Source organism: Pseudomonas sp. GW822-FHT01E03, from assembly GCF_058802985.1.
The window spans coordinates 57009-113004 of the sequence record NZ_JBXAOQ010000004.1 but is presented as its reverse complement, the minus strand read 5'-3'; the positions used below and the strand labels follow the sequence as shown (position 1 = coordinate 113004).

Genomic DNA, 55996 nt, shown 5'->3' with positions numbered 1-55996 from the left:
AAAATCACTGCCGGGTCTTCTGTGCGCGGATTGTCATCGGTCACCAGCACGCCATCGGCCAGGCGCTCAACCACTTCGGCCATCAACGGACGCTTGCCGCGATCGCGGTCGCCGCCACAGCCGAACAGGCACAGCAACCGGCCCTTGGCGTGTGGACGCAGAGCCAGCAGCACTTTTTCCAGGGCATCCGGGGTGTGGGCGTAATCGACCACCACCAGCGGCTGCGAGCCACCGCCCAAGCGCTGCATGCGCCCGGCAGGGCCTTCAAGCTTCGGCAGCACCTTGAGAATTTCGTCCAGGGCGTAATCCAGACCGAGCAACGCACCGACCGCCGCCAGGACATTGCTCAGGTTGAAGCGACCGAGCAAGGTGCTGCGCAGGTGGTGCTCGCCCTGTGGCGTGACCAGCGTGGCGCGCACGCCTTCGTCGTCGAATTGCGCCTGACGGCAATACAGGTAGGCGCTGGAGTCTTCCAGGCTGTAGGTGATCAACCGCGACTCGCGCTTGTCGGCGGCCAGTTGCCGGCCGAACTTGTCGTCGAGGTTGACCACGCGGCATTTCAAGTCATTCCAGTCAAACAGCCTGGCCTTGGCTTCGCCGTAGGCCTGCATGGTGCCGTGATAATCCAGGTGATCGCGGGACAGGTTGGTCATCACTGCCACATCGAACGCCAAGGCAGTCACGCGCCCCTGATCCAGGCCATGGGAAGAAACTTCCATCGCCACGGCCTTGGCCCCGGCCTTTTTCAGGTCCGCCAGGGTCGCTTGCACGGCAATCGGGTTCGGCGTGGTGTGCAGGCCGCTTTCCAGCGCCCCATAGAAACCCGAACCGAGCGTGCCGACCAGGCCGCAGTGCTGGCCGAGCAGGTCCAGCGCCTGGGCGATCAATTGAGTCACGCTGGTCTTGCCGTTGGTACCGGTCACGCCCACCAGGTTCAGGTGGTGGCTCGGCTCGCCATAAAAACGCCCGGCGATGTCCGACAGCTGAGCCGCCAGACCTTTGACCGGAATCAACGGCACTTCAGTGATCGGCAGGACCGTGGCGCCTTCTACTTCATAGGCCACCGCGGCAGCACCACGCTGCAAGGCGTCAACCATATGCGCGCGCCCATCGAACTTCCCGCCCGGCACAGCGAGGAACAGATCACCCGCACGCACATTGCGGCTGTCCAGGGCGAGTTCGCGAATCAGCAGATCGTGGCCGGCGTGAGGGAAAATCTTGTTCAGGCTCAGGGACATCAGCCGCGCCCTCCATTGGCTTTCAGCGGAACGACCGGTGTTGCGTTCGCTTGTTGAGTAGGTGGCAGGTTGTCCGGGGTAATGTTCATCAGGCGCAGGGTGCCCGACATCACACGGCTGAACACCGGCGCGGAAACCAGGCCGCCGAAGTAACCGGCCTTGGTCGGCTCGTCGATGACCACCACGATGGCGTAACGCGGATCGCTCATCGGGCCGAAACCGGCGAACAGCGAACGGTAGGAGTTCACGGCGTAACCCTTGGTGCCGACCGAGGTTTTACGCGCAGTACCCGACTTGCCGCCCACGTGATACGCCGGCACCTGCGCACGGAACACCCCGCGCGGGGCTTCGATCACTTGTTGCAGCATGCCTTGCATGGTTTTTGCGACGGCCTCCGGCAGCACCTGGGTGGTTTGCGGCGCCTTGTCGGTCTTGATCAGGGTCAACGGTGCAAGGCGACCGTTGTTGGCCAGGGCCGAGAAGGCGTGGACCAACTGGATCGCGGTCACGGAAACACCGTAGCCGTAGGACAGCGTGGCGGTTTCTGCCTTGCGCCATTCGCGGTAGTTCGGCAGATTGCCGACGCGCTCGCCCGGGAAGCCCAGGCCAGTGTCCTGGCCGAGGCCGACTTTCTGCGCCAGACGGAAAATGGTTTCGCCGCCGATATCGAACGCGACCTTGCTCATGCCGACGTTACTGGAATTGATCAGGATGCCGGTCAGGTCGAGCACCGGGCCTTCGGTCTTGGATACGTCCTTGATGGTGTACTTGCCAATCTGCAGGGAGCCCGGATACACCTCGACGGTATCGCTCGGTTTCCAGCGGCCGGTTTCGATGGCGGCGCTCATCGAGATCGCTTTCATGGTCGAGCCTGGCTCGAACACGTCGATCATCGCGCGGTTACGCATCATCGCCGGCTGCAGGTTGCGGCGGTTGTTCGGGTTGTAGGTCGGCTGGTTGACCATCGCGAGGATCTCGCCGGTTTTCACGTCCATGATCACCAGGCTGCCGGCCTTGGCGCCGTTCTCGATGATCGCGTTACGCAGTTCGCGGTTGGCCAGGTATTGCAGGCGCAGGTCAATGGACAACGCCAAGGGCTTGCCGGCCTTGGCGTTTTTGGTGACCTGGACATCCTTGATCAACCGGCCGCGCCGGTCCTTGATGACTTGTCGTTTACCCGGCACCCCGGCCAGCCATTCGTCATAGGCCAGCTCGATACCTTCCTTGCCATGGTCATCGATGTCGGTAAAGCCGACCATATGCGCGGTCACTTCACCGGCCGGATAGAAACGGCGGAACTCTTCGATGCCATAGACGCCAGGCACTTTGAGATCGAGCACCGCCTGGCCCTGCTCAGGCGTCAGCCCGCGCACCAGATAAATGAATTCCTTGTTGGCCTGCGCTTCAAGGCGCTCGGCCAGGGCTTTCGGGTCCTGCCCCAGGGCAGCCGCCAGTGCCGGCCACTTTTCTTTGGCCGTTTGCATTTCCTTGGCATTGGCCCAGAGGGTGGTGACCGGAGTACTCACGGCCAAAGGCTCGCCGTTACGGTCGGTGATCAGACCACGGTGAGCCGGAATCGGAATATGACGAACACTGCGGGCATCGCCCTGACCTTTAAGGAAGGCACGGTCGACCACTTGCAAATCGATGATGCGCCAGGCAATCGCGGCCACCATGATGCCGAGCAAACCCAGCACCACGCGGAACCGCCAAGGAAAGAGTGCACCTTCGAGTTTCATCATGGCGCCACCATCTTCACGTCAGCGGCACCGGGGATGTGCATTTTCAATTGTTCGGTGGCCAGCACTTCGATACGGCTGTGGGCGGTCCAGGTGCTCTGCTCCAGAATCAACCGGCCCCACTCCGCCTGCGCCTTGTCGCGCACGCTCAGTTCGTTGTACAGCGAATTCAATAGCTGACGGTTCCAGTGCGCGCTGTAAGACACGCCGATGGCCGACACGAGCACGCCGACAAACAGCAGCAGCATGAAGAAGCTTCCGCCGGGCAATGGCTTGGCGAAAAGCTTGCTCACCGCAGCTTCTCCGCCACACGCATGACGGCGCTACGGGAACGTGGGTTGGCTTTGAGTTCGGCGTCGGAGGCCGTCTGCGCTTTGCCATGGACTTTGATTTTCGGTTCGAAGGCGACATGCCGAACCGGCAGGTTGCGCGGCAGGTTGTCGGCTTCGCCTTTCACCAGTTTGCGCATGAACAGTTTGACGATACGGTCTTCCAGCGAATGGAAGCTGATCACCACCAGGCGACCGCCCACTTCCAGGCACTCCAGCGCGGCTTCGAGGCCGGTTTCCAGATCACCCAGTTCGTTGTTGACGTGGATACGCAACCCCTGGAACGCGCGGGTTGCGGGGTTCTTGCCCTTTTCCCAGGCTGGGTTGGCGACTTTCAGGACTTCCGCCAGGTCACCGGTGCGCTCGAATGGCTTGATGTCGCGACGTTCGGCCACAGCACGGGCCATGCGGCCGGAGAAACGCTCTTCGCCGTATTCCTTGAACACCCGGGCGATTTCTTCCACGGGCGCGGTGTTGACGAATTCGGCGGCGCTGATGCCACGGGACGGATCCATGCGCATGTCCAGCGGACCGTCGTTGAGGAAGCTGAAGCCACGCTCAGGGTCGTCGAGCTGTGGCGAGGACACGCCAAGATCCAGCAACACGCCGCTGACCTTGCCGTCCAGACCGCGTTCGGCGACTTCCGAACCGAGCTCGGCAAAGCTGCGCTGCACAACGACAAAGCGGCCGTCTTCGGCCGCTAGCGTCTGCCCGGTGGCAATCGCTTGTGGATCTTTATCGAATCCGAGCAACCGACCATCGGGACCGAGCTGACTGAGGATCAACCGGCTGTGTCCGCCGCGCCCGAACGTGCCGTCCAGATAGCAGCCATCAGGACGTACGGCGAGAGCCTCGACGGCTTCGTCAAGCAGTACGGTGATGTGGTTAAAGCCGCTATCAATAGTCACAGGATCAAATCACGCAGTTCATCAGGCATCGCGCCCGGTTGTTGAATGGCAGCCAGGTCAGCGGCAGAAACCGCGTTCCAGGCATCCTCGTCCCACAATTGGAACTTGTTCAGTTGGCCTACCAACATCGCGCGCTTATCCAACTTGGCATATTCACGAAGACGCGGCGGAACCAGAAAACGACCACTGCCATCGAGCTCGAGGTCGACGGCATTACCAATCAGTAAACGTTGCAGGCGGCGGTTCTCTTCGCGAAGCGAAGGCAGTGCGCGCAGTTTGGTTTCAATAATTTCCCACTCATCGAGGGGGTAAACACACAAACAAGGATCAACGGCATCAATTGTCACGATCAATTGCCCGGAACTGCGCGAATCGAGCTCGTCACGGTACCGGCTCGGCATTGCGAGACGGCCCTTTGCATCGAGACTGATAGCGTTGGCTCCGCGAAACACGTCTGCGTTTCTCCAAATTCTAGCGTTTTGAGTTCAAAAAACCCACTTCATGCCACTTTCCGCCACTTGCGCACACTATAGGAATGCGCCCACCACACCGTCAAGGCGCGGAGTAAAGGAAAACCCTTACAGAACTGAGATTTAGGAGCATTAACGGAGGGACAACGAGAATCCGGCAGATGAAACTGATCGATAACTTGAATCAGCACAGAAGGCTGCGTTCGAAAGTTAAAGTAATTTATTAAGAGTAAGATTTTTTTGGTATTACAAAAGAGGTTCTGCGGATGAATGTGTAAGGAGGGAAATTGCTATCACCCAACCCCCTGCTCAATGATTCAAGCAGAGGAAAGAAAAAGGTGGAGAGTCGATCTGTAAGCCGGGTTCTGTCTTGAACAGTCATTCGTCTACGATGGCCATCACTGGACATCTTTAGCAACCTACCCGGTCCCAGCGCGGGCCACGCCTTGGGACCCTATTTGGTCTTGCTCCAAGTGGGGTTTACCTAGCCACGAACTGTTGCCAGACGTGCGGTGCGCTCTTACCGCACCTTTTCACCCTTACCGGCGCCGAAGCGCTTAGGCGGTTATTTTCTGTGGCACTTTCCGTAGGCTCACGCCTCCCAGGCATTACCTGGCACTTCGCCCTATGGAGCCCGGACTTTCCTCCCCCCCCTAATTTTCATAGGGGGCAGCGACTGTCCGATCGACTCTCCGCCGCGAAGGTTACCGGCAGAGCGCCCGAAGAACAAGCACCAAGCGCCATTGGGCACGCCTGCGCGTCGGGTTTTACTCGCCCTTCTGCTGATCCAGCGCGATTTGGTACAGCACATTCTTTCGCTCGCCGGTGATTTGCGCCGCCAATGCCGCCGCACGCTTGAGCGGCATTTCTTCAAGCAACAGGTTGAGGATGCGCATCGCCTCGCTGCTGACGGCACCTTCCTCTTCGGGCGCGGACCAGCCCGCCACCAGTACCACGCACTCGCCGCGCTGCTGGTTGCTATCCGACTCGACGAACTCGCGCAGCTCAGCCAGCGGCAGCCCCTTGAGGGTCTCGAACGTCTTGGTCAGCTCGCGGGCAAGCAGCGCCGGGCGCTCTGGACCGAACACCAGTTCCATGTCTTGCAGACATTCGAGGATGCGATGCGGGGCCTCATAGAAGATCAATGTGCGAGGCTCTTCCTTTACCTGCTCGAGACGCGCACGTCGCCCCACAGCCTTTGCAGGCAGAAAACCTTCGAATATGAAGCGGTCGGAAGGCAGCCCTGCTGCCGACAGCGCTGCAATCAACGCGCAGGCACCCGGAACCGGCACTACATTAATGCCCGCTGCCCGGGCCTGCCGCACCAGGTGATAACCCGGATCGGAAATCAGCGGCGTCCCGGCATCCGAGATCAACGCCACATTGTCACCGGCAAGCAGACGAGTGATAAAGCGACTACCTTCATCCCGCTCATTGTGTTCATGGCAGGCCGCCAATGGCGTCGCAATGCCGAAGTGCTGCATCAAGCGCTGGGAATGACGGGTGTCTTCCGCGGCGATCAGGGCCACTTCACGGAGAATCTTCAGCGCCCGCGCACTGATGTCATCCAGGTTGCCGATGGGCGTCGCCACCACATAAAGCGAGCCAGCAGCGGAATTCAAAGCACCTGGAGCAGTCAAAGCGCACACCTCATGGTCGGTAAAAGTCGCCATTGTAGCGCGTAGCGAGACTCACGATACCCGCAAGCAAACGAGGTATCGGTGACCGTTTGTGCGCTGGCGCAACATTTACACCAGCTAAATTGATCGATTCACGCCAGTAACATCGCGCCCCGGCCAGTGCTTGGGTACAATTCCACGCTAATTTGATCGAGTATCAGGAACGCTTACATGATCGCTTGCCTGCGGCTGTTATCTGCCCTCTGCCTCGCTGCCTTGCTGACGGCTTGCGCCAGCTCGCCCTCCTCCAGCCTTGGCGAGCTTCCACGGACACCGGACGCCAGTATCGAGCAACTGCTTGAGAAGGCCTCCCAAAGCAAATCACCGGAAGATGCCGCCCTGCTGCGCCTGAGCGCTGCCGACCTGGCTTATCGCCAGGGCAATGCCGGCCAATCCGCGCAAATTCTGCAACAGGTTCCTGTCGAACAGCTCAAGCCGGGCCCACAGGTTTTCGCCAACACCCTGGCGGCGGAACTGGCCATGACACGCAATCAGCCCAAGGCCGCGTTGGCCGCCTTGAGCCATCCGAGCCTGCAATACTTGAGCGAACTGCCCGAGGAACAACAGGTCCGCACCGGCACCATCCACGCCCGCGCACTTGAAGCCGATGGCCAGACCCTTGCCGCCGCTCGCCAGCGCATTTTCATCGCCCCGATGCTCGAAGGCGAAGCCGCGAGCAAAAACCACGAAGCCATCTGGACCCTGATCGCTTCGCTGCCGACCAATCAGTTGCAGCCAAGTGCCACCGACGATCTCGGCGGCTGGATGGCCCTGGCACTGGCCGTGAAATCCGCCGGCACCCTGGAGCAGCAACAGGCCGCCATCGACAACTGGCGCGCGCAGAATCCGAAGCACCCGGCAGCCATTCAATTGCCGCAGCCACTGACCCAACTCAAGGAGCTGGCCAGCCAGCCCCTGAACAAGATCGCCCTGCTGCTGCCTCAGGACGGCCAACTGGCCTCGGTTGGCAAAGCGCTGCGCGACGGCTTCATGGCCGCCCACTACCAGGCCCAACAGGCCGGGCAGAAACCACCCGCCATCGAGTTTTATGACAGCTCGCGCCTGACTTCCATGGACGAGTTCTACCGCAAGGCCCAGGCCGATGGCGTGCAACTGGTCGTCGGCCCGCTGGAGAAGCCGCTGGTCAAACAGCTGAGCACTCGCCCGCAGTTGCCGATCACCACCCTGGCATTGAATTACAGCGAAGGCGATCAAGGCCCGGCGCAGCTGTTCCAGTTCGGCCTTGCCGCTGAAGACGAAGCCCGCGAAGTGTCGCGCCGCGCTCGCGCCGACGGCCTGCATCGCGCAGCCATCATGGTGCCGAAAGGTGAATGGGGCGACCGCGTGCTCAAGGCGTTCAGCCAGGATTGGCAAGCCAATGGCGGCACCATCGTCGCCACCGAACGCGTCGACCAACCGGTCCAGTTGGCCCAGCAAATTGCCGACATGTTCCAGCTGCGTCAGAGCGAAGGTCGCGCCAAGAGCCTGCAAAGCACCGTTGGCTCGCAAGTGGCTGCCCAGCCATCGCGCCGCCAGGACATCGAGTTCATTTTCCTCGCCGCTACACCGCAACAGGCCCAGCAGATCAAACCGACCCTGAACTTCCAGTACGCCGGCGATGTTCCGGTCTACGCCACCTCCCACGTGTTCAGCGCCAACGGTGACGTCAACCAGTACAACGACATGAATGGCATTCGCTTCTGCGAGACGCCATGGTTGCTGGACGCCAATGATCCACTACGCCGCCAGGTCACTGCCCAGTGGCCACAAGCCGCCGGTAGCCTGGGGCGCCTGTATGCCATGGGTGTGGACGCCTATCGTCTGGCGCCACGCCTGGGCCAGCTCAAGTCACTGCCGGACAGCCGCATCGACGGTGAATCGGGCAGCCTTGGCATGTCCCAGAGCCAGCGGGTCGTGCGCCAGTTACCATGGGCCGAGTTCGCCAATGGCCAGATTCAGCGCCTGCCGGACACCGCTCGCTGATGCCTGACAGGTCACGCCAGCAAAGCGGCAAGGATGCCGAGCGCCATGCGCTCGAGCATCTTCAACAACAGGGTCTGCGCCTGCTGGCGCAGAACTGGTTGTGTAAACGCGGCGAGCTTGATCTGGTCATGCTAGATGGCGATACAGTAGTATTCGTTGAAGTCCGCTACAGAAAAAACACTCAATGGGGTGGCGCGCTCGATAGCATCGATGAGCGCAAACGGCAAAAACTGATTTTCGCCGCGCAATATTATCTTCAGCGCGAGCCGCGCTGGGCCAATTCCCCTTGCCGCTTCGACGTGATTGCCATCGACAGCCACCTCGATCAGTTGAACTGGCTACAGAATGCCTTCGACGGCTGATCGCCGGCATTGCGAACCGGACACTATCACCCAACATTTTGCTCTTTGCTTTGCGGGCTGCACATTCACGTGCCGAACAGCCGCGCTACTTAAGGTCACACAGATGGACATGCAATCCCGAATTCGCCAGCTTTTTCAGGCCAGTATCGACACCAAGCAACAGGCGATGGAAGTACTTGCACCGCACATCGAGCAAGCCAGCCAGGTCATGGTCAACGCCCTGCTCAACGAAGGCAAAATGCTTTCCTGCGGCAATGGCGGCTCTGCCGGCGATGCCCAGCACTTCTCCTCCGAGCTGCTCAATCGCTTTGAGCGCGAACGCCCAAGCCTGCCGGCCATCGCCCTTACGACCGACAGCTCGACGATCACCTCGATTGCCAACGACTACAGCTACAACGAAATCTTCTCCAAGCAGATCCGTGCACTCGGCCAACCGGGCGATGTGTTGCTGGCTATCTCCACCAGCGGCAACTCGGCCAACATAATTCAAGCGATTCAGGCCGCACATGATCGCGAAATGATTGTCGTAGCATTGACGGGACGTGATGGCGGCGGCATGGCGTCGCTATTGTTGCCCGAGGACGTCGAGATTCGCGTACCGGCCAACGTCACCGCTCGTATTCAAGAAGTCCACCTGCTGGCGATCCATTGCCTTTGCGACTTGATCGACAGCCAATTGTTCGGGAGTGAAGAATGACCCCTAATCGCCTTGGCCTACTGGCCTTGACCCTGTGCCTCAGCATCAGCGGCTGCACCTCGGTGGTGACTGCCAGCCGTGAAGCACCGATTGAAGATGACCGCGGCACTCGCACACTGGGCAGCAAGATCGACGATTCCCTGATCGACACCAAGGTTGGCGTGAACGTCGCCAAGGCCGACCCAGCCCTGGATAAGGATTCGCATATCGTCGTCACCAGCTTCAACGGTGTCGTACTGCTCGCCGGGCAAACGCCACGCGCAGACCTCAAGGCCAAGGCCGAACAGGCTGCCGCCGCTGTCCAGCGCGTGAAAAAGGTGCACAACGAACTGCAAGTCCTGCCACCCTCTTCGTTGCTGGCACGCCAGAACGACACCTGGCTGACCACCAAGATCAAGACCCAGATGCTCGCCGATGCGAACATCCCTGGCTCGCGCATCAAGGTAGTCACTGAAAACGGCATCGTCTACTTGCTGGGCCTGCTGACCAAGCAGGAAGCCGCGCAGGCGACCAACCTGGTGCAAGGGGTTTCCGGTGTGCAGAAGATCGTGAAATTGTTCGAGTACATCGACTGATCTACATCTTGTAGGAGCGAGCCTGCTCGCGAAAAACGTCCGGTGAATGCACTCATTCAGACAGCCCGCGTCATCGTTCACGCCCATCGCGAGCAGGCTCGCTCCTACATCGCTTGAAGGCGGTGGAATAAAAAAGGGTGACCCTTGCGGATCACCCTTTTTTTATTTCACCACCTTCAAACTCGGTCGACCGCTTGGACGCGGCGGCTCACTGTCGGGTGGTGGAAGATCGTCATCCGGCTCGATCTCGTCGTCCTCGCCCATGGGCGATTCCAGATCGAACACCATGCCCTGACCATTCTCCCGGGCGTATATACCCAGGATCGAAGCAATTGGCACGTACAAAGTGTGCGGTACGCCACCAAAGCGCCCCTCGAAACTGACCGCCTCGTTATCCATGTGCAAGTGACGCACGGCTTGTGGCGATACGTTCAGGACGATCTGTCCGTCACTGGCAAACCCCTGAGGCACCTGCACCGACGGGTACTCGGAATTGACCAGCATGTGCGGGGTGCAATCGTTGTCCACAATCCACTCATAGAGCGCGCGGACCAGATAAGGTCGACTGGAGTTCATAACGGCTCCTTAAGCCTTAGCGCATGTCGCGTTCGACACCAGACAGACTCGCCTGGAAAGCCTCACGCGCAAACTGGCGCTCCATATAATCAAGCAGCGGCTTCGCCGGCCGCGGCAGTTCTATACCCAGAATCGGCAATCGCCAGAGTATTGGCAATAGGCAGCAATCCACCAGACTTTGTTCCTCACTGAGGAAAAACGGTTTGTCGGCAAACAGTGGCGACACACCCGTCAGGCTTTCGCGCAACTCTTTTCGAGCCACGGCGCGAGCCGCTTCCTTGGTCCGCGAATCCAGAATCAGGTCCACCAGACCACACCAGTCTCGCTGAATGCGGTGCATCAGCAGGCGACTGTTGGCACGCGCCACGGGATAAACCGGCAGTAGCGGCGGGTGCGGGTAACGCTCATCCAGATATTCCATCACCACAGTCGACTCCCACAACGCCAGGTCGCGATCGACCAGCGTGGGCAAGCTGCCATAAGGGTTCACCTCAATCAGTTTAGGTGGCTGGCGACCAGCCTCCACGTAAATGATCTCGGCGCTGACACCCTTCTCTGCCAGTACGATGCGCACTCGGTGGGAATAGTGGTCGGCGGGGTCGGAGTAACAGGCCAACCGATTGGTCACGCCCATGGCGATCCTCCTCGCTTGTAGAAATTATCGAAAGCGGAAAAACGAGCGCGCCCAGAGGGCGCCTCCCGTAACGACTGGATCACCAGTTTCGCTACATCTTCAGAGGCGCCCTTGGGCGCGCGCGATTAACAGCAATAGCTTGAAGCTTTATCAGTGCACGTCTTTCCAGTATTCGCGCTTGAGCAGGTAAGCGAAGACGAAGAAGAACGCCAGGTACAACAATACGTATGTACCGATGCGCTGATGTTGCAGCTTAACCGGGTTAGCCGAGTAAGCCAGGAAGGTTACCAGATTCTTGACCTTCTCATCGAACTGCTCTGCAGTCAGGGCACCGCTTTTCGGCACGATGGTCAACTGATCGCACGCTTCATGAGTCAGCGCCGTACCGGTCAGAGGATCATATTGCTTCTTGCCGTCTTCGACGATCTGAACCTGTTTGCAACCCACCACCTGGCGACCCTGCAAGCCGACCAGGACGTTAGGCATGCCCACGTTCGGGAAGACCTTGTTGTTCACACCCCATGGGCGCGAAGGATCTTCGTAGAACGACTTCAGGTAACCGTAAAGCCAGTCAGTGCCGCGAACACGGGCAACCAAGGTCAGGTCCGGTGGCGCTGCGCCAAACCAGGCCTTGGCGTCCGCTGGCTGCATGCCGATGCTCATGTGATCGCCGATCTTGGCGCCAGTGAACACCAGCTTCTCGAGCATCAACTCATGGGGAATGCCCAGGTCGTCGGCAACACGCTCATAGCGCTGGAACTTGGCACTGTGGCAACCCATGCAGTAGTTGGCGAAGGTACGCGCGCCGTCCTGCATGGCCGCTTTATCGGAAACGTCGATGTCGACTTTTTCCAGCTCGGGGCCACCGTGTTCAGCTGCGAAAGCAAACACTGGCAGTGCAGCAAGCATCAATACAGCAAATAGTTTTTTCATCAGCCAGTCACCCTTTCCGGAACCGGTTTGGTCTTCTCGAGCCTGGTGTAGAACGGCATCAGAATGAAGTAGGCGAAGTACAGGAAGGTACACACCTGCGACAACAGCGTACGGCCTGGAGTCGGAGCCAGAACACCCAACACGCCCAGGATCACGAACGAAATGCAGAACACCCAGAGCCAGATCTTGCTCAGCCAGCCTTTGTAGCGCATCGACTTGACCGGACTGCGGTCGAGCCACGGCAGGACGAACAGCACGGCGATGGCCGCGCCCATGGCGATCACGCCCAGGAGCTTGTCCGGAACCGCACGCAAGATGGCGTAGAACGGAGTGAAGTACCAGACCGGAGCAATGTGCTCTGGGGTCTTGAAGGCGTTCGCCACTTCAAAGTTCGGCTTTTCGAGGAAGTAGCCGCCCATTTCCGGGAAGAAGAACACGATCGAGCAGAAGATGAACAGGAACACCACCACGCCGACGATATCTTTCACGGTGTAGTACGGGTGGAAGGCAATGCCGTCCAGCGGTATGCCGTTTTCGTCCTTGTGCTTCTTGATGTCCACGCCGTCCGGGTTGTTCGAACCGACTTCGTGCAACGCCAGGATGTGCAGCACCACCAGACCCAGGATAACGATCGGCAGGGCAACCACGTGCAAGGCGAAGAAGCGGTTCAGGGTAATACCGGAAATCAGGTAGTCACCACGAATCCACTGGGTCAGGTCGTTGCCGATGACCGGGATCGCACCGAACAGCGAGATGATCACCTGTGCACCCCAGTAGGACATCTGGCCCCACGGCAGCAGGTAGCCCATGAAGGCTTCGGCCATCAGCGCCAGGTAGATCAGCATGCCGAAGACCCACACCAGTTCACGCGGCTTCTGGTACGAACCGTAGAGCAGGCCACGGAACATGTGCAGATAGACCACGATGAAGAACGCCGAAGCGCCGGTGGAGTGCAGCAGACGCAGGATCGAGCCGTACTCGACGTCGCGCATGATGTATTCGACGGAAGCGAATGCCTCTTCCGCCGACGGGGTGTAGCTCATGGTCAGCCAGACACCGGTAACGATCTGGTTGACCAGAACGAGCAGCGCCAGGGAGCCAAAGAAGTAGAAGAAGTTGAAGTTCTTCGGAGCGTAATACTTGCTGAGATGGTCTTCCCACATCTTGGTGGCGGGAAAGCGCGCATCAACCCAATCCATGAACTTGCTCATCACGCTTTCTCCGTATCGACGCCAATGATAATAATTTCATCGGTCTCATAGGAATGCGGGGGAACTGGCAGGTTCAAAGGCGCAGGCTGCGACTTGTAGACGCGACCAGCCAGATCGTAGTGGGAACCGTGGCAAGGGCAGAAATAGCCGCCTACCCAGTCCTTACCCAGATCCGCAGGTGCCACTTCGGGACGGAAGGTCGGCGAGCAACCCAGGTGCGTGCAGATACCGATCAGCAGCAGGACCTCGGGCTTGATCGAACGGGTTTCCGGATCAACGTAAGTCGGTTGTGTCGAGTTCTTGGAGGCCGGGTCAGCGAGCTGGCCCTCGATCTTCTTAAGATTCCCCAGGATTTCCTGTGTACGGCGGACGATGAACACCGGCTGGCCGCGCCACTCAGCAATCATCTGCTGGCCTGGCTCGATTTTGCTGACATTCACTTTCACCGGTGCACCTGCGGCTTTCGCCTTGGCACTGGGAAACCATGACCCCACGAACGGGACCGCAGCCCCCACCGCTCCTGCAGCACCCACCACGGATGTGGCTGCTACCAAGAAGCGACGCCGGCCTGCATTCACGCCGTCATTGCTCATTCAGTCCTCTCCCATCAGCTTTGTGGCCTGTTAAATCAGGCATCTACTAAGTAAAACTATGTACTTATAAAAATTTTGCCGAATGGTAATGAAAAGCCCCAATTCTGACAAGGTAATTACCGGAACCCATCACCCCCAAGCCTTGTAGTATAGGGTGTCTGCGGATGTGGCAAGTTGTCACAGCGCAATTCTTTGATAAATCGCAGACATAAAAAAACGCCCAGCTCCGTGAGGAAACTGGGCGTTCTTTTTTGAACGTGAAAGCGAATTAACGCTTCGAGTACTGCGGACGCTTACGCGCTTTACGCAGACCGACTTTCTTACGTTCAACTTCACGAGCATCGCGGGTTACGAAGCCGGCTTTACGCAGGGCGCTGCGCAGAGTCTCGTCGTAGTCCATCAGAGCACGAGTGATACCGTGGCGGATTGCGCCAGCCTGACCACTCACACCACCGCCGATCACGGTGACGTAGATGTCGAACTTCTCGACAGTCTCAGTCAGCTCCAGCGGCTGACGAACTACCATGCGGGCAGTTTCGCGGCCGAAGAAGTTATCCAGCGAACGGTTGTTGATGGAGATGTTACCAGTACCCGGACGCAGGAAAACGCGTGCGGTTGCGGTCTTGCGACGGCCAGTGCCGTAATTTTGAGTCGCCGACATAATGTACTATTCCGTTAAAACTTCAGTTCTTGGGGCTGCTGAGCAGTATGTGGGTGTGCAGCGCCCGCATAGACTTTCAGCTTACGGTACATGTCGCGACCCAGTGGGTTCTTAGGCAGCATGCCTTTAACCGCGGTCTCGATCACGCGCTCAGGGGCCTTGGCGATCAGCTTTTCAAAGTTGATCGACTTGATGCCGCCCGGGAAACCGGAGTGGGAGTAGTACATTTTGTCAGTGGTTTTAGCACCGGTAACACGAATCTGCTCAGCATTGATTACGACGATGTAGTCGCCGGTGTCAACGTGAGGAGTGTACTCAGGCTTGTGCTTGCCACGCAGACGGCTCGCGATTTCGGTGGCCAGACGACCCAGGGTCTGACCAGCAGCGTCGACGACAAACCAGTCGCGCTTTACTGTTTCCGGTTTAGCAGTAAAAGTTTTCATTCTTTATAGCCTCAGGGGCCGCCCTGTAAATTAGACGGCGGATCTTACTGAATAGTGCGTACTTTGACAAGTCAAAGGCAGCCGGATACAGACGCTTTCGGGGGCTCGGGTCGGCGCGTCCGTTCAACGGCAAGATTCTTCGGCGGCGGCGCATCACTTCCACTGCAGAAAGAGGTGCGCAATTATGCAGATTGCGAAAAATAATTCAACCTGCTTTTATGATTGTTTTGCCCAAGGAGCACCCGATGGACTATCGCCAGCTAGGCCGAACCAATCTGAACGTGAGTGCCCTCTGCCTCGGAACCATGACCTGGGGCGAGCAAAACAGCGAGGCAGACGCCTTCGCCCAGATTGAGCGGGCCAAGAGCGCCGGGATCAACTTCATCGACACCGCCGAGATGTACCCGGTGCCACCCAAGGCCGAAACCTACGCAACCACCGAACGCTACATCGGCAATTATTTCAGAAGCCGCGGCGATCGCGCCGACTGGATCCTGGCCAGCAAGATCGCCGGCCCCGGCAACACCATCGACTACATCCGCGACAAAAACCTGCGCCACAACCGCCAGCACATCACCGAAGCGGTGGATGCCAGCCTCCAGCGTCTGCAGACCGACTACATCGACCTGTACCAACTGCACTGGCCGGAGCGCAGCACCAACTTCTTCGGGCAACTGGGCTACAAGCACAAGATCGAAGCCAACCTGACGCCTCTGGAGGACACCCTTGAAGCACTGGACGAGCAGGTCCGCGCCGGCAAGATCCGCCACATCGGCCTGTCCAACGAGACGCCATGGGGCACCATGCGCTTCCTGGCCCTGGCCGAAGCCCGTGGCTGGCCGCGCGCCGTGTCGATCCAGAACCCGTACAACCTGCTCAACCGCAGCTTCGAAGTCGGCCTGGCGGAAATCGCCATCCGCGAGCAATGCGGCCTGCTCGCCTATTCGCCGCTGGCGTTCGGCTTCCTGTCAGGCAAGTACGAAGGTGGCGCCCGCCCGCCAAAAGGTCGCCTGAGCCTCTACAGTCGCTTCAGCCGCTATTTCAACCCACAGTCGGAAGCGGCATGCAGCCGTTACGTGGCCCTGGCTCGCGAGCACGGCCTGGACCCGGCGCAAATGGCCCTGGCGTTCGTGACGCAGCAGCCGTTCGTGACCAGCAATATCATTGGCGCGACGACGATGGAGCAATTGGAGAGCAACATCGCCAGTTTCGACTTGAAGCTGTCGGAGGAAGTGCTGGAAGGGATCGAGGCGATTCACATGGATCATCCGAATCCTGCGCCTTGATTGATCTTTAAAACCAATCGCGGGCAAGCCCGCTCCCACAGGTCTATCTATTATACACCTCTCCACGCCCACGAAGCTAGGTCTGTTATCTGGCAAGCCCGCTCCCACAGGTTCGGTGATACCTGTGGGAGCGGGCTTGCCCGCGATGGCGTCCGCCCGGTCAGCGCAAATCAAAGCGACCGCGCAATAATCTCCTTCATGATCTCGTTCGTCCCGGCATAGATCCGCTGCACCCGTGCATCCGCCCATGCCCGCGCGATCGGGTACTCCCACATGAACCCGTAGCCACCGTGCAACTGCACGCACTCGTCGAGCACCTTGCACTGCAGGTCGGTGCCCCAGTACTTGGCCATCGCCGCCGTCGGCACATCGAGCTTGCCTTGCAGGTGCAGCTCCAGGCAACGGTCGACGAAGACACGGCCGATCTGGATTTCCGTGGCCATCTCCGCCAGCTTGAACCGGGTATTCTGGAAATCCGCGATCGACTTGCCGAATGCCTTGCGCTCACGGGTGTAGTCCAGCGTCCATTGCAGCGCCGCTTCGGCTGAAGCCAGCCCGCCAATGGCCACCGTGAGGCGCTCCTGGGGCAACTCCTGCATCAGGTAGGCAAAGCCCATCCCGGCCTGACCCAGCAGGTTTTCCTTGGGCACACGCACGTCCTGGAAGAACAGCTCCGAGGTGTCCTGGGCTTTCATTCCGACCTTCTCCAGGCGCTTGCCCTTGTCGAAGCCCGGCGTATTGGCTTCCACCAGAAACAGACTCGTACCCTTCGCGCCAGCCTTCGGATCGGTCTTGGCGACGACGATCACCAGATCGGCCAGGTAGCCGTTGGTGATAAAGGTCTTGGAGCCATTGATCACGTACTCATCGCCATCGAGCACGGCCGTGGTTTTCACCCCTTGCAGATCGGAACCGGCGCCCGGTTCAGTCATGGCGATCGCGGTTACCATCTCGCCGGACACCAGTTTCGGCAGGTATTTGTGCTTCAGCGTCTCACTGCCGTAATGCAGGATGTAGGGCGCCACGATGTCCGAGTGCAAGGAAAAACCGATGCCGGTCAGGCCAAGTCGCCCCACTTCTTCGATCACCACCGCACTGTAGAGAAAGTCCGCCCCCAGGCCGCCGTACTCTTCCGGCAAGTGCGAGCAAAGCATCCCCGCCTCCCCTGCCTTGTTCCACAGTTTGCGGTCGATATAGCCTTGTTTTTCCCATTGCCCATGGAACGGCACCGCCTCTTTTTCGAGGAACGTCCGCACGCTGTCGCGGAAAAGCTCGTGCTCGGAACTGAACAGGGTTCTGGGGATCATGCGGCACCTTTTCTTTGTTTTTAGAAGGAATTGACCTTCAGAGACTATGCCTCGCTTCCGATACAGGACACTGGACACATCCGACAAAAAATAAGACGATCCAGCCGTCTGGTGACCACTTCCCCCTATAAAAATAAAGTTGAATTATGTCTAACCAAGCCTCCACGCCCCTGCGGCGCGTCAGCATCCTGGCCATCGACCGGGTTTTCGCTTCCACCCTCATGCAAGCCAAGGATTTCTTCCACCTCGCCAGCCTGCGCTACGGCAAACAGCTGGGCCAGGGCCTGACACCGGCGTTCGAAACCCGCCTGGTCAGCCCCGATGGCAAACCGGTCAACACTTTCAGCGATGTGATGATTCCGGTGGATGGCGGACTGGAAAACGCCGACATCATCGTTCTTCCCGCGTTCTGGGACGATTTCGACAACCTCAGCAAACGTTACCCGCAAATCCTGCCCTGGCTGCGCCAGCAACATGCGCGCGGTGCCGTACTGTGCGGCGAGGCCACTGGTGTTTTCTGGCTGGCCGAAGCCGGGCTGCTCAATGGCAAGGAAGCGACCACCTACTGGCGCTTCTTCAATGCCTTCGCCGAACGCTTCCCCAAGGTCCAGCTCAATCAGGACAAACACCTGACCGATGCCGACAACCTGTACTGCGCCGGCGGCACCACCTCGGCATGCGACCTGTACATTTACCTGATCGAGCGCTTCTGCGGCGCCAACGTGTCCCAGGCCGTAGCCCGAGACATCCTCTATGAAGTGCAGCGCAGCTATTCACCGGGACGGATTGGATTCGGCGGGCAGAAACTGCACCAGGACGTGATCATCCTGCAGATCCAGCACTGGCTCGAAGAACACTTCGCCGACAAGTTCCGTTTCGAGGACGTCGCCCGCGAACACGGCATGAGCATCCGCAACTTCATGCGCCGCTTCCAGACCGCCACCGGCGACAAGCCACTGCATTACCTGCAACGCCTGCGCATCGAAACCGCCAAGGGCTTGCTGTCCGGCAGCCGCAAGAGCATCAAGACCATCAGCTACGAGGTTGGTTATGACGATGCGAGCTTCTTTGCGCGGCTGTTCCGCCAGCACACAGAGTTGTCGCCGAACCAGTATCGGCAGCAGTTTCAGCAGGCTGCATAGCCGAACACCAACCGAATATGGGAGCGAGCCTGCTCGCTTCCACATTGAATCTTGCATCAGCCACACAGCTCTTTCGCTATGCATTTTCCTACGCAAAAAGCGGAATACAGAGCGCCAGAGCACCCACCCCTGCCCACAGACGCAGCCCCTTGAAAAACTCAACATCTTCCCTGCAAACACCATCAGGGAAGATCAGCCATGACTATCGGATCAAGCTACAACTACCCTTCATACATCGCCAAGGAAGCCGCCCGAACAAAACGCTCGACTAAAAACAAATGGGCGGCTCGCTTTCCCAATCCGCCGGATTTGTGCTTTGACTATCGTGCACTGGTAGAACAGGAAAACAGCATCGCCAGGGCAACTGACCCGCAACATAAAATCTGCATCATCGGCGCCGGCGTCACAGGTCTGACTGCCGCCAGAGAACTCTATCGCTGCGGCTTTACCCATATCACTCTCATCGAACAATCCAGACGCATCGGCGGCAGGCATCTGACCGTTCCGGGTAGCCGAAACTCGGCAGCAAGCCATACCCCGTTTGAAATGGGCGCCATGCGCATGCCCTTCTTCAACCGGGCGGATGAACCACCGACAGAAGGTCGGTCGCTGATGGCTTACTACGCCAATCAATTTGAATTGGCGTTTTCAGACTTCGCCAACCCCGGTAGCCAATGGGTTAGCTCGACAGGCATCTATCTCCGGGAGGGCAGCATGGGCGGCGGATCGGCGCCGCAAATGTTGATATGGAAAAACGAAGACGGCGTCACACCGCCTCCCGGCGATGAATTGCAAAAGGTTTATTCCAAGTGGAAAGCCTTTGCCGATCGCATGACCCGCCACGTTGCCGAGCTTTATGCGAGCCAGGAATGGGAAGCCATATGGGCTTCCATCGTCGAAAAATATGAGAGTGTCTCGTTCCGCGACCTGGTCAGCATGCCAGCGCTGGAAGCTTGGGATGACCGCTCACCCGGGGATTTCGGCGGAATGGGAATGTCTGCGCAAGAATCCGCTATTTTTTACGCGATAGGTATAGGTGACGGTAGCTGGGGAGCTTTTTACGACGTCTGCTGCCTTTACCCCCTGCGCACCGCGATTTTCGGTTTCAGCAGCCAATTGCAACTGATCCATGGTCGAGTGGACTCAAACGGCGATCCACTGGATTCGCCCTACCTGAATAGCGAAGCCGTTTTTGACTCAATGGGCCAGAGTTTCGACAACCCTCGCTACATCGGCCTCGCCGCGCTGGACGAATGCCTGCTGTTTGTGAAAACCGACGAAACCGGAAAGTCCATCTACGAACATAGCCTCGAAAGAAGCAATGGACTTCTCACCGACTCATCCGTCACAAAACTGGAAAAGCTGACCAATCAAAAAATACGCGTCCATTACAACTGGAAACACAGTCAACCCGAGCAAATCCGGGAGCAATTTGACGACTTTGACTCGGTCATCATGACACTACCCTCCTGGCTGATTGAAACTCGACTCAAGCTCGAAAACTTCACCCGGGAGATGCTGCCTTTCGAGACGATCAACGCCTACAAAACCGCACACTGGGAAACCAGCTGCAAAGTGTTTGCACCGCTGAAAAAATCATTTCTCTCGAAAAATAAAAACATCCCGCAAGCCATCGTAACCGACAGTTTTATCCACGATGTCTATACCTACCGCTACAACGACAACTACAGCTATGACTGCATCCTGCTGAGTTATACCTGGGAAGATGACGCAACCAAGCTCGCCTCATTCAGCGACAAGGAGTTGGTATCAAAATGCGCCGAAGAGCTGGATCGCATACTCATGAACTCTGCCAACATCCAGGAGAAAATTTCTCCCTACATAGGCATTGATCAAGCGGTGGTTCAGCGCTGGATCACTGATAAAAATGCTCTGGGCTGTGCCAAGCTTTACCGACCGGGCACCTACTACGATGCCGTCGGCCTGATGAAGTACAACCGGGACCTTGCTCATGTCTCAGGCTTGTATTTGTCCGGTGAATCATTTTCCGTCGACGCCGGTTGGACGGAGCCATGTTTTCGCGGCGCTGTCGATACAGTGATTCATATCTGCAACAAAACTGCCGCAACCTTCAATGGCGGGTTTTCCTTGAGCGACTACCCGCACTACCAACTCAAAACCTGATCACATCCCCGTTCCAGAGCCATGCTCGCAATACATGGCTCTACTTCTCGTGCCTGCTACCCACTGCCATCAAACATCACGCTGATCCATTTTCGGACAAGGACTACGACCTAAACGGAAGTAGCTGACTTACGCCCCATTCCTGATTCCCCTCTTATAAGCACGCCATTTAACACCTTGAAAAACAATTAAAAGAGGAACGACGGAATGACTGAGCCAACAAGCCCTGTTCGTGTAGCAGTCGTGCAATTCGATCCACAAGTCGGCATCGAGAAATGTGTAGGTAATCTGCGGCGCAGCCTGGAATTGGCGCTTGAAGCGGTAAGCGGTGGTGCGAATCTCATCGTTCTGCCCGAGCTTTCCAATACCGGCTATTTCTTCAGCAATCGGCAGGATGCCTTCGCCCATGCAGAAGCGGTTCCCGACGGGCCAAGCGTGCAGCGCTGGATCGACTTCGCCCGCGAGCACAACGTTTACCTCGTGGCCGGTCTGGCCGAACGCGACGGCATGCGACTCTTTAACACCGGCGTTCTGGTAGGACCAGACGGTTTTATCGGCAAGTACCGCAAAGCCCATTTGTGGAATATGGAGAAGCTCTGGTTCACCCCCGGCGACCTGGGTTTCCCGGTTTTCGACACACCGATCGGCCGCATCGGGCTGTTGATCTGCTGGGACATCTGGTTCCCGGAGGTGCCACGGATCCTCGCCCAGCAAGGCGCGGACATCATTTGCAGCCTGAACAACTGGGTCTGGACACCGCCGCCGCTGTTCGACGATGCCGGTAAGTGCATGGCGTCTTATCTGACGATGACCGCCGCTCACGTCAACAACGTGTTTATCGCTGCCGCCAGCCGGATCGGCGAGGAGCGCGGTGCGCGCTACCTGGGTTGCTCGTTGATTGCCGGAACCAATGGCTGGCCGATTGGTGCCGTGGCTTCGGCAGACAGGCAGGAAATCCTGTTTGCCGATGTCGACCTGACCAGCTCCCGCAGTGCGCCCATCTGGAACAACCTGAACGACCTGCATCGCGATCGCCGAGCCGATCTATACGATCAGATGCTCGGCTACACCCAACACCCTTGCCTCCCACGTTGATCAGGAGGCCTATCGCATGGAAGTTACAACCGACAAAAACCAACCATCGCGCAAATCGCCGATTGATACAGCCGTGGTCCTGCTAATTATCGGCGCGACACTGCTGATCGTGTGGCTTTCTTTCAGCAACCGGACTTTCTGGGGAGCGCATTGGCCCGGGTACGGCGACATGGTATCGCTGCTACCCGAACCAAGCGCCTGGTTGCGCTGGGTGTTAGGTGACATCAGCGAGGTGGCTTTCTACAAGCACGAGTTCGCCTCGATCGGCCTGCTGGCGGGCGCTTATCTGGCTTACTGGGCGAATCGAACGGGGAAATCCTGGCAAGGGTTTGCCATCTCCTATGGAACGGGACTTTGGCCCTGGCTGGTCACCAGTTCATTGCTCGGGCTGCTGCTGAGCAATCTGCTGTGGGGCTGGACGGTGACAGCCACAACCTGGCAACCCACATTCGTAGCATTCGTCTCGTTGCCAGCGGCGATGGTGCTGATGTTTGGCGGCGGCTGGAAGGTCACGATCAACGGCGCACTCATGGGCGCCGTACTCGTCACACCGATGTGCCTGCTGATCGTCAACTACGTGTGCCAACCGCTGGCCTTGCCTGCGGTGATTGGCAATGTGCTGGGCATGGCGGTTGCCAGTGTCCTGGCGTTTCTGTTCTGCCGCTATTGGCCGAACCTGGTGAAATCCAGGTCATCGGAAACGCCACCCGCCTCGATTGCCACCGCCAAGGCGCCCGACTATGGCGTCATCTGGAGCCTGCGCCGGATTTTGGCGGACTTTTCCGAAGCACCGTTCTTCGGCAATGAGCTGGCCAGCCTTGGCCTGATACTGGGGGCATTGCTGGCGTACAGCTTGAACCCTTCAAGCCCCGCGTACGGATCGGGCCTGTTGCTGCACATCATCGGCGCGCAGGCATTGGCCTCGGCCATCGGCGTGCTGATCTGGCGTCGACAATGGATGTTGCGCGGCTGGTATCCCACCTACATCCCGCTGGTTTCAGTGGTGCCCGCGGCGATCCTGGCCTATGGCGGCAGCTGGCAGATTATCGTCTCAAGTGCACTGCTGGGGGCATTGCTCGCACCACCGCTGGCCTGTGTGATTGCCAGGAAACTACCGGCCGACATGCACGCCTACATCGCCAATGTACTGTCGATGGCCATCAGCACACTGCTGATCGTGCCGCTGATCGGTTTTCTGATTGCTGATTGATGTCCCAGCCGTTCGGCTGTATCGCGGCCTCAAAAGCGGATACAGCCACTTTTCATTACAAACAAGCGAGGTATCCCATGGACCTGCCCAAACTGTCCATCGCGGCACTTGGCGGCACGGTAAGCATGCAAGCGAGCAATGCCGGTGAAGGCGTCATCCCGACCGTCAGCGGCGAAGCCCTGCTGACTTCCATTCCGGAACTGACGACGCTGGCCGGAGTCACCGTCGAGACCCTCAGCCTGCTGCCCAGTGCGTCCCTGGATTTCGAGTTTTTGCTGAACGTATTGTCCTGGGCTGAGTTTCAGGTCAAACAGGGCGCCGTTGGGGTCGTGATAACCCAGGGCACTGACACCCTCGAAGAAGCAGCGGTGTTTCTGGATTACCTGTGGCCCTACGACACCCCCTTGGTGCTGACCGGTGCCATGCGTTCCGCAGCACAGCCAGGTGCCGATGGACCGGCCAATCTGCTGGATGCATGTCGCGTTGCCCTGGCGCAGAACAGCCGGCAGCGCGGTGTCCAGGTCGTGATGAACGGACAGATTCATCAAGCGTGCAGCGTACGCAAAACCGATTCGCTGGCATTGCAGGCGTTTTCCTCTCCGGTCGTGGGGCCCGCAGGCCTGCTGTTGGAAGACCGTGTTCGCTACCTGCGCCCGCCGGGGCCGCGCACGGTGTTGCCTTTGCCGCAACAGACCACACAGAAGGTTGCGCTGCTTGAGGCCTCACTTTCGGCCGACACCCTGCTACTGGAGAATATTCTCGCACTCGATTACGACGGACTGGTGATCGGCGGTTTCGGCGCCGGCCACATCTCGCAGCGCTGGGCGACAATGATTGAGCATATTGCCGAACGAATCCCCGTGATCATTGCGACCCGAACAGGCTCCGGCTCCACCGCACGTGCATCTTACGGTTTTGGTGGTGGTGAAATGGACTTGATCCGCAAGGGGGCGTCGATGGCGGGCTTTCTATGTCCGCGAAAAGCCCGGATTCTGCTTTGGCTGTTGCTCGGTTGCCAACGGCAGCACGAGCTTGCGCGGCATCTCCACGAAGACATTTGACTTCAAAACAATGTACGAGCCTGTGGGAGAAAGATTTGCACTGACAAAAAAGGCCTGCATTTGCAGGCCTCTTTCATTTTCCGAACTATCTTACGGCTTGTGCGCCCTGGACAGGAATTCGTGGGATTGCATTTCCAGCAGTCGGCTGAGGGTACGCTGGAATTCGAAATTCAAGCGCCCGCCGGTGTAGAGATCCTTTAGCTCGACTTCAGCAGAAATGATCAGCTTCACGTTACGGTCGTAGAACTCGTCGACCATGTTGATGAAGCGTCGGGCGATGTCGTCGGTGGTAACGCTCATCTGCTCGACATCGCTGAGCAGCACGGCGTGGAAGATCTTGCCCAGCTCGATGTAATCGTTCTGGCTGCGCGGGCCGTCGCACAGTTCACGGAAGTTGAACCAGGCCACGTCATCACAGGTGCGCAGGGCACGGATTTCGCGGTTTTCGATCATCAGCACGTCATTTTCGACCGCTGCCGTGCATTCCGGTGTCAGTGCACGGAAGCTCTTGCGCAGGCTTTCGTTGGCGGCTTCGTCGAGTGGATAGTGGAACAGCTCGGCCTGTTCGAGGTGACGCAGACGATAGTCGACGCCGCTGTCGACGTTGACGATCTCGGTATTCTGCTTGATCAGCGCAATGGCCGGCAGGAAGCGCGCGCGTTGCAGGCCGTCCTTGTACAGGCCATCCGGCACGATGTTCGAAGTCGCGACCAGGGTTACGCCGTTCTTGAACAGTTCTTCCATCAGGGTGCCAAGGATCATGGCGTCGGTGATGTCGGAAACGAAGAATTCATCGAAGCAGATGACCCGGGCTTCGGTGGCGAAGCGCTTGGCGATGATGGTCAGCGGGTTTTTCTCGCCGCCCAGGGTTTTCATCTCTTCGTGCACGCGCTTCATGAAGCGGTGGAAGTGGGTGCGGGACTTTTCCTTGAAGGGCAGCGCTTCGAAGAAGGTGTCCACCAGGTAAGTCTTGCCGCGACCTACGCCGCCCCAGAAATACAGGCCCTTGACCGGGGTCTGATCCTTCTTGCCAAACAACTTGCCCAGCAGGCCCGGCTTGTTTTGCTCGGCCGCGACCAGGTCGTCGTACAGGCGCTGCAAATGACGCACGGCAGTTTCCTGCGCGGCGTCATGAAAGAATTCCGGGCGTTTCAGATCAGCTTGATATCGTTCTAGGGGCGTCATAATTCGTTAGCAAGGCAACAAAAACGGGCCGACACTGTAGCGACGACCCCGAGGAATGGCAATCGGCCCTTGGTCGGGCCGAACCGTTGTTTATTCCTGAACCGGCGTCAGGGCAATGCGCAAGGCTTCGATGGCAGCGTCACGGGCGACGCTGTCGGCAAATGCCGGGCTGTCGGCAACGCACTCGCCTTCCAGCCAGACGCTGAACCCCAGGTCTTCACTGCGCACGTCCAATGCCTGGCCCGCTTGCAGTTGCTTGGTCACCTGCCCGGCGGTTTTACCGTCGGCGAAGTTGCGCGACAGCAGCAGTTGTTCGCCATCCGCCGCCAGCAGACGGAAGCGGAAACTGCCGTCGTCTTCACGGAAGCTGACAAAACGTGCAGCCTTCACGGCTTTCTTCTTGGTGGTCGCCGCCACTTGAGTCTGGGCAACGAAGGAGCGCAGGCCCACCGCTTCACGCAGTTCGTTGAGGAAGGGTGTCGCTACCGCACGGGCTTTTTTCGCGCCGTGTTGCAGGATGTCTTCCAGATCCGCCGGACGCTCGATCAGCTGGTTGTAACGCTCGCGGGATTCGCCCAGTTCGTTGTCGAGCAACTGGAACAGACGATTCTTCGCCTCGCCCCAACCCAGGCCCTGCAACAATTCGCTGCGGAACTCGTCGGCTTGCGCCGGGGTGGCAAACGCCTGGAACAGGGTGAACAGGTGCGAGTTGTCCGGTTCCTTGGCTTCGCCCGGTGCGCGGGAGTCGGTGACGATCCGCGAAATCGCGTCCTTCATCTCTTTGGCACTGCTGAACAGCGGGATGGTGTTGTCGTAGCTCTTCGACATCTTGCGACCATCCAGGCCTGGCAACGTGGCGACGCTCTCTTCGATCAACGCCTCGGGCATGGTGAAGAACTCTTTGCCCTGGCCAAAAAGATGGTTGAAGCGCTGGCCGATGTCCCGCGCCATTTCCACGTGCTGGATCTGGTCACGACCGACCGGCACCTTGTGCGCATTGAACATCAGGATGTCCGCGGCCATCAGCACCGGGTAGCTGTAAAGGCCCATGGTGATGCCTGCATCCGGGTCCTCGCCGGTCTCGACGTTCTTGTCCACCGAAGCCTTGTAGGCGTGGGCGCGGTTGAGCAGGCCCTTGGCGGCGACGCAGGTCAGCAGCCAGGTCAGTTCGGGGATTTCCGGGATGTCGGACTGGCGGTAGAAGGTCACGCGGTCGACATTCAGGCCACCGGCCAGCCAGGTCGCAGCGATTTCCAGACGCGAGCGCTGGATGCGCAGCGGGTCATCGCACTTGATCAGGGCGTGGTAGTCCGCCAAAAAGTAGAACGAGTCGGCATTGCTGTCACGGCTGGCCAGGATCGCCGGGCGGATGGCACCAGCGTAGTTGCCCAGGTGCGGCGTGCCGGTGGTGGTGATGCCGGTGAGGATACGGGTACGAGTCGTCATGGGTAATCGCTTGTCAGACTGCAATCAATTCGAGAGACGCGGCAGGATCAGATCCTTGAGATCGGTCAGCTTGCCATGAAAAAAGTGTCCGCATTCTGCCACTTTCAGCAGCTCATGGGGACGTTCAAGCGTGTCGGACCATTGGTAAACCAGCTGCGGATCGATCACTTCGTCGGTTTCCGGCTGGATCAGGGTCAGTTCGCCCTGCTGTGGCAGTGAGTCCTGAGCGCTCAGGCGCATGACCGCCGGTGCGACCATGAATAGATGTTTGAGCGGTTCGCCCTTCGCTTCCAGACGTCCGCCAAGACTTGCTGCAACAAATCCACCGAAGGAGAAACCGAACAGGGTCAGTGGCAATTGCGGGTGCCTGGCGCGAAACCATTCGGCCACAGCCTGGGCATCATCGACTTCGCCGGTGCCCATATCATGTGTACCTTCACTGGCACCCACCCCGCGGTAGTTGAAACGCAAAGTAATCAAACCGGCATCACGCGCGGTGCGCTGCAGGGTCGAGACCACTTTGTTGAGCATGGTGCCGCCCTGTACCGGGTTCGGATGGCAGATCAGCGCCAGGCCACGCGCCTGCTCGTTGTCCAGGTACAGTGCTTCCAGTTGACCCACCGGGCCATCAATCACTACAGGGGTTTCACGCATAAGCAAGGAAGGAACTCCGTGACCTCGAATCAGGTCGACTCGTCTAGCAAATTGTCTGTGGCTGTCTATTGCGAGTGAATCGCGGTATACAGCGCAGGTTCGAGCCGTTAACGTAAAGCAAAGCCGTTTATAGAGGAAGGACTCGTGGAACACTCGCTCTTAGTTTGGTTGTTACCGACTCTTGCCCTGGTTGTGGGTGTCGCCATTGGGTTCCTGATCGCTCGCGTTGCACCGAACGCCGCGCCCAGCCGCACGCAGCGTCAGCTGGACGATATTCAGGAACGTTTCGACAGTTATCAGAACGAGGTGGTGACCCACTTCAACAGCACCGCGACACTGGTCAAGAAACTGACTCAGAGCTATCAGGAAGTGCAGGACCATCTCGCCGAGGGCGCCAACCGCCTGGCCCTGGACGAACAGACTCGCCAACGCCTGCTGGCTTCCCTGCACGCCGACGCGGCGCAGGCACCCCGTGAACGCCTGACGCCACCGCGCGATCAGGAGCCGCCTCGCGATTACGCACCGAAAGCCCCGAACTCGCCGGGCATGCTCGATGAGCATTATGGCCTGAAGAAGTAATCAGCTTTCGCGCCATACAAAAAGCCCCCGGACTTTCACTGGTCCGGGGGCTTTTTTGTTTCTGTCTGTTCCAGATTTCTGCTGCCTGGTCTGGCCTCTTCGCGGGCAAGCCTGCTCCCACAATGGTCGATGTCGTACACAAAATCTGCATCCAACACATGACCTGTAGGAACGGGCTTGCCCGCGAAGGGGCCGGAACTGACGACAAAAAAAAGCCCGCCCGATCCGTAGAAGATCGAGCGGGCTTTTCTACGCCTGGGGTTCAATCAGACGATCAAGGGTACTGCTGAACCTGACCTTGCTGCTGACCACCATACTGCTGGCCCGGAATCGCCTTGAGGTTGACCTCTACACGGCGGTTCTGCGCCCGGCCATTGGCGTCGCCGTTGCTGGCAACCGGGCTATCCGGACCGGCGCCACGGGCGCTCAGATTGGCACCGCTGACACCTTGCGAGGTCAGGTAGGTTGCCACGCTCTGGGCGCGACGCTGGGACAGGTCCATGTTGTGCTGGCGGCTGCCGGTGCTGTCGGTATAGCCGACGATCTCGATCTGGTTCTGGTTGAACTCTTTGAGCGAGCCCGCCAGGTTGTTCAGCGGCTGATAGAAGCTTGGGGCAATGTTCGCCGAATCGGTAGCGAACGTGATGTTGCCCGGCATGATCAGCTTGATCTGGTCGCCCTGGCGTTGCACTTCAACACCGGTGTTGGCCATGCTGGCGCGCAGCTTTTTCTCTTGCTGATCGGCGTAGTAACCGTAACCGGCGGCGGAAGCACCGACCACCGCAGCACCGATCAGTGCGCCCTTGCCACGGTTATCGTGGTTGATCGCAGCACCGGCCAGCGCACCGGCCAGAGCGCCGAGGCCACCGTATTTCGCGGTTTTGCTCATGCCTTGGGAGCTGCCATCCGCCTGACCCTGCGGCTGACCGTCATAAGGGTTGGGCGAGGCACAGCCGGACAGTACGGCCACGGCAGTAGCGACAATCATCAAACGACGCATGGTGAACATGTAAAGCTCCTACTTTTTTTGCATTCTGTGGTGCAACGGACCAAGGCATCAGCCTTTGCGGGCGTTGGATCATGTTAACGGGTAAAAATTCCGAATGTTACAAATCAGCCCCGAACAAAGGGGTTTTCGCGCATTTCATCGCCCAGACGGGTGTCCGGACCATGCCCGGTCACCACGGTTGCGTCTTCGTCGAGGGTGTACAACCGCTGCTTGATCGAGCGCACGATGGTCGCCTGGTCGCCACCCCACAAATCCGTGCGTCCGACGCCGCGACGAAACAGGGTATCTCCGGCAATCAGCAGCTTGGCCTCGGAAAACCAGAAGCTCATGGAGCCCGGCGTATGACCTGGCGTGTGCAGCGCCACGCCGCAACCGCAGGCCAGTTCTTCATCATCGGCCAGCCAGCGATCCGGGGACGGCACCGGGGTATAAGGAACGCCGAACATCTGGCACTGCATTTCCAGGTTGTCCCAGAGAAACTGGTCTTCCTTGTGCAGATGCAGCGTCGCGCCGGTTTTCTCCTTGAGTTGACCGGAAGCCAGGAAATGATCGAGGTGGGCGTGGGTGTGAATGATGCTGACCACTTTCAGCCCAAGGGCATCGAGACGCGCCAGGATCAGCTCATGATTGCCACCTGGATCGACGACGATGGCCTTTTTCGTTACCGGATCGCCGATGATCGTGCAGTTGCACTGCAACGGGCCGACGGGGAAGGTTTCGCGAATGAGGGTGGGTTGCTGGGACATCGGCGGGGCCTGCTCGATAAACGGGGGGATGAGTGATTTTCTCACAATTGAGTATCCAGCCAATGGCCGCGATGTGTAACGTGAAAAATCCTTAACCCAGCACCCCCAATTCCTTGGCTCGCGCCACCGCCTGCGTACGCCGCTCGACCCCGAGTTTGCTATTGATATGGCTGGCGTGGGTCTTGACCGTGTGCAGGGAAATAAACAGCTGATCGCTGATTTCCTGGTTCGAACAGCCCTGGGCGATCAATCGCAGGACCGCCATTTCCCGGGTGCTGAGTTGCTCCGCGGCTGCGCAGGACTCCAGCCCGGGACGGGCAGCCAATGCCGGCAGTTTTTCACTGAGGCTCAGGGAAACGGGGGTTGGCGGACAGCTTTGAAGCTGCCCACGCAGCCAGTCCGGGTGCTCGGCCAACAAGCCCTCGAAGGGTTGCAGCACCCCTCCGCCGGCGGCGTCCAGCGCCTGGGCCAGTGCCTTGCGTGCTTCCGGTTCCCGTCCGCTACCCAGCAACAACGCCACTTTCTGGGTCAGCGCCATGGCGCTGAGCATCTGCCGACCGCTTTGCTGGCCATGTTCGAGCAGTGCATTCAAACGCCCTTCGGCCAGCATCGGTTGGCCCTGGATGACGTCGAGCAAGGCTTGTTGCAATTCGATATGCAGCGGTAATTGCGGGTGGAACTCCGGTGGTGCCGCCGCGTTTTCGCCGTTATAGGTCTGTCCCAGACGCGCCAGCCAGGCTTCGGCCAGATCGGTGCGCCCCTGGGCCAGCCAGAGTTCACATTTGACCAGGGTGATCATGGCCAGGTAGTAGATCGGTGGCACATCCCAGATGTGCATGAGCCGTTCGGCTTCGGCAAGCTCGGCAAAGGCCTTGGCGAACTCGCCACTGCTGCCTTCCAGCCTGGCAATCACGCAGTGGCCGATCAGCACGCTGATGTCACGGCAGGCGCGCGCCTCGCTCAAACCGGCCTGCAATCGCACCCGCGCCAATTGCGGCTGCATGCGCAGGGCCAGCAAAAAGCCCTCGTACAAGGTCAGCCGGGCGCGAACCGCGTATAGCCGTTGCGCAGGCAAGCTCTGCAGGCGCTGCATTCCCTGACGGACCTCTTCCAGCGCCCGACAGATTTCCCCGCGTGCTTGCAACACCCGGGCGCGATCGTAGTGCGCCAGTGCTTCGAACAAGGGGTTGCCGACCCGTTGCGCCAACTCCAGCGATTCGCGGTTCAATCCCCGTGCCCGCCACAAATCGCCGTCGGCAATGGCGAGGTTGGACAGGGTCGAAAGGCACATCAGGCGCTGGCCGTAACGCTTGGACGGAAGACTTTCCAACGCTTCGCGGCAGTACCGCAGCGTCAGTTCGCGGTTGCCGCGTCCACGGGCAATGATGCCGCTCAACGCCAGCCATTGAGCGAGCATCGACTTCTGTGCGGTGGCCGACGGAGCAGGCAGGAAACGGCTCAAATGGCTGGCCAGCTCTTCGGCGGCATCCAGTTGGCAAGCCATCCCCAACGCCCAGCTATAGAGCACGATCAGCCGCGGCGTGCTGATCAGCAAGCTGTCAGGCAAGTCCATTTTCCAGCGCAGCAACATGCCGACATTCTGCTCGGCCAGCAGTTGCTCTTCGGAGAGGTTCTGCACCAGGTTCGCCGCGACGTCCAGGTGACCGGCGCGCAAGGCCTGCTCCACGGCCTCATCGAGCAGTCCCTGGGCATTGAACCACCGGCAGGCACGCAGGTGCAGGCTGGCGGCCGGCACCATCGACTGGGAAGTCGGGCGCGTGCGCAACAGATCGGAAAACAGGTGGTGGTAACGATACCAGTTGCCATGCTCGTCCAGCGGCACCAGGAACACCTGGTGGGCGAGCAGGAAGCGCAGGATTTCGCCGCTGTCATGGGCGTCGCGAACGGCATCGCACAGTTCGCTGCAAAAACGCTCCTGGGGCGCCGTGTCGTAGAGGAACGACTGGACCTCGGCGGGCAGGCAATCGATGACCTCTTCGAGCAGGTAATCGCGGATCAGCCCTTCCCCGCCGTGCAACGATTGCGGCAGCGCGCCGTCGGTACCCGCCTCCGAGGCGGCCAGCAGCCAGAAACGCAACCCCGCGACCCAACCTTCGCTGCGCTGGATCAGGTTTTCCAGTGCTTCACCGCGCAAGGAACTGCTGTGCCGGTCGAGCAGGCTCAAGGCCTCGTCGTGGGTCAGGCGCAGATCCTGTTCATGCAATTCAAGCAGTTGTCGCGACAGCCGCAGCCGCGCCAGATGCCAGTCGGGACGTTGGCGACTGGTGACCATCACCAGCAAGCCATCAGGGAGATGATTGAGGAAAAATTGCAGGCAACGGTCCAGTACCGGCCCCTGGGCCAGATGGTAATCATCCAGCACCAGCAGCAATGGCGTCGCGGTGGACAAGTGCTCGGCCAATTCGTCGAGCAGGCCATCCAGCCATTCTTCGAATGCGAAAGGCTGATGGCGCTGGCGCATTTTCAACAGCCCGAGTGATTGCCTGCCCAGGTGCGGGAAGTAGTCCTGGAGGCCTTCCAGCAGGCGTTCGAGAAAACGTCCCGGGTCACTGTCTCGCGGGCTCAACCCCAGCCAGAGACTTTGCCAGTGCGCCGGCAACCCCTGACAAAACTCCACCGCCAACGAACTCTTGCCGAACCCTGCCGGTGCGCTGACCAGCAATAACCTGCCACCGAGCCCTGCACTCAGGCGCTCGCACAAACGTGGACGCAGCACATGGCCGTCGGGCAACGGCGGGCGGAAGAAGCGCCCGTCGAGTGTCGCGACAGCAACGTTTGCAGAACCTGGGGATGTAGACAAATCAGTCATAGCCGGCTCTTGTTTGAATTGCGGGTGGCGGCGTTGCAGATGTCCGCAGACTAGCCGTAAACGGATAGGGAATGAAGGTAATTGCTACAAATGGCTACAAAAAGTCTACAAGCAAAAAAAAACGCCCCGAACCAGTCGGGGCGTTTTCAGAGGGTGCGGCCTCTACTCAGTTCACTTTAGCGAACACCATCCTGACGCAAGGCGGCCGGGGTGAAGTCGCTGGTGGTGGCAGTGAAGCCGAAGTCATAGGCCGACTTCTCTTCGTTCTTCATGCCCAGCGCCAGGTAACGACCCGATTGCAGGTCGTACAGGGTTTCAAGGGCATACCACGGTACTTGCTTGTCGTAGTAGTTCTCGGCATGGGCCTCGGCGACGCGCCACAGTTGACCGCGACCGTCGTAATGGTCGATGACCGCTGCCTGCCAGGTGTCTTCGTCAATGTAGAAGTCACGCTTGGCGTAGATGTGACGCTGACCTTCCTTCAGGGTGGCAACTACATGCCACACACGACGCAACTCGTAACGAGCCAGGTCCTGGTTGATGTGACCGGCCTTGATGATGTCGGTGTACTTGAGCTTCGGATCGTCGAGCTTGTAGGCATCGGAGGCGATGTACATCTCTTTCTTGCCTTCGAGCTTCCAGTCGTAACGATCCGGTGCACCGTTGTACATGTCCAGGTTGTCGGAGGTACGCAGGCCATCGGCTGCAGTACCCGGGCCGTCATAGGACACTTGCGGCGCACGGCGCACACGACGCTGGCCGGCGTTGTAGACCCATGCCGAGCGCGGCTCCTTGACCTGGTCGAGGGTTTCGTGAACCAGCAGTACACCACCGGCCAGACGTGCCGGCGCGGTCACTTTCTGCTTGAAGTAGAACAGGATGTTGCCCGGGTTCGCCGGATCGTAGTCCTTCATCTTGTCGCGGAACACGAACTGGTCCTGGAAGTACACCAGGCTGAACGAGCCGTTCGGCTGTGGTGTGGCCTGGGTTACCAGACGGGTCACGCTGCCCCCGCGATAGCGGGTGATGTGGTTCCAGATGACTTCAACGCCGCTTTTCGGAATCGGGAACGGAATGGCGGTTTCAAAGTTCTCCAGGCCGTTGCCGCCGGACACCAGCTTGGTGTTGGTGGCGTTCTTCTTGATGGAGGCGAACACCTCATCCGGCACGGTGGCACCGCGGTGGGACGGATAGACCGGCATCTTGAAGGTTTCCGGGTAGCGCTTGAACATCGCGTACTGGCCCGGGGCAAGCTTTTCCTTGTACTGGTCGACGTTCTGCGCCGTGATGGTGAACAGCGGTTTTTCACCCGGGTACGGATCGGACAGGAAGCCCTTGCTGTCGACCGCTCCGGCGTTCTTCGGCAACGGTTTCCAGGTCGGAATCGAACCGTCGGCGTTACCCGCCATTTCAGCGCCCATCGGGGTCAGGCTCTTGCCCAGCTTGTCGGCCTCGGCCTGGGGAACCGCTGCGATGACGCTGGTCGCCAGCAGTGAAAGCCCCAGAACACCGGCGTGGAACAGACTCTTTGTTATTTTCATATGTTCGTTCGTCCTGAAAATTCAGTGCTTAGAAGTTCACGCCGAGGCTGAGCGCAACGAAGTCGCGGTCATCCACGGTGGTGTACCTGCCGTCGAAGAAGTTGGTGTAGGCCAGGCTCGCGGTGTAGGTGTTCTGGTACTCGGCGTCGACACCCAGGCTCACCGCCTTGCGGCCTTCCTCGAAGTTGCCGCCAGGCCCAGGGGAGTAGCCTTCCACGTCATGAGACCAGGCTACGTTTGGCTTGAGGTTCACACCGGCAAACACGTCGTTGTATTCCCAGATGGCACGACCGCGGTAGCCCCATGAAGTCGCAGTGGTGAAGCCTTCGTCGGTGCAGTTGCGGCTGCGGTTGTTGGTCGGCGTACCCGGGCCGGCACCGCTGATGGTGCTGTTGTTGAGTGTCACGCAGGTATTGAGCGCGCCAGAGGCTGGCAATTCACCCGGACCGTAGACCGGATCGCGGCCATAACGAACGTCGGAAGTGCTTTCCAGGCCGCCAACGTGGGTCACGCCCACTTCGCCCACCAGGGTCAGACGGCTGGCGCCCATGACCTGATCGAAGAAGTGCGTCAGGGTGGTCTGGAACTGGGTGACTTCCTTGCGACGATACCCGTGCAGGTCCTGACCCGGTACGCCGGTAAGCAGCGATGCATTGGTCAACGGGTTGTTCGGGTTGTTATTGCCTATAGGACGAACACCGGAGAACAGGATGTCGGTGGAGTTGAGCTGCACCGGAGCGTTCGGACGGTAGCTGATCTCACCGCTCCACGCCGTACCGGTAGGCAGGGTGGTGGAGAAGCTCAGGCCGTAGAGGCGGATGTCTTCCGGGTACTCGATGAAGTACTGCGAATTACCCGCCACCAGCAATGGCGCCAGTGCGGCGAACGGGCCGCCCTGGAGGGCCGCGGCAGTGTTGTAGACCGACTGCGGCGCACCGGTAGCGCTGAAGATCGGCGCACGGCTGTGGTAATTCATGAAGTAGGCGCCGAACTCGGTGTCCAGCGGATCGAACATGTACTTGAGGGACGCGCCCCACTGGCCGCTGTCGCGGGCATCGCGATCGGGGCCACGACGCACCAGAACACCCTCATTGTTGACGTCGACGCCGTTGGCGGCCAAAGGCCCCAGGGCAATGGCCGGAATTTGCGAGCGCTTGGCCAGTACGCGCAGGTTGTCGTCGCAGCCGTCGGCAACGATGTCTGGCTGGGAGAAGAACGTGCCGCAGTTGTCGACAACGGTCTGGTCCCATTCAATTTGGTAGAACGCTTCGGCCGAGAGGTTTTCGGTCAGGCTCTGGGACACATAGAACATGTTGACCGGGATCAGGCCTTCCTTGATCTCGGCCCCCGGACGGCGGAACGCGGACACGTCGATCGGGTTGATCGAGTTGATGCCACCACCGATGAAGGTACTTTCACCCCAGCTCACGACCTGCTTGCCCAGACGCACGGAGCCTGGCTGATCGGCAATGGAGTAGTTGTGGTAGACGAAGGCGTCGAGGATCTGGCCGCCGGCAGACTTGGCGCCTTCCTTGCGGTTGTCGTCGCTGATGTCCTTGAACGGACGGCTTTCGTCCTTCAGTTCAAAGTCGTACCAGTATTTGCCACGGACGAAAACACCGGTATCGCCGTATTTCAGTTCAAGGTCATGGATGCCCTTGAAGATCTTCGAGAAAGTTTCCCCGCTCTTGAAGTTCAGGTGACCGTCATCAGAAGTCTGGGACAGACCCTTGCCGCCGTTGTTGACACCGATGAGGTTCTTGTTGGCACTTTCGGTAGACCAACTGGCACCGATCGACAGGGATGAGTCGAACTGACCTTCGATTTCACCGACGTTGAAACTGACGCCGAATGCTGGCCCGGCGAGCGTAGAGGCAAGACTGACAGCCAGGGGCAGTTTCGCCCGGCGCCAGAACTGGTTTGCTGATGTCATCGACGCTACTCCATGTGCATTTTATTTTTATGGCAAGAGCACTTCTAAAAACGCTGTGGATAACCGGGAGCCATGGCATCCCAAAGTCATTCCAAAGTTGCATCGCCCCGGTTCGTGCGGTTGCCCCGTTCTTAAAAATCCTTGAGTGGACTATAGCCAGCAGGTAGTAGCGCTTGATCCCTCTAAAGTGTGATTTGCAGCTGCCAGCCACTCTGGAACAGTCCTTTCGCCAGTCCGACACCCGTCGGCACGGCAAGGATGGCTGAAAATTTCGTTTTGACAAGCCAAGCGCTTGCTTGGTGGGGGCTGGCGTGCCCTTTCGAGCACGCGAGATGACGCTTAAAGCGTCGAGAGGAAGGTGCTGTTGGTGGCTTGCCATTCGCTGATGTCGACACGAATGCGCTTCTTGTCGAGCTTGCCGACACTGGTCTTGGGAATTTCAGTAACAAGGGCGATCTGGCTCGGAATCGCCCACTTGCTCAAGTGCCCCAGCTCCACAAACGGCTTGAGGTGTTCCTTGAGTTCCCGCGCCCCGATTGCATGCCCCTCACGGAGCACCAGCAGGGCAAACGGCCGCTCGCCCCACTGCGGATCGGGGATCCCCACCACTGCTACTTCACGTACCGCCGCATGACGACTGATCAGGTCTTCCAGGTCCAGGGAGGAGATCCACTCGCCACCGGTCTTGATCACGTCCTTGATCCGGTCACGAATGTCGATCACGCCCATGCTGTCCAGGGTCGCCACGTCACCGGTGTGCAGCCAGCCTCCGGCCCAGAGCTCGGCGCCCTTCTGCGGCTCATTGAAATACCCCTCGGTCAGCCATGGCGCGCGTAACACCAGTTCGCCCTGGGTCTCGCCATCGGCGGGCAGGAAGTTGCCCTCGGTGTCGACGATCGCCGCCTCCACCAGTGGCCCCGGCACGCCGGCCTTGATCCGGTAAGTGGTGCGTTCGTCTTCGGTACCCGCCATCAATTCGTCGTTGAGGTGCGCGCACGAAACCAGTGGCCCGGTTTCCGACATGCCGTAGGCGGCGGTCAGCTGAATGCCTTTGGCCTTGGCCGCCTCGTACAACGTGCGGTTCAGGGCGCTGCCGCCGATGACGATTTTCCAGCCGCCGAAGTCGACGGTCTGCGCGGCCTTGGCATTGAGGACCATCTGCAAAATGGTCGGTACGCAATGAGAGAACGTGACCTTTTCCTTGCGCCACAACTCCACCAGGTACTCCGGGTCATAGCGGCCGGGATACACCTGCTTGAGCCCGAGCATGGTCGCCACATACGGCAAGCCCCAGGCGTGCACGTGGAACATCGGGGTGATCGGCATGTACACGTCGTTGGTGCCCAGCAGGCGCACGCTATCGATCGCGCCCATGATGGTCGACACGCCCATGGTGTGCAGCACCAGTTGCCGATGGGTGAAGTACACGCCCTTGGGGTTGCCGGTGGTGCCGGTGGTATAGAACGTGGTCGCGACCGAGTTTTCGTCGAAGTCCTCGAAGTCGTATTGCGGGCTCGCCGCGGCCAGCAGTTGCTCGTATTCGCCGACGAGATTCGGCAGGTCCGCGGTTTTTTCCGGCAGGTCAGTCAACAGCAGGGTTTTGTCGACCGTGGTCAGTTGCCCCTCGATGGCCTTGTAGAGACCGACGAACTCGCTGTTGACCAGCACAAAGCGGTCCTCGGCGTGGTTCATGGTGTAGAGGATCTGTTCCGGCGACAGGCGCACGTTGATGGTGTGGATCACCGCACCGATCATCGGGATGGCGAACATGCATTCCAGGTAACGATGGCTGTCCCAGTCCATCACACCCACGGCATCCCCGGGCTTGACTCCGGCCGCTGTCAGCACGTTGGCCAGGCGGGCTACCCGTTCGATCAAGGTCGGGTAGCTATAGCGCAACTTGTCGCGGTAGATGATCTCGCGGGTTTTCTCATAACGGGCACCGGACATCAGCAGCCGTTTGATCAACAGCGGGTACTGGTAAGCGCCTTCGGCCGGGGGGATAACGCGAGTCTTCAACATAATAATCCCTTTAATCTGACTGCACGGTCGTGACTGAAAGTACGCACTGTAGTGCCCTTGAACGTCAGCCAAATCAGCCAAAGGAATGATTTGCAGAACCCCATGAATGATAGCGCTGCGCCATCATTCGCAAGGTTTGATCATCTGTAGGAGCAGCCGGTCGACGCTCGATTGCTCGCGATGAACCCGGGATTACCGCGGGGGGGTCAGATATCAAGCGTTATCGTTGACGCGCATCGCGAGCGAGCTCCTACAGGGATAGATATCTGATCAGTGCATCTCGGTAAAAGCGAGCTTCACGCCAATCGCGATCAGCACCGCGCCCATGGTCCGGTCGAACCAGTGGCCCATGCGGGCGAAACCGGCGCGTACGCGCTGCTGGCTGAACAACATCGCCACCAGGCAGAACCAGGTCGCTGTCGCCACCGCCAGGTAAACCCCGTACCCGGCCTGCACGGCCAGCGGCGTGTGCGGGTTGATTACCACAGTGAACAGCGAGAGGAAGAACAGCGTGGCTTTCGGATTGAGACCGTTGGTGACGAAACCCGAAGTGAAGGCACCACGGGCGGTGCGCTCGCCGGCTTCCTTGTGCAGGTCGTCAGCCACAGACTTGGCCGGTTGCGCGCGCAGCGCCTTGTAACCGATGTACAGCAGGTAAGCGGCGGCGGCCCATTTCAAGGCATTGAACAGCACGATCGACTGGGACACGATCAGGCCGATACCCAACAGCGAGTAACCCACGTGCAGGAAAATCGCCGTGCCCACGCCCAGCGCAGTCCAGGTGCCCGCGCGACGACCGTGGGTAACACTCTCGCGCACCACCACGGCAAAGTCCGGGCCAGGGCTGGCCACGGCCAGCAGGTGAATCAGGGCAACGGTCAAGAACTCTGTCCAGTACATTGGGGGCTCCTTCAGGCCAAGCGTAACTATTTATTTCATCTGGTAGGCTCGGCAGATTACGCCTTCAGTTCATTGCACAAAAGGTACAGTTGATGACGAACACCCGCCGCGCCGTTTTCCTCGACCACCCGTCCCTGGACCTCGGCGACCTTGACCTCGACCCGCTGCGCAGTTGTTTCGGCGATTTGCAACTGTTCGCCCAGACCTTGCCCGATCAAGTCATCGAACACCTCAAGGGTGCGACCGTCGCCATCAGCAACAAGATCCTGATCGATGCCGCCGCCATGGCCGCCAGCCCTGATCTCAAGCTGATCCTGATCACCGCCACCGGCACCAACAATGTCGACCTCGCCGCCGCCCGCGCCCACGGGATTACCGTGTGCAACTGCCAGGGCTACGGCACACCGTCGGTGGCGCAGCACACGATCATGCTGCTGCTCAACTTGGCCACGCGCCTGGCCGATTATCAAAAAGCCGTCGGCGAAGGCCGCTGGCAGCAAGCCAAACAATTCTGTTTGCTGGATTACCCGATTGTCGAACTCGAAGGCAAAACCCTTGGTCTTTTGGGCCATGGCGAATTGGGCGGCGCGGTCGCACGGCTGGCTGAAGCCTTCGGTATGCGCGTTGTGCTGGGGCAAATTCCAGGGCGCCCTGCACGGCCGGACCGCCTGCCACTGGATGAACTGCTACCGCAAGTCGATGCCCTGACCCTGCACTGCCCGCTCAACGAACACACCCGCCACTTCATCGGCGCCCGCGAACTGGCCGCGATGAAACCCGGCGCGTTCGTGGTCAACACCGCCCGCGGAGGCCTGATCGACGAACAGGCGCTGGCCAACGCCTTGCGCAACGGGCATCTGGGCGGCGCCGCCACTGACGTGCTGAGCGTCGAGCCTCCCGTCAACGGCAATCCGCTGCTGGCCCATGACATCCCGCGCCTGATCGTCACCCCGCACAACGCCTGGGGCAGCCGCGAAGCGCGCCAGCGAATCGTTGGCCAGGTGACCGAAAACGCACTGGGATACTTCAGCGGTAAGGCGCGGCGGGTCGTCAGTTGATAAACTGCGGCACTTTTTTTCACAGGAGCAGTTATGGATCCGCGCAGTGAAGTACTGCTTCGTCAGGCCGAGTTATTCCAGGGTTCGGTGTTGTTGGCCGGCTTGCCCGCCGACGACTTGCTGGGCCGTCTGCCCGAAGCTCATGGCTGGTGCTGGCACGCCGGCGATCAGGCCGCGCTGGACGCCCGCTTCGCCGAGCGCAGCCATTTTGGTGTGAATGCTCCCGAGCGCGAGTTCGATACAGCGGTGGTGTTTCTGCCTAAGGCCAAGGACCTGACCGACTACATTCTCAACGCCCTCGCCTCGCGGCTGGCTGGCCGCGAGCTGTACCTGGTCGGCGAGAAAAAAAGCGGCATCGAAGGTGCCGCCAAACAACTCAACCCGTTCGGCAAGCCACGCAAACTCGACAGCGCGCGCCACTGCCAGCTCTGGCTGGTCACCGTGGCCAACGCGCCTGAAGCCAAACCGCTGGAGAGCCTGGCGCAGACCTATGAACTGCCGCTGGCCGAAGGCCCGTTGAAGGTCATCAGCCTGCCGGGGGTGTTCAGCCATGGTCGCCTGGATCGCGGCAGCGCGCTGCTGCTGGAACATCTGGACAAACTGCCCAGCGGTCACTTGCTCGATTTCGGTTGCGGCGCAGGGGTCTTGGGCGCGGCAGTGAAACGTCGTTACCCGCATAACCAGGTCACGTTGCTGGATGTGGATGCCTTTGCCGCTGCCAGCAGTCGCCTGACCCTGGCGGCCAATGGTCTGGAAGCCGAGGTGATTACCGGTGACGGCATCGATGCCGCCCCGATGGGTTTGAGTGCGATCCTGAGCAATCCACCGTTCCATGTCGGCGTGCACACCGACTATTTCGCAACGGAGAACTTGCTGCGAAAAGCGGCCAAACATCTGAAAAACGGTGGCGAACTTCGTCTGGTAGCGAACAGCTTCCTGAAGTATCAACCGTTGATCGAAGAGCATCTTGGTGTGTGCGCGATCAAGGCCGAAGGACAGGGCTTCCGGATCTACCGAGCCAAGCGCGGATAGAACTTCTTTGAAAAAGAAGGCTTGCCGAATGGGTTTTGCAAAGGCAGAATCCGCTCCGTCCTAGGGGAGTAGTCTCCCACGAGCGCCACGCTCGTCCGGCATGCGTCAACATACTTGGTCCTCAGACCATGGCGCATGCGACCCAAGCATCCACATCAGATGGATCGCAGGGTTTGACAAGACCTATGACACGAACACCTTACCCGGGGCGGGGAGGCTGTACGTGTCATAGCCGTGTCGACCCGCCCCTTAGGAAAACCCCTGATGCTGGATTCACTACTCGTACCTACCGCAATCGTTGCCTTGGCCGAAATCGGCGACAAGACGCAACTGCTCGCGCTCATTCTCGCTGCCCGTTTCCGCAAGCCCTGGCCGATCATCGCCGGTATCGTCGCCGCGACCCTGGCCAACCATGCGGCCGCCGGTGCAGTGGGCGCCTGGGTCGGCAGTTTCTTCTCGGATACGATGTTGCACTGGATCCTCGCCGCGAGCTTCGCCGCCACGGCACTGTGGACCCTGGTCCCGGACAAGATGGATGACGACGAAGCCAGCACCGCCCGCAAGTTCGGGCCGTTCCTGACCACGCTGATCGCGTTCTTCCTGGCGGAAATCGGCGACAAGACGCAGATCGCGACCGTGATGCTGGCTGCGCAGTATCCGGAGCTGTGGCTGGTGATCATCGGCACCACCCTCGGCATGCTGATTGCCAACGTGCCCGTGGTATTGGCCGGTAACTTTGCCGCGGACAAATTGCCGTTGACCCTGATCCGTCGACTGGCGGCGTCGGCGTTCTTCATCCTGGCGATTGTCGCGGTGTACAAGGCGATGCAGAGCAGCGGGTGGGTTTGACCCGGGTACTGAGATCAATCTGTGGCGAGGGGGCTTGCCCCCGTTCGGCTGCGCAGCAGTCGTAAATCCTGCAACCGCGGTGTAACTGTTGAATTGCGGCTGCAGGTAATGGGGCCGCTTCGCAGCCCAACGGGGGCGAGCCCCCTCGCCACATTTTCAGCATCTGATAGTCAAGACTTCTTGGCCTGCTCATACAAAGGCATGACCTTCGGAATCGCCGCCTGCAACGCCGCAATACGACTCGACGACGCCGGGTGAGTGCTCATGAACTCCGGTGGCGAACCTTCCGAGGCCTTGCTCATCTTGTTCCACAGGGTGATCGCGGCATTCGGGTTGTAACCGGCGCGGGCGGCCAGTTCCAGGCCGATCAGGTCCGCTTCGTTTTCATTGGCACGGCTGTTGGGCAAGGTCATGCCGTAGTTGGCCACGGTATCGGCCAGGGCCAGACTGTCCTGCCCCAACCCGAGCAAGGTACCCGCGCCCTGCTTCGCCATTTCGATGCCGTAAGCCTTGGACATCGCTTCACGACCGTGCTCACGCAGGGCGTGGGCGATTTCATGGCCCATGATCGCGGCGATTTCATCGTCGGTCAGTTGCAGTTTGTCGATCAACCCGGTGTAGAAAATGATCTTGCCGCCAGGGCCGCAGTTGGCGTTGAGCTCATCGCTCTTGATCAGGTTGACTTCCCACTTCCACTGGGCCGCGTCCGGACGGAAGTTCGGCGCCTGGGCAATCAGCCGGTCGGCAATCGCCTGAACCCGCTGGGCTTCATTGCTGGTCTTGTCCAGCACACCCTTGCTGGACGCTTCGCCCACTGTTTTCTGATAGGACTGGGCGTACATCTGGTCGACCTGTTGCGAGGACAACATGCTGAACATGTACTGCTTGCGCTCAATGCCTACAGCGCCGCCTTTGGTGGTATTGACCGACTGGCAGCCGGTGAGCAGCAGCGCTGCGCTCAGTGCACTGACACCCAAAATCTTGTTCATCAAAAAACTCCCTGAAAACATGCCGAGTATCCTAGGCGTGGAAATGTATCGACGCCAGATACAGTGGACGTAAGACGCACAATTCGGACAAAGCTCTCATCGCCGTAGAAAAAAATTCACATACGACGACAACCCGCTGCCCATCACGCCGCTCATTGATTCAATTACGACATCCGGCACGCAAAAACGGTCCTTTCAACTGCCCACGCTCATGCCCGCCCGTCACCCTGCCGATACACCTGGGCAGACGTCCTTTCGCGTGCGGAGCCCCCATGAAATTCAAGTCGATCCAGTTTTCCGTGGCGGCCCTTGCCGGCGCCATTGTCCTTAGTGTCGTGGCAGCGCTGGTTGTGTACGCACTGTTCTCCGGCGCCCGGACGCAAGACATGGTCCAGGAGCGGACCCAGGCCCAATTCGAGCAAGTCATCGAACAACGCCTGACGTCCCTGGCGCAAACCCAGGTCAGCCAGATCCAGCGCGAACTCGAAGCACCGCTGCTGATTGCCGGCGGACTGGTGCGGGTCAACGCCCTGATCGGCACACCGGGTGCCGATGGCCAGCCCGCCCTGAGCCTGAGTCGCGAGCAACTGATCGGCCTGATCAAGGAAAACGTGGTCAAGAACCCGAAAATCCTCGGCACCTACATCGGCTGGGAAAAAGACGCACTGGATCACAACGATGCGGCCTACGTCGGCACCCAGGTGGTCGGCATCGACGCCAGCAACGGGCGCTTCCTGCCCTGGTGGTTCCGCAACGACGACGGCACCCTGGGCCTGGACAAACTGGTGGACGTCGACGACCAGAAAACCCTGTCCACTGGCGTGCGCGCCAGCGAGTACTACCTGTGCTCGAAAGAAACCAAAAAATCCTGCGTGATCGACCCGGCGCCTTATAAGGTGGGCGACAAAATCGTCATGCTCGCCTCCTTTATTGAGCCAATCATGCTCAACGGTGCCTTCCAGGGCATCGTCGGCGCCGACCTGTCGGTGAACTTCATCCAGGAAATGCTCCTGGGCGCCAACCAGAAGCTTTACAGCGGCGCCGGGGAAATGGCCCTGATCGGCGGCAATGGCCGGATCGTTGCCTACACCAAGGATCCGAGCAAATTCGGCGAGAAGGTCAGCGACATCCTCGACAGCAAACAGATCGCCAACATGGCCAATCTCAAGCGCGGCGAAGTCACCTATACCGTCGACAAGGCCCAGGGCCGGATCGAGTTGTACCTGCCGTTCGGCATCGGCCAGACCGACGCCCGCTGGACCCTGATGCTGCAGTTGCCGCTGAATGCGGTCATGGCCGACCTGCAAAAGCTCCAGGCCGACCTGGACGCGCAGCGCAAATCCGACACCTTCGGCATGGCGATGGTTGGCTTGGTGATTGCCGGTATCGGCTTGCTGGTGATCTGGCTGGTGGGCCACGGCATCGCCCGCCCGCTCAAGCAGATGGTGGCCATGCTCGACGATATCGCCCAGGGCGAAGGCGACCTGACCCGACGCCTGACCAGCGATCGCGCCGATGAACTGGGCTCGATCGCCAAAGGCTTCAACACTTTCCTGGCCAAGTTGCAGGCGATGATCACCCAAGTGGTGACTTCGGTGCAGAGCGTCAGCGATTCGTCGGAACACACCGCCGACATCGCCATCCGCACCAACACCGGTGTGCACAAGCAAATGGCCGAGATTGATCAAGTGGCCACCGCCGTACAGGAAATGACCGCCACCGCCCAGGACGTCGCGCGCAATGCGACCCAGGCCGCACAGGCCGCCAGCCATGCCGATCAGGCCGCCAGCCAGGGCATGCAGATCGTGCGCGACACCTCGAACTCGATTGGTGCCCTCGCCGTGGAGATCGGCCGGGCCGTCGGCGTGGTGCAAACCCTGGCCAAGGACAGCGAAAACATCAACGCCATCCTCACCGCCATTCGCGGGATCGCCGAGCAGACCAACCTGCTGGCCCTTAACGCAGCCATCGAAGCCGCCCGTGCCGGTGAACAGGGCCGAGGTTTTGCCGTGGTGGCCGACGAGGTGCGTAACCTGGCGCAGAAGACGCAAAAGGCCACCGAAGAAATCCAGACCATGATCCAGCAACTGCAGCAAGGCACCCGGGATGTGGTGCGAGTCATGGAGGACAGCCAGAACCGCACGGACGAAAGCGTACTGCACGCATCGAAGGCCGCCGAAGCACTGGAAACCATTACTCAGGCCGTGTCGGTGATCAACGACATGAACACCCAGATTGCCAGCGCGGCCGAGGAGCAAAGTGCGGTGGCGGACGACATTAACCGCAACGTGATCAACATCGGCCAGGTGGCCAATGAAGTGGCCGGTGGGGCGGATGAGTCGAGCGCGGCCAGTGCGGACTTGACCAAACTGGCTGAGCAGCAGCGGCGGTTGATCAATCAGTTCCGGGTCTGATCCGAAGCCCCCATCGCGAGCAAGCTCGCTCCCACATTGGATCTGTGGCGTCACAAATTCCCTGTGGGAGCGAGCTTGCTCGCGATGGGGCCGGTTCAGCCACCCATTAGCTCAACCCGGAGTAAGGCACTCCGGCCCATTGAGCTTCGGATCATTCACCATGTTGGCCAGCACCCGTTCGCGCAATGCCGCAGGTTCACTGGCCAGCAATGCTTGCAAAGCATGCAACGGCGTCTCGGGATCCAACCACGCGGCCTGCCCCGCCTCATCAAGAATCAACGGCCGCCGCTGGCTCGCTGCCGGCTGGGTAATCACCGCGGTACTCAGCCACACCTGCTCCTGTACCGGATACGCCTCCCAGATCGCCGCAAAAAATAATGACGAGCCCTCCCCTGGTGTCAGCCAATACGGGCGCTTGCGCGTCGTGCCGCGCCATTCGTAGAAACCATTGGCCGGCAACAGGCAGCGGCGCTCGCGCAAGGCCTGGCGAAACATTGGCTGTTCGGCAACGGTTTCGGCGCGGGCGTGGGCCGGGGTGCGGGACAGATCGGTCAGCCAGGGTGGCGTCAGGCCCCAGCGGGCGCGGGCCAGCGTGCGCTGACCGTCTGGTTCGGCCCGTAGCATCAACACCGAATCATTGGGGGAAATGTTCCACTGCGCCTGCTGGTCGGCGGGAAAACCGGGCAGCGCCGCGAAGGCGGGGTTCCAGCGAAACAGGGCATAACGTCCACACATGGGGCAACACGACTCTTGATCAAACGAACGCCAGCCTAACAGACCAGCGTGCCGGGGAAGCTGTCCGGTTCATCGCCAGACAGCGGCAGCGCGGCATTGTACGCGGTGATCAGCTCGCGGGCGTATTCGGCCTGGTCGTTATCCACTGCCAAACCCAGCAAACCGAAAATCGGCAACTCACCGGTGGCTCCCACCAGATCACGTCCCACCAGATGCGCCTCAATGCCCTCGCTGGCGAGCATGCCTTGCAGCAACTCGCCTTCCATCAGGTTTTCCGGGTCGTAGATGCGCTGCATACACGCTCCTCACTCGTTTTCGCTGAACACTTCGAGATGCCATTCCTCTTCATGAACCTGCAACACGAAGGTTATCGGCCGACAGCACACCTGGCAGTCTTCAATATAGGTCTGATCGCCACCGGACAAATCCAGCGTCGTCTCGACTTCCTCACCACAATACGGACATTCATATTGCGCAGTTTCCAGCATCGCGGTCTCCCAAGTGACTTGTGCGTATAATCGCCGGTCTATTTGCAGGGCTATTTTTGTCTGGCTACTTTTTCAGACCGTACCCCGCCGGTTTTCGATCAAAACCTTTACTTACCCTAGCCGTTTCTAACAAGAGAGCATGATGGGCGAATTCGATGCCATCCGACCTTACGACGACAGCGAAGTCCCAGCGGTGCTGGACCGGCTGCTCGGCGACAAGGCGTTTCTAGATATCCTCACCCACTTCCGCTTCCCGCGTTTCGCCGGCGCTTTAGGCTGGGCACTCAAACCTCTTATAGCCCATCGGCTGCGCCGTGAGTTTGCCGGCATTACCTCAGTGGCCACGCTGCAGGACAAAGTCGAGGTTTACGTCGACCACACCATTGAGCGTGCCACCGACGGTGTCACCTATACCGGGGTGGAGCAATTCAAGTCCGGCAGCGCCTATCTGTTCATCGCCAACCACCGCGACATCGTGATGGACCCGGCCTTCGTCAACTATGCCGTGTACCACGCCGGCCTGCCGACGCCACGCATCGCCATTGGCGATAACCTGCTGCAAAAGCCTTTCGTCAGCGACCTGATGCGCCTGAACAAGAGCTTCATCGTGCACCGCTCGATCAGCGGACGTCGGGAAAAAATGGCGGCTTATCAGCTGTTGTCGGCGTACATCAATCATTCGATCCGCAACGATTGCGCCTCGATCTGGATCGCCCAGGCCGAAGGCCGCGCCAAGGACGGTGACGACCGTACCGAATCGGCAATCCTCAAGATGTTCCACATGAGCCGCAAGGACGAGCCGTTCGGCGAAGTCATTCAGTCGCTGAACCTGACCCCGGTGTCGATCAGCTACGAGTACGACCCGTGCGATCAGGCCAAGGCCCGCGAGCTTTACATCCGCGCCACCACCGGCAGCTACACCAAGGTGCCGGGCGAGGATGACGTGAGCATCGCCAAGGGCATCACCGGCTACAAGGGCCGGGTGCATGTGAACTTTGCCGCACCGATCACCGAACTGTTCGAAGACACCAAGCAATTGGCGGTCGAGATGGACCGGCAAATCCTCAGCGGATACCGCTTGTTCCCCGTGCACTACCTGGCTTACGCGCAGTGGAAGGACACCGATCCGCAGTTGCAGGTGCCGAAAGCCGCCGAAGTGTTCCCGGCCGAGGAACTGGCCAAGGCCCAGGAAGAATGGCAACGCCGCCTGGACGCCTGCCCTGAAGAGCATCGTCCATTCCTGGTGCTGCAATATGCGACACCGGTGCGCAATCAGTACCGGGTGAAGGCAGGGTTGCCGCTGTAAGCGGTATCGGCCTGACGGCGCTTTTGTGGCGAGGGGGCTTGCCCCCGTTGGGCTGCGAAGCGGCCCTAAAACCCAAGAAGGTTTTCCCTCTGACACAGCGTCCCTGTCGAGGTGACGACGGCTTCGCCGCCGAACGGGGGCAAGCCCCCTCGCCACAGGGTTTACTTCAGCCTCAGACCTGCGTACTGATCCACGACACCAGCAGTGCCATTCCCATGCAGGCAAAGCCGAAGATGTAGAAAAACCGGTTCTTGCGCAAGGTCGCCCAGTCCAGCGTGGGCTCTACGCTGGGGCTGCTCTGGCGCTGCGCCTGCAGACTGGCCATCGCGCGCAGTTCGCGACGACGGGTGGCGTGCACCAACCAGCCGCCGGGGAAGGCAAAGAACAAGGCCAGCAGATTGATCAATTTGGCGGGATGGGCGGTAAACAGCGTCATCAAGTGCAGCGACATCACAAACCTCAAGTAACACAGGTGGCAGGTGCCGGACCGGCGACCGCGGCGCGGATTCTACCGAAAGCCTGCGCGCCTGCCCTATGTTTCCGACAAATAACGAAGCGTTTGATCAATAGCTGTCCTGAGTCACGGCTTCGTCATCTGTATCGGCGAACATGCGCGCCTCGAAACCGACACGGATCACGTCATGCTCCACGCCGAAAACCAGGATCGTCTTTACCTCATCACCCCCAGCGAAGAACAACAAGCCCTCGTCGGCAGTCTCGCCTTCAACGTTCAGGACCGCCACTGGCTGGTGTATTGCGCACTCGGCGGCCACCAGCATGCGGATTTGCCGGAGGCGGATTTACTGACGGGCGTGAGCGTGCTGGATTTTTACTCGCAAGCTGCCTGATACCGATCTGTAGGAGCGAGCTTGCTCGCGATGGACTTGAGGACGCCGCGGGGTATCAGATTCCCCGCGTAATCGTTAACGACCATCGCGAGCAGGCTCGCTCCTGCAGTGGGCTCGCATTACTCGCCGAGAACCTGCCCCACAGTCGGGTCCTTGAACAGGCGGGTCAACGCATCACTGAGCACATCGCTGACCAGCTTGGTGTTGGTTTCCTGGTTCGGCGCCATACCGAAGCGCTGGTCCAGGGAAGCACCATAACGGCCGCTGTAGCGACGGTTGGCGTTCTGCACATCCGAGCGGAAGGTCGCGCCGATGGTGGCTTCGGTCACGTACATGCCTTCTTTAGGCGACTGATACTTCAGCTCGGCCAGGGTCACGGTGATTTGCGGTGCGTTCGCCGCATTGGCGGTCGGGGTGAAACCCAACAGACGCACGGCAGCTTCGGCCTGAGCCTGCAGTTTCGGCAGGATCTGCGCGCCTTGTACGGTAATCGCGCTGGTCTCCGGGTACAGGCCACCACGGGTGCCGAGGGTTGGCGACGGACGTCCGTCCACCACACGCACCACAACAGGCTGACCGTGGCCGACGGGCGCCAGTTGAGCCGTCAGCTTGGGTTCCGGGCTCAGTTGTTGCGGGCTGTGGGCGCAGCCAACCAGGGTCAAACTGGTCACAGTGATCAAACCGAACAACAGGCGTTGCAACATGCTCTTCTCTCCAGAATCAGGCACAAACAGGCCGGCAGTATAGCGGTGCGCCACTGCGGGTAACCAGCACCTCACAGTGTTTGATGAAATCTCTGACAAGCCCCTGGCAACGCGGTTCCTGTCATGCAGATGTCACCCCCCATACACTTGCACGTAATGGCCTGCAGGCAATCTTCTCGGCAGACACCCAAACGGTATATCGCCATGCGCCATCTGATCTCTCTGTTCGCGCCACGCCCACTGCATCGCTGCTTCGCCCTGCTCGACCGCAACGGCCGTTGCCAGGCCTTCAAACAGTGCAGCCTCCAGCCCATGGGCGATGGCTGGGTTGAAATCGAAGAGATCCGCCTGAACTGGCTGAATCAGCCGCTGCCTGCCGGTGCCCGCGTCGTTTCGCAGCAGCACCGGCCACGCTCGCGTGCACATCAAATGATGACGACCTGACCAAACACCTAATAAAAGTCATTAAACACGACCATTTCCCTGCGTTTCTTAGATACAATCTCCCCCCGATTATAAGGACGTCTCCTGATCGGGCCTCGCAGCATCGTCAATGCGCTTGTATTGACACCCCCGCACCGCCCACAGAGAGCCGCCCACACAGATCGAGTGAAGCTGGCGCGCTTGCTGTTTTGTTGAGCAAAACCTCCACTTTTCGCGAATCTGCAGAGCTGTCATTACGCTCGGTCACTGAGCTGTTTGCCCGTTTTGCCTGCCCTGTATCCCATGGCGGCAATCCATCCGGGCACGGTGCCAGGCTGGGACAGCCCTTTTTGAGGTTCACGTCTTCAAAAGAGCGTGAAAAAAACGGGTTTTCACAACTTCACAAGAGTGTGGCGAGCAAATGAATAGTTTTGCGTCTGAACATGCACCATTAGCGTCTACAACAGCCCAACGACACAGGACCGAGTATTCCTCGAACACCGGAGCCTGAAGCCTGTCCGCTACGGATTTGGTTGCACAAACGGATGTATCGACCATAAGTCGAATTGCCTCCCGCGCGCTGAAATGAGTTCATATGGCTCATTAGGCCTGGCAGGTAGCGTCCGTCGAAGTTGCGATAAATTGCGAAGATTCGGACATGGCGATCCTGCCATGGGTACCTGGGGCAACACTGACACGCCCCGTCACTCCTGGCAGCCATGCCGACAATTTGGTGCTGCAGATTTTGGAGACGCGTTAAATGGCGCATAACGAAGCAGTCGACGTAGTACTGGTTGGGGCCGGCATCATGAGTGCCACCCTTGCAGTACTGCTCAAAGAGCTCGACCCCGCGATCAAGCTGGAAGTCGTCGAGCTGATGGATTCCGGTGCCGCGGAGAGTTCCAACCCGTGGAACAACGCCGGTACCGGTCACGCCGGGCTGTGTGAGCTCAACTACACGCCGCAGGCCGCCGATGGCGCCGTCGACATCAAGAAAGCCGTGCACATCAACACCCAGTTCGAGGTGTCGAAGCAATTCTGGTCGTATCTGACCAAAAAAGGCACGTTCGGCTCGTGCAAATCGTTTATCAGCCCGGTGCCACACCTGAGTTTCGTGCAGGGCGACAGCGGCGTGTCCTTCCTCAAGGAACGCTTCAAGGTGCTGAGCAAGCACCACGCCTTCGCCGACATGGAGTACACCGAAGACAAGGCCAAAATGGCCGAGTGGATGCCGCTGATGATGCCTGGTCGCGATCCTGGCGAAACCCTCGCCGCGACCCGCGTGATCAATGGCACCGACGTCAACTTCGGCGCCCTGACCAACCAGTTGCTCAAGCACCTGACCAGCGCACCCGATGCCCAGGTCAAGTACTGCAAGCGCGTGACCGGCCTCAAGCGCAGCAACGGCGGCTGGACTGTCAGCATCAAGGACGTCAACAGCGGCAACACCCGTGAAGTCGACGCCAAGTTCGTTTTCCTCGGCGCGGGCGGTGCGGCATTGCCGCTGCTGCAGGCCTCGGGCATCGAAGAGAGCAAAGGCTTCGGCGGCTTCCCGATCAGCGGCCAATGGCTGCGTTGCGACAACCCGGAAGTGGTCAAGCACCACCAGGCCAAGGTCTACAGCCAGGCTGCCGTGGGTTCGCCACCAATGTCCGTGCCGCACCTGGATACCCGCGTCGTTGAAGGCAAGAAATCCCTGCTGTTCGGACCGTACGCCGGCTTCACCACCAAGTTCCTCAAGCACGGCTCCTTCATGGACCTGCCGATGTCGGTTCGCGCCGGCAACATCGGGCCGATGCTGTCCGTGGCAAAAAACAACATGGACCTGACCAAGTACCTGGTCAGCGAAGTGATGCAGTCGATGGAGCAGCGCCTGGAGTCCCTGCGTCGCTTCTACCCTGAGGCGAAAGCTGAAGACTGGCGCCTGGAAGTGGCCGGTCAACGGGTGCAGATCATCAAGAAAGACCCGAAGAAAGGCGGCATCCTGCAATTCGGTACCGAACTGGTCGCGGCCAAGGACGGTTCCCTGGCGGCACTGCTCGGCGCTTCGCCAGGTGCCTCAGTGACCGTTTCGATCATGCTTGAGCTGATCGAAAAATGCTTCCCGGGCAAAGCCAAGGGCGAATGGGCCACCAAACTGGCCGAAATTTTCCCGGCCCGGGAAAAGGTCCTGGAAACCGACGCTGCGCTGTATCGCAAGATCAACACGCAGAACAACGTTGCCCTGGAACTGGTTGAAGCCAGCAGCGAGACCGAAAGCTACGCTTGATTCGGCCTTACAAAAAACGCCCCGTTCTCACTGAGAGCGGGGCGTTTTTTTATGGCTGAAATTTACTCAGCCGCGAGCTTTTTCGATCAGTTCAATGTAGTCCGGCGCGTTGCGCTGATCCTTGATCAGGGCGACGAAGTCATTGCCGTGCTCATCCTTGCCATTCACGTCGTAACCCGCTTCGACGAAGAACGTCAGGAAACGCTCGAAATCGTCAATGCGCAGGCCACGATAGGCCTTGACCAGTTTGTGCAGGGACGGAGAAGTCGCGTCGACCGGTTCAAAATCGAGGAACAACTTGATCTGCTCATCACCGATCTCGTCACCAATCACTTGTTTTTTATCTTTACGCATTGCCGACTCCAGCTCGCAGACATTTCACGGGGCGGGCAGTTTACCCCTGCGCGGGCTAAAGGCTCAACGCGGACGAGTGCTGCCGGTGTGCAGATCGGCCCAGACATGACCATTGGCGTAGCTGAGAAACTGGCAATACACCGTGTCGTTGCGCAACAAGTCGATCACCACCCGGTATTGAGCGAGCGGGTAATAGAGGGTCAGGGTTTTGCTCTTATCGTCGTAGACCGGCTTCTTCAGGCTTTTGCTTTCACCATCGAAGTTGACCAGCACCTGACTGATGGTGGCGCCCTTGTTCAGGGATTTGCCCTTGAGCCGAATCATCAGCGGCGAAGTGACCGGAATCGGCTGTTGATTGGATTGACGCTGAGCGCCGACCACTACCGAATAATCGGTGACCTGCATCAGTTGCTGCTGCTCGGGATCGGCATCACGCAGCGTGAGATCGTCCGGCGGCAGGAATTGACTGTGCATGAGCGCCGGCGCGGCGGCCAGTGGCAGGCTGAGGGTCAGCAACAGGGCGGCGCAACTGCGGATCAAAGGGCTCATGACAGGTTCCGGAATCGGGGCCGAACACTCTAGCATGAGCAAACGGACGTGGTTCAAATGCACAGAAGCCACTGTGGGAGCGAGCTTGCTCGCGATGACGTCGGCACATCCAGCATCTATGTGTCAGTGACATCGCCATCGCGAGCAAGCTCGCTCCCACAGGGTACCGATCAGTCGAACTGCGCGCGCATCCAGGCCTGATACTCGGCAACACCCGGCTCGCCTTCGCGCGGCGCCCAATGCGCCAGCTCACCCTCTCCGACCGGACGGTAAGGACCGGCCTTACATTCGAACATCATGCTGTCGGCCTCCAGCACCACCAAACCGTGGAACACACCGGTTGGCAGGTCCACGCCGACACAGTCCCCACCGGCCTGCAGCACGGTCTTGCTCAACACCGCACCGGCCTCGTCAAAGATCAACACACCCAGCCGCCCCTTGAGGACCAACAGGGTTTCAGCCTTGTTGTCGCCCAAATGCCGATGAGGCGGGATATACGTGGACGGCTGCAGCCCCACCGCCATGCGATGACAGGCGTCTTCCATCTGATGGAAATTGTGGTGCTGGCGCCCACGAGGATTGGCCGCGGCTTTCCCGGCCAGTTCGGCGAACAAGGTCTGATCCAGAAAGCGAGGCGTATCCATGTCTTACATTCCTTTAACGGCGAAAATCCCGTTGGCGTTACGCCAGTAACCTTTGTAGTCCATGCCATAACCGAAGATGTAGCGGTCAATGCACGGCAAACCGACGAAATCGGCCTTGAGGTCCGGGCGGGCCTTGCGGTCGTGGTCTTTGTCGATCAGCACGGCGGTGTGCACTTTGCGGGCACCGGCGTGCTTGCAGAAGTCGATGATCGCGCCCAGGGTGTGACCTTCGTCGAGGATGTCGTCGATGATCAGTACGTCACGGTCGATGAAAGAAACTTCCGGCTTGGCTTTCCAGAACAGGTCGCCGCCGCTGGTTTCGTTGCGATAGCGGGTGGCGTGCAGGTAGGACGCTTCCAGCGGAAAATGCAGATAGGTCAGCAGCTTGCCGGAGAAAATCAGCCCGCCGTTCATCACGCAGAACACCACCGGGTTGGAATCCGCCAGTTGATCGTTGATTTGTGTACCGACGCGGGCGATGGCCGCCTCGACTTCAGCTTCGGTGTACAGGCAGTCAGCCTCTCGCATGATTTGACGGATATGCTCGAGATCAGCAGACATGGTGCTCTCCAAAGGGGTGGCGGAATCAGGAAAAGCGGGCAAAGGTACGCATCAAGCGAGGCCAGATCAAGCGTTTGTGGACTAACGTACTGTATGTCTATAGGACAACACCCTCGGATAGATTAATCTAGGCCGGTTTTTTTGCCCGCCGCCGGAGCCTTTCCCCATGCCCATCCATGAGATCCGCCACCCGCTGATCCGTCATAAACTTGGCCTTATGCGCCGCGCAGACATCAGCACCAAGAATTTCCGTGAGCTCGCTCAGGAAGTCGGCGCGCTGCTGACCTATGAAGCCACCAAAGACCTGCCGCTGGAATCCTACGATATCGAAGGCTGGTGCGGCACAGTGTCGGTCGAGAAAATCGCCGGCAAGAAGATAACCGTCGTACCGATCCTGCGCGCCGGCATCGGCATGCTTGAGGGCGTGCTCAGCCTGATCCCGGGCGCCAAGGTCAGCGCCGTGGGCGTTGCCCGCAACGAAGAAACCCTGCAGGCCCACACCTACCTGGAAAAACTGGTTCCGGAAATCGACGAACGCCTGGCGATGATCATCGACCCGATGCTCGCCACCGGCAGCTCCATGGTTGCCACCATCGACCTGCTGAAAAAGGCCGGCTGCCGCGACATCCGCGCCATGGTGCTGGTTGCCGCCCCGGAAGGCATCGCCGCTGTAGAAAAAGCTCACCCGGACGTGATCATCTACACCGCTTCCATTGATCAAAAACTGAACGAACACGGCTACATCATCCCAGGGTTGGGCGATGCCGGTGACAAGATCTTCGGCACCAAGCAGAAGGACGCGTGACCATGCAGCAAGAGTTCAACGATCCGCTCTGGCGCACGGTGCTGTCGGGTGCACAGATGCTGTTCGTGGCCTTTGGCGCCCTGGTGTTGATGCCGCTGATTACCGGTCTCGACCCGAACGTGGCGCTGTTCACGGCCGGCCTGGGGACGATCCTGTTCCAGATCGTCACCGGGCGTCAGGTGCCGGTGTTCCTGGCATCGAGCTTTGCCTTCATCACCCCGATCATTCTCGCCAAGGGCCAGTTCGGCCTGGCCGCGACCATGGGCGGCGTGATGGCGGCAGGTTTCGTCTACACCTTCCTCGGCCTCGCGGTGAAGATCAAAGGCACCGGCTTCATCGACCGCCTGCTACCGCCGGTGGTGATCGGGCCGGTGATCATTTCGATCGGCCTGGCCATGGCGCCGATTGCAGCCAACATGGCCATGGGCAAGGCCGGCGACGGCAGTGAGTTGATTCATTACCAGACGGCAATGATGATTTCGATGCCCGCTCTGCTGACCACACTGATCGTCGCGGTTTTCGGCAAGGGCATCTTTCGCCTGGTGCCGATCATCTCCGGCGTGCTGGTGGGTTTTGGCATGGCGTTCTACTTCGGAGTGGTCGACACCGCGAAGATTGCGGCGGCACCGTGGTTCGCCATCCCGCACTTCACCGCACCGGAATTCAACTGGCAGGCGATTCTGTTCATCGTTCCGGTGGCCCTGGCCCCGGCCATCGAACACATCGGCGGCGTGATTGCCGTGGGTAGCGTGACCGGTCGCGATTACCTAAAGAAGCCCGGCCTGCACCGCACGCTGCTCGGCGATGGCATCGCCACCACGGCGGCCGGTCTGTTCGGCGGCCCGC

At 59.5% G+C, this 55996-nt stretch carries 55 protein-coding genes, 1 other RNA gene, 1 pseudogene and 1 riboswitch (2 of these 58 only partly in view); of the genes and pseudogenes, 22 read left to right on the top strand and 35 right to left on the bottom strand.

Annotated elements, in window-relative coordinates; genetic code table 11:
• From AC1RP7_RS09340 to rsmI, 7 genes are all read right to left on the bottom strand, one after another.
• A protein-coding gene (locus AC1RP7_RS09340; protein WP_057713360.1) for a UDP-N-acetylmuramoyl-L-alanyl-D-glutamate--2,6-diaminopimelate ligase crosses the window boundary here: on the bottom strand, positions 1-1238 show its 5' portion. 226 nt of this gene lie to the left of the window's left edge; 1238 of the gene's 1464 nt are visible here — the first part of the coding sequence; the start codon lies at positions 1236-1238; its stop codon lies off the left edge, out of view.
• Positions 1238-2977 (bottom strand): peptidoglycan D,D-transpeptidase FtsI family protein, encoded by a 1740-nt coding sequence (locus tag AC1RP7_RS09335; RefSeq protein ID WP_173677933.1) that lies wholly within the window; start codon positions 2975-2977, stop codon positions 1238-1240. Before AC1RP7_RS09335 ends, AC1RP7_RS09340 begins: the two co-directional genes overlap by 1 nt.
• On the bottom strand, positions 2977-3270 hold the full coding sequence (gene ftsL, locus AC1RP7_RS09330; protein ID WP_007998257.1) for a cell division protein FtsL: 294 nt from the start codon (positions 3268-3270) through the stop codon (positions 2977-2979). Before ftsL ends, AC1RP7_RS09335 begins: the two co-directional genes overlap by 1 nt.
• Positions 3267-4214, bottom strand: a complete 948-nt coding sequence (gene rsmH / locus AC1RP7_RS09325) for a 16S rRNA (cytosine(1402)-N(4))-methyltransferase RsmH (RefSeq protein ID WP_493181268.1) — start codon at positions 4212-4214, stop codon at positions 3267-3269. Before rsmH ends, ftsL begins: the two co-directional genes overlap by 4 nt.
• Positions 4211-4666 (bottom strand): division/cell wall cluster transcriptional repressor MraZ, encoded by a 456-nt coding sequence (gene mraZ / locus AC1RP7_RS09320; RefSeq protein ID WP_007917012.1) that lies wholly within the window; start codon positions 4664-4666, stop codon positions 4211-4213. The genes rsmH and mraZ overlap by 4 nt, the downstream gene beginning before the upstream one ends.
• Positions 4667-5022: 356 nt before the next feature.
• An RNA gene (gene rnpB / locus AC1RP7_RS09315) (RNase P RNA component class A) lies at positions 5023-5376 on the bottom strand.
• A gap of 75 nt (positions 5377-5451) precedes the next feature.
• A complete protein-coding gene (rsmI, locus tag AC1RP7_RS09310; RefSeq protein WP_167362876.1) occupies positions 5452-6357 on the bottom strand; it encodes a 16S rRNA (cytidine(1402)-2'-O)-methyltransferase in 906 nt (301 codons plus the stop codon).
• Between the two features lie 177 nt (positions 6358-6534).
• Here rsmI and AC1RP7_RS09305 point away from each other — a divergent pair, with 177 nt between their 5' ends.
• The 4 genes from AC1RP7_RS09305 to AC1RP7_RS09290 all read left to right on the top strand — a co-directional run bounded on the left by AC1RP7_RS09305 (position 6535) and on the right by AC1RP7_RS09290 (position 9980).
• Complete coding sequence (locus AC1RP7_RS09305; RefSeq protein WP_090457616.1) at positions 6535-8346, top strand: penicillin-binding protein activator; 1812 nt, start codon at positions 6535-6537, stop codon at positions 8344-8346.
• Positions 8346-8708 (top strand): YraN family protein, encoded by a 363-nt coding sequence (locus AC1RP7_RS09300; protein WP_090457618.1) that lies wholly within the window; start codon positions 8346-8348, stop codon positions 8706-8708. The genes AC1RP7_RS09305 and AC1RP7_RS09300 overlap by 1 nt, the downstream gene beginning before the upstream one ends.
• Positions 8709-8811: 103 nt before the next feature.
• The gene (locus AC1RP7_RS09295) at positions 8812-9405 is read left to right on the top strand and encodes a phosphoheptose isomerase (protein ID WP_007972584.1); all 594 of its coding nucleotides are present in this window, start codon (positions 8812-8814) and stop codon (positions 9403-9405) included.
• Positions 9402-9980 carry a BON domain-containing protein gene (locus AC1RP7_RS09290; RefSeq protein ID WP_057713355.1) on the top strand — a complete coding sequence of 193 codons (579 nt, stop codon included), beginning with the start codon at positions 9402-9404 and terminating at the stop codon, positions 9978-9980. Before AC1RP7_RS09295 ends, AC1RP7_RS09290 begins: the two co-directional genes overlap by 4 nt.
• A 162-nt stretch (positions 9981-10142) precedes the next feature.
• Here AC1RP7_RS09290 and AC1RP7_RS09285 read toward each other — a convergent pair whose 3' ends face one another.
• The 7 genes from AC1RP7_RS09285 to rplM form a co-directional block, all read right to left on the bottom strand.
• Positions 10143-10556 (bottom strand): ClpXP protease specificity-enhancing factor, encoded by a 414-nt coding sequence (locus AC1RP7_RS09285; protein WP_007998247.1) that lies wholly within the window; start codon positions 10554-10556, stop codon positions 10143-10145.
• A gap of 16 nt (positions 10557-10572) precedes the next feature.
• On the bottom strand, positions 10573-11190 hold the full coding sequence (locus tag AC1RP7_RS09280) for a glutathione S-transferase N-terminal domain-containing protein (protein ID WP_007989864.1): 618 nt from the start codon (positions 11188-11190) through the stop codon (positions 10573-10575).
• Between the two features lie 150 nt (positions 11191-11340).
• The gene (locus AC1RP7_RS09275; protein WP_057713354.1) at positions 11341-12123 is read right to left on the bottom strand and encodes a cytochrome c1; all 783 of its coding nucleotides are present in this window, start codon (positions 12121-12123) and stop codon (positions 11341-11343) included.
• The gene (locus AC1RP7_RS09270) at positions 12123-13334 is read right to left on the bottom strand and encodes a cytochrome b (RefSeq protein ID WP_034149536.1); all 1212 of its coding nucleotides are present in this window, start codon (positions 13332-13334) and stop codon (positions 12123-12125) included. Before AC1RP7_RS09270 ends, AC1RP7_RS09275 begins: the two co-directional genes overlap by 1 nt.
• The gene (gene petA / locus AC1RP7_RS09265; RefSeq protein ID WP_057713353.1) at positions 13334-13927 is read right to left on the bottom strand and encodes a ubiquinol-cytochrome c reductase iron-sulfur subunit; all 594 of its coding nucleotides are present in this window, start codon (positions 13925-13927) and stop codon (positions 13334-13336) included. The genes AC1RP7_RS09270 and petA overlap by 1 nt, the downstream gene beginning before the upstream one ends.
• Before the next feature lie 268 nt (positions 13928-14195).
• Positions 14196-14588, bottom strand: a complete 393-nt coding sequence (gene rpsI, locus AC1RP7_RS09260) for a 30S ribosomal protein S9 (protein WP_003228056.1) — start codon at positions 14586-14588, stop codon at positions 14196-14198.
• A 14-nt stretch (positions 14589-14602) separates the two neighbouring features.
• The gene (gene rplM / locus AC1RP7_RS09255) at positions 14603-15031 is read right to left on the bottom strand and encodes a 50S ribosomal protein L13 (protein ID WP_007917032.1); all 429 of its coding nucleotides are present in this window, start codon (positions 15029-15031) and stop codon (positions 14603-14605) included.
• Positions 15032-15276: 245 nt separating this feature from the next.
• Between rplM and AC1RP7_RS09250 the strand changes: the two genes are divergently transcribed.
• On the top strand, positions 15277-16317 hold the full coding sequence (locus AC1RP7_RS09250; protein ID WP_493181270.1) for an NADP(H)-dependent aldo-keto reductase: 1041 nt from the start codon (positions 15277-15279) through the stop codon (positions 16315-16317).
• A gap of 170 nt (positions 16318-16487) precedes the next feature.
• Here the strand turns inward: AC1RP7_RS09250 and AC1RP7_RS09245 are convergent, their stop codons facing one another.
• A complete protein-coding gene (locus AC1RP7_RS09245; RefSeq protein WP_150814948.1) occupies positions 16488-17624 on the bottom strand; it encodes an acyl-CoA dehydrogenase family protein in 1137 nt (378 codons plus the stop codon).
• Positions 17625-17845: 221 nt separating this feature from the next.
• Here AC1RP7_RS09245 and AC1RP7_RS09240 point away from each other — a divergent pair, with 221 nt between their 5' ends.
• The 5 genes from AC1RP7_RS09240 (at position 17846) to AC1RP7_RS09220 (ending at position 24277) form a co-directional block, all read left to right on the top strand.
• Positions 17846-18766, top strand: coding sequence for a GlxA family transcriptional regulator (locus tag AC1RP7_RS09240; RefSeq protein ID WP_174245557.1), 921 nt, complete (start codon positions 17846-17848; stop codon positions 18764-18766).
• A 198-nt stretch (positions 18767-18964) separates the two neighbouring features.
• A complete protein-coding gene (locus tag AC1RP7_RS09235) occupies positions 18965-20911 on the top strand; it encodes a flavin monoamine oxidase family protein (RefSeq protein ID WP_493181271.1) in 1947 nt (648 codons plus the stop codon).
• Positions 20912-21118: 207 nt separating this feature from the next.
• Positions 21119-22006, top strand: coding sequence for a nitrilase family protein (locus AC1RP7_RS09230; RefSeq protein ID WP_340312920.1), 888 nt, complete (start codon positions 21119-21121; stop codon positions 22004-22006).
• 16 nt (positions 22007-22022) lie between these two features.
• Positions 22023-23216 carry a hypothetical protein gene (locus tag AC1RP7_RS09225; protein WP_489339202.1) on the top strand — a complete coding sequence of 398 codons (1194 nt, stop codon included), beginning with the start codon at positions 22023-22025 and terminating at the stop codon, positions 23214-23216.
• A 77-nt stretch (positions 23217-23293) separates the two neighbouring features.
• The gene (locus AC1RP7_RS09220) at positions 23294-24277 is read left to right on the top strand and encodes an asparaginase (RefSeq protein WP_340312918.1); all 984 of its coding nucleotides are present in this window, start codon (positions 23294-23296) and stop codon (positions 24275-24277) included.
• Between the two features lie 90 nt (positions 24278-24367).
• On the opposite strand, the gene zapE is transcribed toward AC1RP7_RS09220, so the two are convergent.
• From zapE to AC1RP7_RS09205, 3 genes are all read right to left on the bottom strand, one after another.
• Positions 24368-25462 (bottom strand): cell division protein ZapE, encoded by a 1095-nt coding sequence (zapE, locus tag AC1RP7_RS09215; protein WP_007998226.1) that lies wholly within the window; start codon positions 25460-25462, stop codon positions 24368-24370.
• A 90-nt stretch (positions 25463-25552) separates the two neighbouring features.
• A complete protein-coding gene (locus AC1RP7_RS09210; RefSeq protein ID WP_493181274.1) occupies positions 25553-26908 on the bottom strand; it encodes a tryptophan--tRNA ligase in 1356 nt (451 codons plus the stop codon).
• A gap of 24 nt (positions 26909-26932) precedes the next feature.
• A complete protein-coding gene (locus AC1RP7_RS09205; protein WP_057713348.1) occupies positions 26933-27562 on the bottom strand; it encodes an alpha/beta hydrolase in 630 nt (209 codons plus the stop codon).
• 144 nt (positions 27563-27706) lie between these two features.
• Between AC1RP7_RS09205 and AC1RP7_RS09200 the strand changes: the two genes are divergently transcribed.
• Positions 27707-28141: a Z-ring associated ZapG family protein gene (locus AC1RP7_RS09200; protein ID WP_008045970.1), complete on the top strand. Its 435-nt coding sequence runs from the start codon at positions 27707-27709 to the stop codon at positions 28139-28141.
• 274 nt (positions 28142-28415) lie between these two features.
• Here AC1RP7_RS09200 and AC1RP7_RS09195 read toward each other — a convergent pair whose 3' ends face one another.
• The 7 genes from AC1RP7_RS09195 to AC1RP7_RS09165 form a co-directional block, all read right to left on the bottom strand.
• A complete protein-coding gene (locus AC1RP7_RS09195; protein WP_057713347.1) occupies positions 28416-29150 on the bottom strand; it encodes a YiaD family glycine zipper/OmpA-like lipoprotein in 735 nt (244 codons plus the stop codon).
• Between the two features lie 104 nt (positions 29151-29254).
• On the bottom strand, positions 29255-29896 hold the full coding sequence (locus AC1RP7_RS09190; RefSeq protein ID WP_057713346.1) for an MBL fold metallo-hydrolase: 642 nt from the start codon (positions 29894-29896) through the stop codon (positions 29255-29257).
• A 91-nt stretch (positions 29897-29987) separates the two neighbouring features.
• Positions 29988-32726: a winged helix-turn-helix domain-containing protein gene (locus AC1RP7_RS09185; RefSeq protein ID WP_493181276.1), complete on the bottom strand. Its 2739-nt coding sequence runs from the start codon at positions 32724-32726 to the stop codon at positions 29988-29990.
• Positions 32727-32902: 176 nt separating this feature from the next.
• On the bottom strand, positions 32903-34267 hold the full coding sequence (locus AC1RP7_RS09180) for a DUF1329 domain-containing protein (RefSeq protein WP_057713344.1): 1365 nt from the start codon (positions 34265-34267) through the stop codon (positions 32903-32905).
• 28 nt (positions 34268-34295) lie between these two features.
• A complete protein-coding gene (locus tag AC1RP7_RS09175) occupies positions 34296-36200 on the bottom strand; it encodes a DUF1302 domain-containing protein (RefSeq protein WP_057713343.1) in 1905 nt (634 codons plus the stop codon).
• A gap of 339 nt (positions 36201-36539) precedes the next feature.
• Positions 36540-38222 (bottom strand): fatty acid--CoA ligase, encoded by a 1683-nt coding sequence (locus tag AC1RP7_RS09170; protein ID WP_090457632.1) that lies wholly within the window; start codon positions 38220-38222, stop codon positions 36540-36542.
• A 270-nt stretch (positions 38223-38492) separates the two neighbouring features.
• A complete protein-coding gene (locus AC1RP7_RS09165) occupies positions 38493-39122 on the bottom strand; it encodes a LysE family translocator (RefSeq protein WP_057713341.1) in 630 nt (209 codons plus the stop codon).
• Between the two features lie 92 nt (positions 39123-39214).
• Here AC1RP7_RS09165 and AC1RP7_RS09160 point away from each other — a divergent pair, with 92 nt between their 5' ends.
• From AC1RP7_RS09160 to AC1RP7_RS09150, 3 genes are all read left to right on the top strand, one after another.
• Entirely contained in the window at positions 39215-40180 is a 966-nt protein-coding gene (locus tag AC1RP7_RS09160) for a 2-hydroxyacid dehydrogenase (protein ID WP_493181277.1), read from the top strand.
• Positions 40181-40213: 33 nt separating this feature from the next.
• Positions 40214-41212, top strand: a complete 999-nt coding sequence (locus AC1RP7_RS09155) for a methyltransferase (protein ID WP_008045980.1) — start codon at positions 40214-40216, stop codon at positions 41210-41212.
• A gap of 50 nt (positions 41213-41262) precedes the next feature.
• A riboswitch (yybP-ykoY riboswitch) is annotated at positions 41263-41387 on the top strand.
• A gap of 89 nt (positions 41388-41476) precedes the next feature.
• The gene (locus AC1RP7_RS09150; RefSeq protein ID WP_008016665.1) at positions 41477-42061 is read left to right on the top strand and encodes a TMEM165/GDT1 family protein; all 585 of its coding nucleotides are present in this window, start codon (positions 41477-41479) and stop codon (positions 42059-42061) included.
• A gap of 170 nt (positions 42062-42231) precedes the next feature.
• On the opposite strand, the gene AC1RP7_RS09145 is transcribed toward AC1RP7_RS09150, so the two are convergent.
• Complete coding sequence (locus tag AC1RP7_RS09145; protein WP_057713338.1) at positions 42232-43050, bottom strand: M48 family metallopeptidase; 819 nt, start codon at positions 43048-43050, stop codon at positions 42232-42234.
• Between the two features lie 272 nt (positions 43051-43322).
• On the opposite strand from AC1RP7_RS09145, the pseudogene AC1RP7_RS09140 reads away from it, so the two are divergent.
• Both AC1RP7_RS09140 and AC1RP7_RS09135 read left to right on the top strand, forming a co-directional pair.
• A pseudogene (locus tag AC1RP7_RS09140) lies at positions 43323-44609 on the top strand (methyl-accepting chemotaxis protein); the annotation flags it as partial.
• Between the two features lie 12 nt (positions 44610-44621).
• Positions 44622-45464 (top strand): methyl-accepting chemotaxis protein, encoded by an 843-nt coding sequence (locus AC1RP7_RS09135; protein WP_371318439.1) that lies wholly within the window; start codon positions 44622-44624, stop codon positions 45462-45464.
• A gap of 111 nt (positions 45465-45575) precedes the next feature.
• Here the strand turns inward: AC1RP7_RS09135 and AC1RP7_RS09130 are convergent, their stop codons facing one another.
• The 3 genes from AC1RP7_RS09130 to AC1RP7_RS09120 are packed head-to-tail and all read right to left on the bottom strand — an operon-like array spanning position 45576 to position 46687.
• The gene (locus AC1RP7_RS09130; RefSeq protein ID WP_046041890.1) at positions 45576-46199 is read right to left on the bottom strand and encodes an SOS response-associated peptidase; all 624 of its coding nucleotides are present in this window, start codon (positions 46197-46199) and stop codon (positions 45576-45578) included.
• 35 nt (positions 46200-46234) lie between these two features.
• Entirely contained in the window at positions 46235-46495 is a 261-nt protein-coding gene (locus AC1RP7_RS09125) for a putative signal transducing protein (RefSeq protein ID WP_057713336.1), read from the bottom strand.
• Positions 46496-46504: 9 nt separating this feature from the next.
• Positions 46505-46687: a CPXCG motif-containing cysteine-rich protein gene (locus AC1RP7_RS09120; RefSeq protein WP_053159662.1), complete on the bottom strand. Its 183-nt coding sequence runs from the start codon at positions 46685-46687 to the stop codon at positions 46505-46507.
• Positions 46688-46826: 139 nt separating this feature from the next.
• On the opposite strand from AC1RP7_RS09120, the gene AC1RP7_RS09115 reads away from it, so the two are divergent.
• Positions 46827-47993 (top strand): 1-acyl-sn-glycerol-3-phosphate acyltransferase, encoded by a 1167-nt coding sequence (locus tag AC1RP7_RS09115; protein ID WP_057713335.1) that lies wholly within the window; start codon positions 46827-46829, stop codon positions 47991-47993.
• A gap of 172 nt (positions 47994-48165) precedes the next feature.
• Here AC1RP7_RS09115 and AC1RP7_RS09110 read toward each other — a convergent pair whose 3' ends face one another.
• Complete coding sequence (locus tag AC1RP7_RS09110; protein WP_493181278.1) at positions 48166-48444, bottom strand: hypothetical protein; 279 nt, start codon at positions 48442-48444, stop codon at positions 48166-48168.
• A 190-nt stretch (positions 48445-48634) separates the two neighbouring features.
• Here AC1RP7_RS09110 and AC1RP7_RS09105 point away from each other — a divergent pair, with 190 nt between their 5' ends.
• Positions 48635-48841, top strand: coding sequence for a hypothetical protein (locus tag AC1RP7_RS09105; protein WP_033052291.1), 207 nt, complete (start codon positions 48635-48637; stop codon positions 48839-48841).
• A 119-nt stretch (positions 48842-48960) separates the two neighbouring features.
• On the opposite strand, the gene AC1RP7_RS09100 is transcribed toward AC1RP7_RS09105, so the two are convergent.
• Complete coding sequence (locus AC1RP7_RS09100) at positions 48961-49545, bottom strand: YajG family lipoprotein (protein WP_057713333.1); 585 nt, start codon at positions 49543-49545, stop codon at positions 48961-48963.
• Between the two features lie 204 nt (positions 49546-49749).
• On the opposite strand from AC1RP7_RS09100, the gene AC1RP7_RS09095 reads away from it, so the two are divergent.
• Positions 49750-49989 (top strand): hypothetical protein, encoded by a 240-nt coding sequence (locus AC1RP7_RS09095; protein ID WP_493181280.1) that lies wholly within the window; start codon positions 49750-49752, stop codon positions 49987-49989.
• 739 nt (positions 49990-50728) lie between these two features.
• Complete coding sequence (gene mqo / locus AC1RP7_RS09090; RefSeq protein WP_154860509.1) at positions 50729-52237, top strand: malate dehydrogenase (quinone); 1509 nt, start codon at positions 50729-50731, stop codon at positions 52235-52237.
• 66 nt (positions 52238-52303) lie between these two features.
• Here mqo and AC1RP7_RS09085 read toward each other — a convergent pair whose 3' ends face one another.
• From AC1RP7_RS09085 to AC1RP7_RS09070, 4 genes are all read right to left on the bottom strand, one after another.
• Entirely contained in the window at positions 52304-52591 is a 288-nt protein-coding gene (locus AC1RP7_RS09085) for a PA4642 family protein (protein WP_015096805.1), read from the bottom strand.
• A gap of 63 nt (positions 52592-52654) precedes the next feature.
• Positions 52655-53140, bottom strand: a complete 486-nt coding sequence (locus AC1RP7_RS09080) for a hypothetical protein (RefSeq protein WP_493181282.1) — start codon at positions 53138-53140, stop codon at positions 52655-52657.
• A 170-nt stretch (positions 53141-53310) separates the two neighbouring features.
• Positions 53311-53784, bottom strand: a complete 474-nt coding sequence (locus AC1RP7_RS09075; protein WP_154909520.1) for a WbuC family cupin fold metalloprotein — start codon at positions 53782-53784, stop codon at positions 53311-53313.
• A gap of 3 nt (positions 53785-53787) precedes the next feature.
• Positions 53788-54345 (bottom strand): hypoxanthine-guanine phosphoribosyltransferase, encoded by a 558-nt coding sequence (locus tag AC1RP7_RS09070; protein WP_493181283.1) that lies wholly within the window; start codon positions 54343-54345, stop codon positions 53788-53790.
• Positions 54346-54511: 166 nt separating this feature from the next.
• Here AC1RP7_RS09070 and upp point away from each other — a divergent pair, with 166 nt between their 5' ends.
• Both upp and AC1RP7_RS09060 read left to right on the top strand, forming a co-directional pair.
• Positions 54512-55150, top strand: coding sequence for a uracil phosphoribosyltransferase (gene upp, locus AC1RP7_RS09065; RefSeq protein ID WP_053159679.1), 639 nt, complete (start codon positions 54512-54514; stop codon positions 55148-55150).
• Positions 55151-55152: 2 nt separating this feature from the next.
• Positions 55153-55996, top strand: partial view of a uracil-xanthine permease family protein gene (locus AC1RP7_RS09060; protein WP_057713328.1) — the 5' portion only. Its footprint extends 431 nt past the window's final position; only the first 844 of its 1275 coding nucleotides appear in the window; its start codon is at positions 55153-55155; its stop codon lies off the right edge, out of view.

Excerpts from the sequence above, each read along its gene's own strand:
- AC1RP7_RS09335 (WP_173677933.1), bottom strand. The coding sequence starts at position 2,977 with ATGAAACTCGAAGGTGCACTCTTTCCTTGGCGGTTCCGCGTGGTGCTG.
- rsmI (WP_167362876.1), bottom strand. The coding sequence starts at position 6,357 with ATGGCGACTTTTACCGACCATGAGGTGTGCGCTTTGACTGCTCCAGGT.
- AC1RP7_RS09305 (WP_090457616.1), top strand. The coding sequence starts at position 6,535 with ATGATCGCTTGCCTGCGGCTGTTATCTGCCCTCTGCCTCGCTGCCTTG.
- AC1RP7_RS09300 (WP_090457618.1), top strand. The coding sequence starts at position 8,346 with ATGCCTGACAGGTCACGCCAGCAAAGCGGCAAGGATGCCGAGCGCCAT.
- AC1RP7_RS09295 (WP_007972584.1), top strand. The coding sequence starts at position 8,812 with ATGGACATGCAATCCCGAATTCGCCAGCTTTTTCAGGCCAGTATCGAC.
- AC1RP7_RS09290 (WP_057713355.1), top strand. The coding sequence starts at position 9,402 with ATGACCCCTAATCGCCTTGGCCTACTGGCCTTGACCCTGTGCCTCAGC.
- AC1RP7_RS09285 (WP_007998247.1), bottom strand. The coding sequence starts at position 10,556 with ATGAACTCCAGTCGACCTTATCTGGTCCGCGCGCTCTATGAGTGGATT.
- AC1RP7_RS09280 (WP_007989864.1), bottom strand. The coding sequence starts at position 11,190 with ATGGGCGTGACCAATCGGTTGGCCTGTTACTCCGACCCCGCCGACCAC.
- AC1RP7_RS09275 (WP_057713354.1), bottom strand. The coding sequence starts at position 12,123 with ATGAAAAAACTATTTGCTGTATTGATGCTTGCTGCACTGCCAGTGTTT.
- AC1RP7_RS09270 (WP_034149536.1), bottom strand. The coding sequence starts at position 13,334 with ATGAGCAAGTTCATGGATTGGGTTGATGCGCGCTTTCCCGCCACCAAG.
- petA (WP_057713353.1), bottom strand. The coding sequence starts at position 13,927 with ATGAGCAATGACGGCGTGAATGCAGGCCGGCGTCGCTTCTTGGTAGCA.
- rpsI (WP_003228056.1), bottom strand. The coding sequence starts at position 14,588 with ATGTCGGCGACTCAAAATTACGGCACTGGCCGTCGCAAGACCGCAACC.
- rplM (WP_007917032.1), bottom strand. The coding sequence starts at position 15,031 with ATGAAAACTTTTACTGCTAAACCGGAAACAGTAAAGCGCGACTGGTTT.
- AC1RP7_RS09250 (WP_493181270.1), top strand. The coding sequence starts at position 15,277 with ATGGACTATCGCCAGCTAGGCCGAACCAATCTGAACGTGAGTGCCCTC.
- AC1RP7_RS09245 (WP_150814948.1), bottom strand. The coding sequence starts at position 17,624 with ATGATCCCCAGAACCCTGTTCAGTTCCGAGCACGAGCTTTTCCGCGAC.
- AC1RP7_RS09240 (WP_174245557.1), top strand. The coding sequence starts at position 17,846 with ATGCAAGCCAAGGATTTCTTCCACCTCGCCAGCCTGCGCTACGGCAAA.
- AC1RP7_RS09235 (WP_493181271.1), top strand. The coding sequence starts at position 18,965 with ATGACTATCGGATCAAGCTACAACTACCCTTCATACATCGCCAAGGAA.
- AC1RP7_RS09230 (WP_340312920.1), top strand. The coding sequence starts at position 21,119 with ATGACTGAGCCAACAAGCCCTGTTCGTGTAGCAGTCGTGCAATTCGAT.
- AC1RP7_RS09225 (WP_489339202.1), top strand. The coding sequence starts at position 22,023 with ATGGAAGTTACAACCGACAAAAACCAACCATCGCGCAAATCGCCGATT.
- AC1RP7_RS09220 (WP_340312918.1), top strand. The coding sequence starts at position 23,294 with ATGGACCTGCCCAAACTGTCCATCGCGGCACTTGGCGGCACGGTAAGC.
- zapE (WP_007998226.1), bottom strand. The coding sequence starts at position 25,462 with ATGACGCCCCTAGAACGATATCAAGCTGATCTGAAACGCCCGGAATTC.
- AC1RP7_RS09210 (WP_493181274.1), bottom strand. The coding sequence starts at position 26,908 with ATGACGACTCGTACCCGTATCCTCACCGGCATCACCACCACCGGCACG.
- AC1RP7_RS09205 (WP_057713348.1), bottom strand. The coding sequence starts at position 27,562 with ATGCGTGAAACCCCTGTAGTGATTGATGGCCCGGTGGGTCAACTGGAA.
- AC1RP7_RS09195 (WP_057713347.1), bottom strand. The coding sequence starts at position 29,150 with ATGTTCACCATGCGTCGTTTGATGATTGTCGCTACTGCCGTGGCCGTA.
- AC1RP7_RS09190 (WP_057713346.1), bottom strand. The coding sequence starts at position 29,896 with ATGTCCCAGCAACCCACCCTCATTCGCGAAACCTTCCCCGTCGGCCCG.
- AC1RP7_RS09185 (WP_493181276.1), bottom strand. The coding sequence starts at position 32,726 with ATGACTGATTTGTCTACATCCCCAGGTTCTGCAAACGTTGCTGTCGCG.
- AC1RP7_RS09180 (WP_057713344.1), bottom strand. The coding sequence starts at position 34,267 with ATGAAAATAACAAAGAGTCTGTTCCACGCCGGTGTTCTGGGGCTTTCA.
- AC1RP7_RS09175 (WP_057713343.1), bottom strand. The coding sequence starts at position 36,200 with ATGACATCAGCAAACCAGTTCTGGCGCCGGGCGAAACTGCCCCTGGCT.
- AC1RP7_RS09170 (WP_090457632.1), bottom strand. The coding sequence starts at position 38,222 with ATGTTGAAGACTCGCGTTATCCCCCCGGCCGAAGGCGCTTACCAGTAC.
- AC1RP7_RS09165 (WP_057713341.1), bottom strand. The coding sequence starts at position 39,122 with ATGTACTGGACAGAGTTCTTGACCGTTGCCCTGATTCACCTGCTGGCC.
- AC1RP7_RS09160 (WP_493181277.1), top strand. The coding sequence starts at position 39,215 with ATGACGAACACCCGCCGCGCCGTTTTCCTCGACCACCCGTCCCTGGAC.
- AC1RP7_RS09155 (WP_008045980.1), top strand. The coding sequence starts at position 40,214 with ATGGATCCGCGCAGTGAAGTACTGCTTCGTCAGGCCGAGTTATTCCAG.
- AC1RP7_RS09150 (WP_008016665.1), top strand. The coding sequence starts at position 41,477 with ATGCTGGATTCACTACTCGTACCTACCGCAATCGTTGCCTTGGCCGAA.
- AC1RP7_RS09145 (WP_057713338.1), bottom strand. The coding sequence starts at position 43,050 with ATGAACAAGATTTTGGGTGTCAGTGCACTGAGCGCAGCGCTGCTGCTC.
- AC1RP7_RS09135 (WP_371318439.1), top strand. The coding sequence starts at position 44,622 with ATGATCACCCAAGTGGTGACTTCGGTGCAGAGCGTCAGCGATTCGTCG.
- AC1RP7_RS09130 (WP_046041890.1), bottom strand. The coding sequence starts at position 46,199 with ATGTGTGGACGTTATGCCCTGTTTCGCTGGAACCCCGCCTTCGCGGCG.
- AC1RP7_RS09125 (WP_057713336.1), bottom strand. The coding sequence starts at position 46,495 with ATGCAGCGCATCTACGACCCGGAAAACCTGATGGAAGGCGAGTTGCTG.
- AC1RP7_RS09120 (WP_053159662.1), bottom strand. The coding sequence starts at position 46,687 with ATGCTGGAAACTGCGCAATATGAATGTCCGTATTGTGGTGAGGAAGTC.
- AC1RP7_RS09115 (WP_057713335.1), top strand. The coding sequence starts at position 46,827 with ATGATGGGCGAATTCGATGCCATCCGACCTTACGACGACAGCGAAGTC.
- AC1RP7_RS09110 (WP_493181278.1), bottom strand. The coding sequence starts at position 48,444 with ATGTCGCTGCACTTGATGACGCTGTTTACCGCCCATCCCGCCAAATTG.
- AC1RP7_RS09105 (WP_033052291.1), top strand. The coding sequence starts at position 48,635 with ATGCTCCACGCCGAAAACCAGGATCGTCTTTACCTCATCACCCCCAGC.
- AC1RP7_RS09100 (WP_057713333.1), bottom strand. The coding sequence starts at position 49,545 with ATGTTGCAACGCCTGTTGTTCGGTTTGATCACTGTGACCAGTTTGACC.
- AC1RP7_RS09095 (WP_493181280.1), top strand. The coding sequence starts at position 49,750 with ATGCGCCATCTGATCTCTCTGTTCGCGCCACGCCCACTGCATCGCTGC.
- mqo (WP_154860509.1), top strand. The coding sequence starts at position 50,729 with ATGGCGCATAACGAAGCAGTCGACGTAGTACTGGTTGGGGCCGGCATC.
- AC1RP7_RS09085 (WP_015096805.1), bottom strand. The coding sequence starts at position 52,591 with ATGCGTAAAGATAAAAAACAAGTGATTGGTGACGAGATCGGTGATGAG.
- AC1RP7_RS09080 (WP_493181282.1), bottom strand. The coding sequence starts at position 53,140 with ATGAGCCCTTTGATCCGCAGTTGCGCCGCCCTGTTGCTGACCCTCAGC.
- AC1RP7_RS09075 (WP_154909520.1), bottom strand. The coding sequence starts at position 53,784 with ATGGATACGCCTCGCTTTCTGGATCAGACCTTGTTCGCCGAACTGGCC.
- AC1RP7_RS09070 (WP_493181283.1), bottom strand. The coding sequence starts at position 54,345 with ATGTCTGCTGATCTCGAGCATATCCGTCAAATCATGCGAGAGGCTGAC.
- upp (WP_053159679.1), top strand. The coding sequence starts at position 54,512 with ATGCCCATCCATGAGATCCGCCACCCGCTGATCCGTCATAAACTTGGC.